The following is a 56,182-nucleotide window of genomic DNA, read 5'->3' as shown; positions in this document are numbered from 1 at the left end:
CCTCGGCGGCCATGCCGACCTCGGCCCAGATGCCCCAGTCGAGCGCCAGGACGCGGGTGCGCCCGCCCGCCCGTGACCGGGCGTAAGCGTTGAGATATTCGTTGGCGGCGACGTAATCGACCTGTCCCGCGGGCGCGGTGGCGGTGGAGGAGGACGAGAACAGCACCAGCCAGTCGAGCGTGCCGTCGGGAAAGACCTGCTCCAGCACCTGCGTGCCGTGGATCTTGGGGGTGAAGACATCCTCGATCGTGTCTGGCCCCTTGGCCAGCAGGGGTGCGTCGGCGATGACGCCAGCGGCGTGGATCACGCCATTGAGCCGGCCAAAGCGCGTCTCGATCTGCGATTTCGCGGCCTGCATGTCCTCGATATTGCTGACATCGCCCGCGATCACCATGACCTCGCCGCCCAGTGCCTCGAGACGGCTGACGGCGGCGATGCGGCGGGCGAGCGGATCACCGGCACCGCGCGTCGCGGTGATCCGGGGCCAGTCAGCGCGGGGCGGCAGGGCGTGGCGCGCCATCAGGATGATATTGGCGTTGTTTTTCGTGATGAGGTCTTCGGCCAGCGTGAGGCCGATACCACCAAAGCCGCCGGTGATCAGAACCGTGTCGCCCTTTGCAATCGGGGCGGTGCCGGGGGCAAGTACCGTTTCGCGCCACTCCGTCTCATAGCGCCTTGTGCCGCGCAGGGCGGCGGCGTGACTGCGCGGGTCTTGCGCCAAGTCTTCGAGCACACGGGTCACAAGCCCGGCGTCGGGTGCACCGCGCGAGGGCAGTATGAGATCGAGGCTCGCTGTGGTCACATGCGGCATCTCGCGCGGGATCACGCGGAGCGGGCCTGCAAGCGTGGATTTGGCGGGGTAGGGCAGGGCCTCGTCATGCACCTGCGCCGCGCCGGTGGTGAGGGCGGTGATGTGCACGGGCGTGTCCAGCCCTTCGTCCGCCATGGCCTGGGCCAGAAAGAGCAGGCTGTAGAAGCCCTGTTCCTGCACCCGGTGAAAAAAGCTGGAGCCGGGGCGGTGGTGTTCGTCGCGCGTGACCAGCCAGAAATGCCCGACGCGGGTGGGGGCGCGATGGTCGGCGACCAGCGCGCGGATCAGTTGGTCATAGCCCTCGCGCCCGCGTTCGGGGGAGAGGGTGTAGCGGTCCCCTGCCAGCCGCGCGAAGCTGTCGCCGGGGGTGACGGTGGTGACGGTGTGGCCTGCCTTGGTGAGACGCTCGGCCACGGCGCGGGCGAGGCCGGTCTCGTCCTCGAAGATCAGCCATGTTTCCTTTGGCAGTCGGGCAAGGTCGGCGTCGGAGGTGATCTCGACCTCTGCCAGCCGGGGCCGCCAATGCGGGGTGTAGCCCCATTGCGCGAGGTCGTCGCGATGGGTGGGCCACTCGTCCTCTGCCGCCGTGCGGGGCGCGCCGGGGGCGATGAAATAGGGTTTGTGCTGAAAGGCATAGCTGGGCAGGGGCACGCGGTTGCGCGTCGCCTCGCCCCAGATCTGCGGCCAGTCGATATCCACCCCCACGGCCCAGAGGCGGGCGAGCATGGCCATGAAATATTCGTCGTCGGCGATGGTATCCTCGGGGTGGCGCAGGGTGCCGATGACCTGATTGGCGCTGATCGCGCCATGGGCCTGTGCCAGCGACGAGAGCGCCTTGCCGGGGCCGACTTCGAGAAAGACGCGCTCCTTTTTCTCGGCGAGCCGGGTGAGGCCGTCGGCGAAATGCACCGTATGGCGCAGATGGGCGACCCAATAGGCGGGGTCGGTGGCCTCCGCCGCCGTCAGATAATCGCCGGTGCGATTCGATAGGATGGGGATTTGCGGTGCGCTCAGTTGGATGGAGCGGAGGTAGTCCCCGAAGCGGTCCAGAATCGGCTCCAGCATCCGGCTATGCGCTGCGATGTCGATGGCGATGCGCTGCGGCTCGATCCCGTCGGCGTTGAGGCGCTGTTCGAGGTCAACAAGATCGGCATCCGGCCCGGACGCGGCGGTCAGGTCCGGCGCGTTGAGGCTGGCGATGTCGAGCCTGTCGCCGAGATAGGGGCGCAGGGCATCGGCGGAGAGCGGCACGCTGAGCATGCCGCCCTTGGGCACGCTGTCAAAGAGCTGTCCGCGCAGATGGACGAGGCCGATGCAATCCTCAAGGCTCATCACACCGGCAAGGCAGGCGGCGGTGTTCTCGCCCATGGAATGGCCGATCAGGGCGGCGGGCGTCACGCCCCAGCTTTGCCAGAGTTGGGCCAGTGCATATTCGGTGATCATGATCAACGGCAGTTGCACCGAGGGGCGTTTGAGCCGTTCATCCGCAGCGGCCAATTGATCGGGCTCAGGCAGCCAGAGCGCGCGGATGTCGTAATCGAGCTTGGGCGCGAGGATATCGAGGCCGCGATCCATCCAGTCCGCAAAGACCGGCTCGGTCTCATAGAGATCGCGGGCCATGCCGGCATATTGCGCGCCGCCGCCGGGGAACATGAACACCACATCCGGATTGTCGAGCGCCTGATGGGTAAAGACCCGGCGGGTGTCGCCCTTGTCCAGCCGCTCTGCCGCCTCGGCATGGCTGCGCGCGACGGTGATGCGACGCCGCTCGAACGCGCGGCGGCCGTTCTTGAGCGTGTAGGCCACATCGGCCAGCGGCTGTTCGGGATGGTCGCGCAGATGGGCGGCGAGGCGGGTGGTGGCGTCGTCGAGCGCGGATTTCGAACGCGCGGAGATCACGATAGGCTGAAAGGGCCAGTCGCTGGCCTCGGGGGCGGCACGCGCGGGCGGCTCTTCCAGAACCACATGCGCGTTGGTGCCGCCGACGCCCAATGAGTTCACCCCGGCGCGGCGCGGGTGGTCGCGCTTGGGCCAGTCGCGCAGGCGGTCATTGACGGCAAACGGACTGCCGTCGAAGGCGATGGCGGGGTTGGGGGCCTCATAGCCCAGAGAGGGCGGCATCTCGCCGTGATAGAGCGCCAGCGTGGCCTTGATCAGGCTGGCGACGCCTGCCGCCGTGTCGAGATGGCCGATATTGGTTTTCACGCTGCCTATGCGGCAGAAATCGCTCGCCTCGGTCGTCTCGCGGAACGCCTGCGTGAGGGCGGCCACCTCGATCGGGTCGCCGAGATAGGTGCCGGTGCCGTGGCATTCAACATAATCCACGCTATCCGCCGTGATGCCCGCCACCGCTTGCGCCTCGGCCACCGCCGCTGCCTGACCGTCGACCGAAGGCGCGAGATAGCCTGCCTTTGCCGCGCCGTCATTATTGACCGCAGAGCCCTTTATCACGCCCCAGATATGATCGCCGTCGGCCAGCGCATCCTCCAGCCGCCGCAGCACCACCATGCCCGCGCCGGAGCCGAAGACCGTGCCTTGGGCGCGGTGATCAAACGCGTGGCATTCGCCGTCGGGCGACAGGATCTCGCCCTCTTTGTGGATGTAGCCACGGTTCTGTGGCAGCTCGATGGTCACGCCCCCAGCGAGCGCCATGTCGCATTCACCATTGAGCAACGATTGGGCAGCGTAATGCACCGCGACAAGCGATGTGGAACAGGCGGTTTGCAGGCCCAGAGAGGGCCCCTTGAGATCCAGGATATGGCTGAGCCGGGTGGTCAGGAAATCCTTGTCATTGCCGGTATGGCGCAACAGGAACATGCCGACATCGTCCACCAGATCGCGGTTGGAGCAGAGATTGAAATAGAAGTAGCTGCCCATGCCGCAGCCTGCGAAAACACCGATCTGGCCGGGGAAGGTCTCGGGCATGTGGCCCGCATCCTCAAGCGCCTGCCAGGCCACCTCCAGAAAGCGGCGGTGTTGCGGGTCGAGGATCGCGGCCTCCTTGGGGCCGAAGCCGAAGAACTCGGCATCGAACATCTCGAACCCGTCCAGCGGCGCGGCAAAAGGCACGTAATCGGGGCGGCGGATCGTCTGCGGGGCCTCTCCGGCGGCCAGCAGTTCGGCCTCGCTCAGCCGTCTGATGGCGCGTTTGCCGTCCCGCAGGTTCGCCCAATACTCGACCACGCTCCGCGCACCGGGCAGATGCGCAGCCATTCCGACAATGGCAATCTCGGTGCCGTTGAGGTCGGTCGCGTTCATGTCACAGGCCATCAATGAACAATGCGGAAATCATAGGGTGTCCCGTATCTCTCCACAATACGACGGTTTTGCGGCATGGCCTTGGCAATACCCGACTTTTCCGCCCTGACCGGCACCTCACCAACCCGAAAGCGCCGCGAGATCCGCGATCGCTACCCCGTTGAGCCAGAACGCGAGAGCCGCCACACCGAAACCCAGCCCGGCCATGACCGCGTCATGCAGCGGATCCCATGCCTGCATGCGCCGTGCCAGCCATACCACCACCGGATAGGCCACCACCATCGCCGCCCCGTAACTGAGCAGTGCCCCGAGCAATCCGCCCCATTCGAGGCCAAGTATCAGGGCGGCGATCATCACCGCCGCCTTGGCCAGCGTCAGCACGAAAAAGCGTTTGGAATCGCCCGCCGCAAGCGACGCCTGATCATAGGTCATCACGATAATTTGCGGGATTTGCATGGCGGCCATCACCACCACGACCGCCCCCGCCATCGCGTAGCGGTCGTCATACATGATCCCGATCAGCCAGACGCCGCAGACGGCGAACCCGGCGCTGAGCGTTATGAGGCCCGATGTGACCGCAAAGCGCATGCGCCGCAGCTTGGCGAAATTCGCGGCACTCTCGCCGGGGGGCAGTTCGCGGTAGATCGGAATCAGCATCCGCCAGGTGAACATATTGCCCAGAAGCATCGGGAAGGAGGCGAGGAAAAAGCCGATATTGTAGACGCCAAACATCTCGAAGCTGAGATATTTTCCCAGGATCAGCTTGTCGGCCTGATTGAACAGAAAGCCGCAGATCGTGCTGAGAAAGATCCATTGTCCGAAATTCACCAACTCGCGCAGGGCCGGGCGCTCCCAGTCAAAGCGGTTGTGCGCGCCGGGCAGGGCCAGCCAGTGCAGCGCGAGCGCGATGCCGGTGCTGATGACATTGGCGATGACCAGCGCCCAGACCGATTGCAGCCACCAAGCCAGCGCCACGCCTGCGACGATGCCGGTGATCTGCACGCCGAACTCGATCGAGGTCAAACGCCCCCACCTGAGGTGCCGCTTGGCGGTGTCGAGGGCCGTGGGGTTGAACCCCGCGATCAGCAGCGCGACCCCTGCAACCGGCAGCAATTGCAGGAGCAGCGGTTCGTCGTAAAACCACGCCAGCGGCCAGGCGAGCGCGCAGGCGGTGAGAAACAGTGCCACACCGCGCAGCACATGAATGGTCCATGCGGTGTTGAGAAAGGCCGGGTCGTCGCCGCGCTTGCTCTGCATGATGGCGGGGCTGACGCCCACGTCGGAGAATTGCATCAGCCCCTGAATGACCACGTTGACGATGGCCATGATGCCGAAGGCTTCGGGAAAGAGCAGCCGGGCAAGGATCAGGTTGGAGGCCAGCCGCAGGATCTGCGAGCCGCCGAATCCGGCCACGGTCAGCGCAGAAGAGCGCAGCGCCCGGGCCAGAAGCCCCTCGCCTGAAAAAGCCTGTCTTGCGGCGCGCATCGATCCTCTTTCGCGGTTTGTGGACGCTTGTCGCATCATGGCGGCGATTTCATGGCGCTTCCATTGAAATCGTGTGGTTTTCCGGGGAACGGGAGATCCTCGGGTCAGGCCCGAGGATGACGGGGTGTGGGTTCGAGTATGTCATCGCCCGGCTTGACCGGGCGATCTGCTGGCCGGGAGGTCCTCGGATCATGTCCGAGGATGGCGGTGGGTCAGCGACCGCGCGCCCAGCCGTTGCCCCGACGCAGGCGGGTGGCAAGGGCGACGGCGACGTAGGCGACAAAGCCGAGAGGCGCGCGCAGGCCCGCGCGCAGCACCCACCCGGCCCCCGAGGGGCGTGGGTCGTCATTGGTCGGGAGCACCGGGTAGAGCCGTCCGATCTCGGCCACGCCCGCATCCTGTCTGCGGCGGACACGCACCAGCGCGCCAAATCCCTCGACGATTGGCCAGTCATAGGGGGCGGGCACGGCGACACGCTCGGACGGGGTGAAATTGAGCCGGGCAAAGGTGTCGTCGGAGATGATCTCGGGCCACTCGCCCCACCGCGCGCGCGCCGGGCGGTTCATGGCAAAAAGCCCGCAGCCCGGCACGCCGTGGTGAAAGAACGGCACCTGTCGGTAAAACCGCGCATAGGTCCGGCTGAACATCGTTTCGGGTGTCGGGATCACCACGCGCCCGCTGGCATAGAGGGCGGCATCGCCGTCAAGCGCCTGCACCAGTTCGGCACAAAGCGCGGGCGAGACGATGACATCGGCGTCAAGATAGGCCAGCACCCGCCCGTGTGCCACCGCCTCGCCCGCGTTCAACGCGCCGGGCTTGCCACCTTCGGAACGTTCGAGAACCGACAGCCTCCAGCCACGGGCCGTGGCCGCGTCTGTGCAGGCGCGCGCCTCGGTGGCGGTCGCATCGGTGCAGCCATTGGCCACCACGATGGCCTCGGCCCCGTCGGGCACGGGATGCGAGGCAAAAAGCGCGCGCAGGCAGGCCCCGATCAGCCCCGCCTCGTTATGAGCGGGGATGATCACGCTGAGCGTCGGGTTTTCGGCGTCGGTCAACACAGGGTTTCCAGTTCGGAACATGGCCGCCCTACCGGTGGGGCGCGGCCTTGTGTTAAGCCTTAGCCGAAAACCCAACCCGCGCGGAACCCGAAATGCCCCAGGACACCCCCCAGACCTTGCCGCTTGGCTATCTCGTGCCGCAGTTTCCGGGGCAGACGCATATCTTTTTCTGGCGCGAACTGGCGGAGTTGGAGCGGTTGGGCATCACCCCCCACATCCTGAGCACGCGGCCGCCGCCCAAGGGGTTGATCTCGCATGACTGGTCGCGGGCGGCGATGGCGCGGACGACCTATCTGGGGCAGATGGATCTCGCGGCGGCACTGGCGGGAGCTTTGCGCGCGCCCTGGGGCGAGATTCTGCGCGAGGGCGAGGGACGCGCGTTCCTGCGCGATGTGGTGATCTGCCTTCCCGCCGCGCGGGCGCTGATCGCCACCTGCCGTGCGCGCGGCGTCGCCCATGTGCATGCCCATAGCTGTGGGCGCGCCGCGCTGATCTGCGCGCTGGCGCGACGCATGGGAGGGCCGAGTTACAGTTTGACGCTGCACGGGCCGATGTCGGATTACGGGCCCGGTCAGCGGTTCAAGTGGCGGCATGCGGCGTTTGCTACGATTATCACCCGCAAGCTGCAGGCCGAGGCCGAGGCGGTGCTGGGTGCGGACATGCCCGCCGACGTGGCGGTGCAGCCGATGGGGGTGGATACCGAGGATTTTCAGCGCGAGACGCCCTATGAACCGCCAGCACCCGGCGCGCCGCTGCGGCTTTTCGCCTGTGGGCGGCTCAACGTGGTGAAGGGGCACCAGGATCTGCTGTCGGCGCTGCGGATGCTGCTGGATCGGGGCATCGAGGTGCAGCTTGATATTGCGGGCGAGGATGACGCGGGTGGCGGCGGCTATCACCTGGAGTTGCAGCGACATCTTGAGGCGCTGGGGCTGCAAGGGCATGCGCGCCTCCTGGGGGCGATCAGCGCGCCGCAGGTCCGGGGGCACCTGCTGGCGGCAGACGTCTTCGTGCTGGCAAGCTGGCACGAGCCGCTCGGCGTGGCCTATATGGAAGCCATGGCCTGCGAGGTGCCCACCATCGGCACCGATGCGGGCGGCGTGCGCGAACTGATCACCCATGGCGAGACCGGGATGCTGGTGCCGCCGCGATCGCCCGAAGCGCTGGCCGATGCTATTGCCGCGCTGGCCGCCGACCCGGCCCTGTGCGCGCGGCTCTCGAAAGCGGGGCGCGCGCATGTGGTGGCCGGGTTCCGTGCATCGCTTGGCGCGGAGGCACTGATCGCAGGCATGCACCGAGGGTCGGTCTGACGGCAAGCTGTTTGCAAACAGCTTGTCACGCGTTTTTCAAAACGCGTACATGGGCTTTGCAAAGCCCTTGCCCCGTGGCGCGCGGATCGCTGTCGGACGGCAAGCTGTTTTGAAACAGCTTGCGACGCGGTTTGGAAACCGCGTCCAAGGGTTTTGCAAAACCCTTGGGGTCACAGTTACATCAGCTCGCCCAAGGGAATCTTCTGGCCGGGTGTCGCGGCGAATTCCACCGTTTCGATCTCGACGAGATAGACCGGGCCAGAGGAGCCCTGAAGCACCAGGCGCGGGCCGTTACGGGCGATGTCATAGTCGGCGCGTGCACCTGGGAGCACTGCCAGATCGCGGCCCGGACCGCCATGCAGGCGATCCGCGCCGCCCTGGCCGATCAGAACGTCGTCTCCCGCGCCGCCCAGCAGGATATCGGCCTTGGCCGTGCCGGTGAGGGTCGTGCCCTCGTCGCCTGCCTGTTGCGTGATGCCGTGCAGGAACGCCCTCGGCGCGCGCGGCTCGGCCCAGTCGGGCGGGGTGGCGTTGGCGGCCATCAGCACGCGCCAGCGGGGAGTGTCGTCGTTGAGATGGCGCAGCGCCCCCCAACTGCCCCATTTCGAGGCCGTGGCCACGTCGACGAACGCGTTGAAGGCGGTGCCGCCCGCCGCGTGCCAACCGGCGATCAGCTCTTCGTAGATGCGCCCCATCTGCGGGCTGTAGTTGAACCCGTTGAAAAAGCCCGTCAGCGTCTCATTCTCGACCGTGGCCCCGTGGCCGACCACATGCGTGCCGCCTTCATACATCATCAGTTGCAGGTCGTGCCGGGCTGCCAGATCGGCGTGATACGGAAAGATGTCGCGGAGCAACTCGCCAAGCGAGCCCTGCCGAAGCGCCTCGGCGGCGAGATCATAGGCGAGGTCGAATTCATGCGCCGCGAGGTAGGTGTCGGGATCGGCTCCGGTCTCGGCGGCCTTGGCCTGTGCGACCGCCCGGCTTGCAGCGATCCAGCCCAGCAGGGTATCGGCCATGTCCTCACTGCCCAGATCAAAGCCGAAATAGCCGGTGACCGCATAGCCGTCGAACTGCTCGACCGGGGGCGTGGACAGTTGACCGTTGTCCAGTGCGAGCGGGGCCTGCAGCATCGGCTCTTCCAGACCGGGCCAGCCGGTATGGGTGGACACGACAACCGACAGGCGGTCGTGCTGTCCCTCGTAGACCTCGCGCCAGATCCTCGCCATCTGTGCCGCGCGCAGCCCGGCATATTGCATCCATGCATCATCGCCCGCCGCATCGCCCCAAAGTGCCTCGGCGGCCTCGCGCACCCAGACGGCCTGCGGAAAGATGAAATTCCAGACTTCGTTGGAATATTCCACATGCGCCTTGAGGCCCGGATCGAGATGATCCCGCATATACTCGGCAAAGGCGCGCATATAGGCGTCATCTGCGGCATGGGGCATGTTGACCCAAGGGTCGGCCCCGATCCTATTGGCGAGGGCGACCATCACCTCGACCGGCGCGCCACGCCAGACATAGGTGGCATCGTCGGGCACCGGGCGGCCCTTCCAGGTGGTCTGGGTGGAGCCGTTGGCGAATTGCCAGTCCATGAAGCGCACCATCCGCAGATCGGCGATTTTCTCGATCCAGAGCGGATTGAACAGCGCGCCCACCTCGTGCAGCGCGACCTGGTCTTCGCGGATGATCGTGATATCGCGGATCGGGTTGTCGCGGGCTGTCTCGAGCAGGCGCAGGACTGCTGGGCCGTCGCCCGACTTAAAGTCGAAGCGGATTTCACGGGTGTCGTAATTATAGCGCACATTGTCCGCGCGTCCCGTGACGCGGATCACCCCCTCGCCCTCATAGCGCAGGAGGTAGCGGCCGTTCAGGTGCGTGGCCCCTGCGGGCTGATCGGTGAGGAAGAACGATTCCAGCGATTTCGCGCCATCGGGGAGCGCCACCGGATAGCCGGTCTCGCTCAGATAGCCGCCCGCGCGCAGCGCCTCGGTCGAGAACGCCCCCCACTCATCGGCGCTGTGCCCGATCCAGGGCCGTGCGGTTTTCATCACGTTGATGAAAGGATGCTGGCTCGACCAGTCGGCGATGCCGTTGAGGCCCATGGCAAGGCTTGGATTGGCGATACCGATGCCTGCGCGCGCCTCTTGCGTTGCCTGCGCGGTCGGGGTTGCTGCACGGTCATCCCGCAGCCCGAGGGCCTGGGCGATCTCGTCGGTGAGGCGGTCATACCGGTCATGCACGCCCGGATGGATGCCGTCTGGCACCGCGAAATCCGCCGGGGCGGGGGCCTCGAAGAGGGCGGTGTAAGTCACGAGCGCCGCGAGGAAATATTGCGTCGGCGTGCCATGCGGCGCGCTGTCGGAATAGAGCGCCTCGACGGGGATCTCCTCCAACAGGCCGGTTTGCAGCCCCGACAGCACCGAGGAGACGGGTGCGAGGGTGATATCGGTGTCGGGGCGGGCATCCTGCACCTGCGCGACATAGGTGCGGTACCAGTCGTGATAATCGCTCAGCGCGTAGCCGTGCCAGCGGCGCAGGTTGCGGTCAGACGGGGGGAAGCTGCGGCCATAGCCGCCCATGTCGGGCCAGCCCTCGTAGATCACGATGCGCGCGCCGGGCCATTTCTCTTGGGCGCGGTCGATGATCGCGAGCGTGGCGGAAAGCGGGCTGCTGCCATCGGGATTGTCGCCCTCATAGGGGGCATCGGGGGGCTGATACTGGATGAAATTGGCGGGGTTGATCATCACCGTGTCGATGCGCCCGCGCGGCGAGGACACGCCCTTGAAGGACCAGTTTGGAGCGGCCCCGTCGCGCACGAAATCGCGCAGAAAGCCCCATTGCCCGGAGAGCGCGAAGTCACGTCCAGAGGCCCGGGTCAGTTGGCCGAGCCAATAGGGCACGGTGGTGGTATCGCCATCCGCCTCGCTGAGGTGGTTGATCAGGCTGTTGCCAAAGACATGCACCCGCGCGCTGTCGCGGTCCGCGAGTGCAGGGGCGGCGGCAAACGCCGAGACAAAGACCAGCCAAACCAACCCGATCCGTTCCCACATGGCTCTGTCTCCCCTCGCGGCCTCATTGCCCCGTGAATATAGGGGGCTGGCCTTTGCATGGCTATGAGAAGGTGCCGGGGAACGTGCCGTGGCCGGCCGTTTTTGTGGGTCTGGGCAGGGGGGACTTGCCAAAAATGCCACATTCGCCCTGTCAAGCCCTTGGTTTTGCTGGACCTGACGCAAGTGCTTGGGTAGATTCGCATCAAACGGGGCGTGAATGATCCCGAACCTTGAGGCAGTATCAGATGTTTCCCGAGCGGTTTTCGAACCTTCCGGCCTATGCGTTTCCGCGCCTGCGGAGCCTGCTTGACGCCCATCAACCGGGCGGCGAGGTCGTGCATATGACGATCGGCGAGCCCAAGCACGAGTTTCCGCGCTGGATCGTTGATATCATTGCGCAAAATGCCGATGGTTTTGGCAATTATCCGGTCAATGAAGGCATGCCCGCGCTGCTGGAGGCGATCACCGATTGGGTCGCGCGGCGCTATGGCGTGACGCTTGATCCCGCGACCCGGGTGATGGCGCTCAACGGCACGCGCGAGGGGCTTTACAATGCGATGATGGCGCTTTGCCCCGAGACAAAGCGCGGCGGCAAACCCATCGTTCTGGTGCCGAACCCGTTTTATCAGGTCTACATGGTGGCAGCCCTCAGCGTGGCGGCGGAGCCGATGTTCCTCAACGCGACACAGGCCACCGGGCATCTGCCGGATTTCGACGCGGTGGCGCCCGACGTTCTGGACCGGGTGGGCGTGGTCTATCTGTGCTCGCCCTCGAACCCGCAGGGCGCAGTCGCGACGCGAGACTATTGGGCGCGCCTGATCCGGCTGGCCGAAAAACACGATTTCCGCATTTTTGCCGATGAGTGCTATTCCGAGATCTACCGCGACACCCCGCCCGTGGGTGTGTTGCAGGTGGCGCAGGAACTGGGTGCCGACCCCGAGCGGATCGTCGCCTTTCACAGCCTGTCGAAGCGGTCGAACCTGCCGGGGTTGCGCTCGGGCTTTGTCGCTGCGGGCCCCGAGAGCATCAAGGCGATGAAGCAGTTGCGCAATTATGCAGGCAGCCCGCTGCCGATGCCGCTGCAGCACGCGGCGGCGGCGGTCTGGGCCGATGAGGACCATGTGATCGAAAATCGCCGTCTCTACGGTGAAAAATACGAGATCGCGGATGAGATTCTCGGTAATCTGCCCGGCTATCACAGCCCCGAGGCGGGGTTTTTCCTGTGGTTGCCGGTCGCGGATGGTGAGGCGGCGACGCTGCAGCTCTGGCAGGAGACCGGCGTTCGGGTGCTGCCCGGGGCCTATCTTGGGCAGGAGGCCGGGGGCGAGAACCCCGGCAAAGGGTATATTCGGGCCGCGATGGTGGCCCCGAAGGACGAGATGGCGCACGGGCTGACCCGCCTGCGCGACTGTCTTTACGGATGATCGAGGACGAGGGACGAGATGGCATATCAGACACGTGGACGCGACCCATTGCTGGATAGCACGACGGCCGAGGCGATCGAAAAGCGCGGCAAGGAATTGCTGGGCCTCGTGCTGGTGGTCATCGCGCTGATGACGGCGGCGATGGTTGCCTCTTACAGCCCCGACGATCCCAGCTGGGTGAGTGCGACGGATGAACCGGTGCAGAACTGGATGGGGCGCGTCGGCGCGGCCATCGCCTCGCCGCTCTTCATGATCATCGGTTGGGGGGCCTGGGGTCTTGCGATCGTGCTGGGCGCATGGGGCGTGCGGTTCGCCCTGCATCTGGGCGAGGACCGCGCGACCGGACGGCTGATTTTCGCGCCGATCTGGCTGGCGGTGCTGTCGCTTTATGCCGCGACGCTGGCCCCCGGCGAGGCCTGGGCCGCAACGCATAGTTTTGGTCTCGGCGGGCTTTTTGGCGACACGATCCTTGGCACGTTCCTTGGTGTGCTGCCGGTGGCGGCGAGCCTCGGGTTGAAGTTGATGTCGGTTGTCATGGGCCTCTGCGTGCTGGTCTTCGGGGCCTTTGTTCTTGGCTTCACGCGGTTTGAACTGGGGCGGATCGCACGCTTTCTTCTGGTCGGCGTGATCGTGAGCTATTCTGGGCTGATGCGTCTATTGGGCCATGGGGCCGGGGGCATGGCGCAGGCCGGGCAGGCGGTGCAGGCCCGTATTGCCGAGCGCCGCGCGCGCCGCGCAGAGGCGGTGGTCTATGAGGAGGACGCGCCGGTCGCGGAGGCCCCGCGGGTGCGCCGCGCGGAGCCGGTTCTGGGTGCCGCCCCGCAAATGGCGGCGGCGGAAAAGCCCGGCGGGTTGCTGGCGCGCATGCCGATGCTGATGCGCCGTCCCGATCCGATGCCGGAGCCGGAACTCGTTGAATCCGAAAGCTATCATGGCGAGGCGGAGCAGCCCGCCGATGACCGGATCAAGGCACGCATCTCTGACGTGATCCGCGCCCGTGTGCGGCAGAACCCGGCGGTGCAGGCGGCCTCGGTCGCCCCGCTGACCAAGGGCCGGGGTCGTGGCCCCGATCCGCTGATCCTCAACACCGCGCCGCGCGAGGGCTTGCCGCCCGAGCCGCCGCTGACCGCGCGTCACGCCGAGACCGTGGCGCCTGCGCCCGTGGAGCAGGATCCGGTGATCGAACGCGATGACCTCTATGCCCCCGAGTCCGAGATGGACGATGAGATGGCGGCCTATCTGGCCGAGTCCGCGCCGCAGCCGCAGGCCGCCCCGCGCATCCCTGTGCCGGAACCGCGCAAGGTTGTGCAGCACACGCCCCGCAAGGCACCGCAGCCCTCGACCCGCGCCATCGCCGAAGCACAACCCGCGCTGCAATTCGAAGAGCCTGCGCTGCCCGAATACGAATTGCCGCCGCTGAGCCTGCTATCCGATCCGACGCGCATCGAGCGCCATCACCTGAGCGACGAGGCGCTGGAGGAAAACGCACGCATGCTGGAAAACGTGCTCGACGATTACGGCGTCAAGGGCGAGATCGTGAGCGTGCGCCCCGGCCCCGTCGTGACGATGTACGAACTGGAGCCCGCGCCGGGCCTCAAGGCCAGCCGCGTGATCGGGCTGGCCGATGATATCGCGCGCTCGATGTCGGCGCTTTCCGCCCGGGTGTCCACCGTGCCGGGGCGCAGCGTGATCGGGATCGAACTGCCCAATGACAATCGCGAGATGGTGGGCTTTCGCGAAATCCTGTCGAGCCGCGCCTATGGCGACGGCAATCAGCGCCTTCCGCTGGCGCTGGGCAAGGATATCGGCGGTGATCCCATGGTCGCCAACCTCGCCAAGATGCCGCACCTTCTGATCGCGGGTACCACCGGCTCGGGTAAATCTGTGGCGATCAACACGATGATCCTGAGCCTCTTGTACAAGCTGACGCCGGATGAGTGCCGCCTTATCATGATCGACCCCAAGATGCTGGAGTTGAGCGTCTATGACGGCATCCCGCATCTGCTGTCGCCCGTTGTGACCGACCCCAAGAAGGCCGTGGTCGCGCTCAAATGGGTGGTGGCCGAGATGGAGGACCGCTATCGCAAGATGTCCAAGATGGGCGTGCGCAATATCGACGGCTATAACGGCCGCGTCGAGGAGGCACTGAAGAAAGGCGAGCTGTTCAGCCGCACGGTGCAGACCGGCTTTGACGACGACACCGGCGAGCCGGTGTTCGAGACCGAGGAATTCGCACCCGAGAAGATGCCCTATATCGTCGTCATCGTCGATGAGATGGCTGACCTGATGATGGTCGCGGGCAAGGAGATCGAGGCCTGCATTCAACGTCTTGCACAGATGGCGCGGGCATCGGGCATTCACCTGATCATGGCGACGCAGCGCCCGTCGGTCGATGTGATCACCGGCACGATCAAGGCCAACTTCCCGACCCGGATCAGCTTTCAGGTGACATCCAAGATCGACAGCCGCACCATTCTGGGTGAAATGGGCGCCGAGCAGCTTCTGGGCATGGGCGACATGCTCTACATGGCGGGCGGCGGCAAGATCACCCGCTGTCACGGCCCCTTCGTGAGCGACGAGGAAGTCGAGGAGGTGGTGAGCCATCTCAAGGCCTACGGGCCGCCGGAATATGTGGGGTCTGTCCTGCAAGGCCCCGACGAGGACAAGGCCGACAGTATCGACGCGGTTCTGGGCCTCTCGACGGGTGGCAATACCGATGGCGAGGACGCGCTCTATGATCAGGCGGTCGCGATCGTGATCAAGGACCGCAAATGCTCCACCTCCTATATTCAGCGCAAGCTGGCGATCGGCTACAACAAGGCCGCGCGCCTCGTGGAGCAGATGGAGGATGAGGGCGTGGTGAGCGCCGCCAACCACGTCGGCAAGCGCGAGGTGCTGGTGCCGGAGCAGTAACCCCCGGGCCTGTCGTCACTCGGGTTTCCGATTGCGGCCTGAAAGACCTTCTGCTCTGCTTGGCATGTGCCGGTTCGGGCGTTAGTCACGCGACCGGCGCACGCAACCACCCCAAAAGGCGGAGACGGAAAGATGTCCGACACACCCACCCCCAACGACGCCGTCGCGGCGGGGGGCGAACCGCGTCTGATGGATTGCCCGAACTGGCTCTATCTCCTGCGCGAATTCGACTCGCTCTATCGTCATGGATCTGCGGGTGGCAGCGCGGCCATTCGAGGCCATCGCAAACGGGTGCGCGACAGGCTGTCCTCGGCCATGGCGCGCAACCCGGAAATGACTGAACGCGCCAGTCAGGCCAAGCCGGTGACGGCGCATCTCCCGCGTGCCCTCGACCTCGGCGAACGGGCCGCGATGCAGGGCATGGCGCGGGCGCTGCGCGAAGTGAAAGACCAACTGACATGGGAATACGGGTATGACCGGATTTCGAAGGCGCTGAGCCAGAAATATGCCTATTGCGAAATCCTCGGCCCGCAAGGCCCTGTGAAGTGCGACAGCCTGATCCTCGGGTTCGTGCTGTTTGCCCCGAATACCACCTATCCACAGCACAGCCACAACGAGATCGAGGAAAGCTATATCTCCGTGTCGGGGGCGTGGTCGGAAAACAATGCGGCGGTGTTCGCGCCCGGATCGCTGATCCTGAACCGCTCCGGTGATGAGCATCGCATCACCACGGGCGACCGGGACCCCTGCTTGCTCGCCTATGCTTGGACCGGCCCCGAGGCGCGTCTTGCCAAGCCAGGGATGAAACTGTCATCGACCCGCAAGAGCAAGCTGGCACCTTGAACGGGCCCCCTGCTATTGGATAACAGCATGCGTGATATTGCAGGTCGGGGCGCGGCCCCCCATGTTTCCAGCCAAGGCAGGAAGCACGATCCTGCGGAAAGGCTTGGGCAGACAGTATGAAATCTATGCGTATTCTAATAGTTCCCGTCCTGTGGGCGGCGATGGCCCTCCCGGCGGCGGCGGCGGAAAAGCTGTCGCTTGGGGAAATCTCATCCTATCTCAACCGGCTCAAGACCGCGCAGGGCGCGTTCACGCAAGTGAACGAGGATGGCACGATCAGCACCGGGCAGATATTGCTCAAGCGGCCGGGCCGGGTGCGGTTCGAATATGCCCCTCCCGAAGAGGCGCTGGTGGTGGCCGATGGCGACACGGTGGGCATCATTGATCCGCGCTCGAATGACGGGCCGGTGGGCTATCCGCTGCACCGCACGCCGCTCAAGATCATCCTCGCCAACAACGTGGATCTGACGCGCGAGCGGATGGTGGTGGGACACGCCAGCGACGGCACTTCGACCACGGTGCGCGCGCAGGATCCCGAACACCCCGAATATGGCAGTATCGACCTGGTCTTTACCGGCGATCCGGTCGAGTTGCGTCAATGGGTCATCCATGACGGCAGCGGCAGTCAGACCACGGTCATTCTGGGGGATCTGCAGACCGGGGTGCGGTTGCGTAACGAGCAGTTCGAGATTCCCGGCAAGCGACGGATGCGCGTGGACCCGTGATCCCGCCACAGTCTCAGAAGTCGATCGCAATCCCCTTTTTCTCCCAATCGCCGTAACGGACCGGCTCCAGCCCCTCGCGGCGACCGCCGAGTTCGGTGGGCAGGTCCGCGTCCTGCGCGGCCTTGCGGCGGGCCTCGGCCTCGGCCAGTGCGCGTTGCGCGGCGGGGGGCAGGTCGCGGGTCTCAGAGGTGTCGTCGGTGCTCATGGTCGGGCTTTCCTTGTGCGTGTGCCGCTGATATATCGCGCGCCTGCCGTCTCGCCAAGGATCCGCCCATGAAAAAAACCGCTCCCTCCGCCCGTTCCGCTGCCGTTTACCTGCTCGATCAGGTGCTGGGCGAAGGGCGGCTGATGTCCGAACTGGTGGCGGGTGGCGCGCTCGAGGCGTTGGCCCCGGCGGATCGGGCGCGCGCGCAACGGCTGGCGGCGGACACGCTGCGCGGCTTGGCGCGCGCCGATCGTCTGCTGTCGAAGCATCTGCGCAAACCGCCGCCCTTGCCGGTCTTTAATGTGTTGCGCGCAGGCACGGTGGAACTGGCGCAGGGCGGTGACGCGCACGGTGTGGTCAACGAGGCGGTGGCGATCATCGGGCGGCACCCCCGGCACAATCGCCTCAAGGGGCTGATCAACGCGGTGCTGCGCAAGATGGCCGAGGAGGCCCCGGCTAAATGGAACGACCTGCGCCAGCCCGGCCTGCCGCACTGGCTGCGTGAGCCTTTGGTGGAGGCGTGGGGCAAGGGTCCGGTCGCGGCGATGGAGCGCGCGCATTTCGAAGGTGCGCCGCTCGATCTGACGGTCAAGAGCGATGCCGAAGCCTGGGCCGCGCGGCTGGGCGGCATGGTGCTGCCCACCGGGTCCGTCCGTCTGCGCGAGGCGGGGCAGGTCTCGGCACTGCCGGGCTATGAAAGCGGCGACTGGTGGGTGCAGGATGCCGCCGCCGCCCTGCCGGTTCAGGTGCTCGATCCAAGGCCGGGCGAACGGGTGCTCGATCTCTGCGCCGCGCCCGGCGGAAAGACGTTGCAACTGGCAGCCAGAGGCGCGCAGGTGACCGCGCTCGACATATCCGAGCGGCGCATGGCCCGGGTGGCGGAAAATCTTGCGCGCACCGGGCTGACGGCCGAGTGCGTGGTGGGCGACGCGCTGGAGCATGCGGGGGTTTATGACGCCGTTCTGCTCGACGCACCCTGTTCGGCCACCGGCACGATTCGCCGCCATCCCGATCTGCCCTATGCCAAGGACGGCTCCGAGTTCGGCGCGCTGATCGGGATACAGGCGGCGATGATTGATCATGCCCTCGGGCTTTTGGCCCCCGGTGGACGGCTGGTTTTCTGCACGTGTTCGCTTTTGCCCGACGAGGGGGAATGTCAGGTCGAGGAAGCACTGGCGCGGCATGCGGGGCTGACGGCCGACCGCGCGGCGCTCGACCGGCCCGGCATCGCGCCGGAGTGGATCACCGAGGAGGGCGGGCTACGCTTGCGGCCTGATTATTGGCCGGATCTGGGCGGGATGGACGGGTTCTACATGGCGTGCTTGCAGAAAGGATAAGGCGCGGGGGTGGTTTTGGCCTGGCGCTGCCGTTGCCGCAAGCCGCGCATCGACGGGCCGCGGTGCGGCGATCCAACGCTTGTTCGGCAGAACTTTATCTCTGCCAAGTCAGGAAAACATCCACGCGATGCTTAGGTTGCAGCCAAATCGCCGTGCCGTCGGGGCGGCCCGTCGATGCGCGGCGGTCTTCGACCGCGTATCGCGCAGGTGCTTTGATCCAACGGCAGCAAGAGGCCCTTTCCACCCCTGACGCCACATGCTGACCCACCGGGACGCAATCAGGCGGTGACTTGACCGGATGGGCTGGCTATAGTGCACCCATCAACGCCGCAAGAAGCGTGTCGAGGCACATGTTCCACCTGCACCCCCTGTCAGAGCGCTGGTCGCGCGCGATGAACCGTATGGCCGCTCGGCGGGCGGCGATGAGCCGTCCGGCAACGGCGTTCATTTCGCAGCCCGAGCCGCGCAGCATCGGCTATCTGGCGCGCGGGCGGCAGCTATGTGCCGGAAATTTCGTCTTTGCGGGCAGCCTCGTGCAGGCCCCCCAGACCTCGATCTGGGATATCGAGCCGCCGGACGCGGCCTTCGCGGCCGAATTGCATGGCTTTGGCTGGCTCGATGACCTGGCCGCTGCGGGGGACGCGGCGGCGCGCGAGCGGGCGCAGGCCTGGCTTTGGGAATGGATCGCGCGCTACGGCAAGGGCACCGGGCCGGGATGGACGCCTGATCTGACAGGTCGGCGGCTGATCCGTTGGATATCACAGGCGCTGTTCTTGTTGCGCGGGCAACCGTCGGAGGCGTCTGCGCCGTTCTTTCGCTCTTTGGCGCAGCAGACGGCGTTCCTGTCACGGCGCTGGCAGGCGGCGGCCCCGGGGCTGCCCCGGTTCGAGGCGCTGACCGGGCTCATTTATGCGGGCGTGTCGCTGGAGGGGATGCAGGGTCTGACGGGGGCCGCGCGCGCCGCGCTCTCGCGGGAATGCGAACGGCAGATCGACGCGGCGGGTGGCATTCCGACGCGGAACCCCGAGGAGTTGCTGGAGGTGTTCACGCTGCTCACCTGGGCCGCCCTGGGGCTGAGCGATTCGGGGCAGTCGGCGGCGGAGGCGCATTGGCGCGCGGTGGAACGGATCGCGCCGACGCTGCGCACCCTGCGCCATGCCGATGGGGCGCTGGCACGATTTCATGGCGGGGGCAGGGGGCTTGACGGACGGCTCGACGGGGCGCTGGCCGCAAGTGGCGTCAAGACGCGCATGCCCGACGGTCTGGCCATGGGCTTTGCCCGTCTGAGTGCCGGGCGCACCAGCGTGATCGTGGATGCCGCCCCACCGCCCAAGGGCGCGGCCTCGGCGGGGGCGCATGCCTCGACGCTGGCCTTCGAGCTGACCTCCGGGCGGCGCCCGGTGATCGTCAACTGCGGTTCGGGCGCGAGTTTCGGCGCCGAGTGGCGGCGCGCGGGGCGCGCGACACCGTCGCATTCGGCGCTGGTGCTCGCCTCTGGATCGAGCGCGCGGCTGAGCAATGACGCGCGGCATCTGGACTGGCTGAGCGAAGCACCGGTCAATGTGCCCGCGACCCTCTCGAAACTGTCTGACGGGCTGCGTTTCGAGACGGCGCATGATGGGTATGTGCGCGGCCATGGCCTGACCCATGTTCGCAATCTCGACCTTTCGGCGGATGGCCGGGGGCTGGCGGGCGAGGATATGCTGCTCGCGGTGGCAGAAGCCGACAAGCGCCGTTTCGATCGCGCGCTCGACGGCACGCGGCTGAATGGCGTGCCCTATGATATCCGGTTTCACCTGCATCCCGAGGTCGACGCTTCGGTCGATATGGGGGGCACTGCGGTGTCGATCGCGCTGCGCAGTGGTGAAATCTGGATATTCCGCGCCGATGGCGAGGCCGCTTTGTCCTTGCAACCGAGCGTTTATCTTGAAAAGACGCGGCTCAAACCGCGTGCGACCAAACAGATCGTTCTCTCCGGTCGTGCGTTGGGATATGCGACCCGCATGAGATGGTCCCTGGCCAAGGCGCAGGATACCCCCGTCGGCATCAGGGATGTCCACGAGGAGGTGCTGGAACCGGAAGCCGAGGACTGAACCCGAGACCGCCAAGGCAGGACAGACACCCGATGACCGATTTCGCGCCCGTGACCCGCGCCCTCCTCTCCGTATCCGACAAGACCGGCCTGATCGAGCTGGGCCGCGCCCTCGCCGAGCGAGGGGTCGAACTGCTCTCGACCGGGGGCACCGCGCGCAGCTTGCGCGAGGCGGGGCTTGCCGTGCGCGACGTGGCCGAGGTGACCGGCTTTCCCGAGATGATGGACGGGCGCGTCAAGACACTGCATCCGATGGTGCATGGCGGTCTGCTGGCGCTGCGCGACAACGCCGATCACGTGGCGGCGATGGAGACGCATGGCATCGGCCCCATCGACCTGCTGGTGGTCAGTCTCTATCCGTTCGAGGACACCGTGGCGCGCGGTGGCGACTATGACGCCTGCGTCGAGAATATAGACATCGGCGGCCCGGCGATGATCCGCGCGGCGGCCAAGAACCATGCCTTTGTCAACGTGGTGGTCGATGTCGAGGATTACCCGGCCCTGCTGGCGGAACTTGACGCGCAGGACGGGCAGACGCGCTATGCGTTCCGGCAACGACTGGCGCAGGTGGCCTATGCGCGCACGGCGGCTTATGACGCGGCGGTCAGCAGCTGGATGGCGGATGCCATCAACGAGCCTGCCCCGCGTCGCCGCGCCGTGGCGGGCACGCTTGCGCAGACCTTGCGCTATGGTGAGAACCCGCATCAGGCGGCGGCGTTCTATGTGGATGGCTCGGACCGGCCCGGTGTCGCCACGGCGCGGCAGATGCAGGGCAAGGAACTGAGCTACAACAACATCAACGACACCGACGCGGCGTTTGAGCTGGTCAGCGAATTCGCCCCCGAGGACGGCCCCGCCTGCGCGATCATCAAACATGCCAATCCCTGCGGCGTGGCGCGTGGCGCGACGCTGCTTGAGGCCTACAAATCCGCTTTCGATTGCGACCGGACCAGCGCCTTTGGCGGGATCATCGCACTCAATCAGCCGCTCGATGGCGCCACGGCGGAAGAGATCGCGGGCATCTTCACCGAAGTGGTGATTGCGCCCGGGGCGAATGACGACGCGGTGAGTATTTTCGCCAAGAAGAAGAATCTGCGCCTTTTGTTGACCGAGGGTCTGGCTGATCCGGCGACTGCGGGGCGCATGATCAAACAGGTGGCGGGCGGCTATCTGGTGCAGGACAAGGATACGGGACGAATCAGCGCCGATGACCTGCGTGTCGTGACCAAACGCGCGCCGACGGATCGCGAGATGTCGGATATGCTCTTCGCCTGGAAAGTGGCGAAACACGTGAAATCCAACGCCATCGTCTACGTCAAGGACGGTGCCACGGTGGGTGTCGGGGCAGGCCAGATGAGCCGCGTCGACAGTTGCCGCATCGCCGCGCGCAAATCGCAGGACATGGCCGAGGCGCTGGGCCTCGCGGCGCCGCTCACGCAGGGCAGCGTCGTGGCCTCTGACGCGTTCTTTCCCTTTGCCGACGGGCTGCTGACGGCGGCAGAGGCGGGGGCGACGGCGGTCATTCATCCCGGCGGCTCGATGCGCGATGACGAGGTGATCGCGGCGGCGGACGAGGCAGGGCTGGCGATGGTGCTGACCGGCATGCGCCATTTCCGGCACTGAGCGTGCGGATGAGACTTTTCTACTGGACAGCGTTTTGGGTGTTTTTGTTCGATCAGGCGACGAAATACCTCGTGGTTCACGCGATGGACCTGCGGATGCTTGGACGGATCGACGTTTGGCCGCCCTATCTCAACCTGCGCATGGCATGGAATTACGGGATTAATTTTGGGCTCATGGCCGGTGATAATCCGGTCACACGCTGGGTACTGATCGCGGTGGCGCTGGTGATTTCGGGGGCGGTTCTGTGGTGGGTGCATCATGAGCCTGCGGGCCGATGGCAGAAAATCGCAGCCGGCCTGCTGGTGGGCGGTGCGCTCGGGAACGTGATCGACAGGCTGATCTATGGTGCTGTCGCTGACTTTCTCAACATGTCGTGCTGCGGGATCAACAATCCCTATGCGTTCAATGTGGCCGATATCGCGGTCTTTGTCGGGGCCTTCGGGCTGGTTCTGTTGCCTGCGGGGAAAAAGCCCTCGTGACCTTGGCCTTGGAATGCGATAAGGAGCGGGAAAGTTGCAGGGGAGTGGCGATGAAGATGCCGCGCAAGACCGTTTTGATCCTTCTGGCCGCGACCATTGTTGCGGGCTGTGGCGCGCGCGATGACGACGTGACGCTGACGCGCATTCGCAACACCGGGAACGGGCCCGACGAATTCTCGATCATCCCGGGCAAGCCGCTGCAAGCGCCCGAGGACCTGTCGACGCTGCCGGTGCCGACGCCCGGCGGCAGCAATCGCACCGATCAAAACCCGCTGGCCGATGGGGTCGCTGCACTGGGTGGCAATCCGGCGGCGGTGAATGCGCAGGCCCCCGCCGCGAGCAACGGCGCGCTGGTCAATCACGCCAACCGCTATGGCGGCACGCCCGGCATCCGGCAGACCTTGGCGCAGGAAGATCGCGAAATCCGCCGCTCTTATGGCCGGGTCAACGTGCTGCGCATCCTGCCCGGCGATGACTACGTGCAGGCGTATCGCCGTGACTGGCTCGATGCCTATGCCGAAGAGCGCCGTCTGCGCCGTCGCGGAATCGTGACCCCCGCAAGCCCGCCGCCGCCTGAAGGCTGATGGTTGAAACCGGGCGGGCAAGGCGTATCTATATCGAAACCAAGTCCTGACCGACCGGAGATCCCCGTCATGCGAAACCTCACCGTCTGGCTCTTTGCCGCGCTGACCGCCATCCTGCCCCTGAGCGTGATGGCGCAGACATCAGATCAGGTCACGTCCTTCGCCCTCGACAATGGCATGCAGGTGGTGGTCATCGAGGACCATCGTGCGCCGGTGGTTACGCACATGGTCTGGTATCGCGCCGGGTCGGCGGATGAGCGGCCCGGCGTCTCGGGCGTGGCGCATTTTCTGGAGCACCTTCTGTTCAAGGGCACCAAGACGATGGAACCGGGCGAGTTTTCATCCACCGTGGCGCGCAACGGTGGCTCGGATAATGCCTTTACCAGCTATGATTACACCGCGTATTTCCAGCGCATCGCCGCGGATCGTCTTGATCTGGTGATGGGGATGGAGGCGGACCGCATGGTCAACCTGCAACTGGACGAGGCCGATATCGCCACCGAGCGCGATGTCATCATCGAAGAGCGCAATCAGCGGGTCGAGAACAATCCAAGCGCGCTGTTTCGCGAACAAAAGAGCGCGACGCAATATCTCAACCACCGCTACGGCGTGCCGATCATCGGCTGGCGCCATGAGATGGAGGCGCTTGATCTCGACGCCGCACTCGACTTCTACGAGATGTATTACGCACCCAACAATGCGATCCTCGTCGTGGCGGGGGATGTGACCCCGGATGAGGTGCGCCGCCTCGCCGAACAGCATTACGGTGTGATCCCGGCCAATACCGACCTGCCCGAGCGCACCCGTCCGCAGGAACCCCCGCAACTGGCAGAGCGCCGGATGACGATGCGCGATGCGCGCGTCTCGGAGCCTTATGTCACGCGGTCCTATCTTGCACCCGAGCGCGATAGCGGCGCGCAGCAAGAGGCTGCGGCATTGATGCTTCTGGCCGAGTTGCTGGGCGGGGGGCAGACCTCGTTCCTGAACGAGCGGCTGCAGTTCAATGAGAAGATCGCGGTGCAGGTGGGGGCGTGGTATTCGGCGAGTTCGCTTGATGACACGACGTTTGACCTTGCAGTGGTGCCGGCGGCCGGAGTGAGCCTGCAACAGGCTGAAGATGCGCTCGACGAGGCGCTGACCGCGTTTCTCGAGACCGGGCCTGACGCAGAGGCGCTGGAGCGCATCAAGATGCAGGTGCGGGCCGAGGAAGTCTATGACCGCGACGATGCCGGTGGCCTTGCGCGGCGCTATGGTCGTGCGCTGACCCAAGGGCTGACGGTCGAGGATGTTCAGGCCTGGCCCGGCATTCTGCAAGACACGACACCAGAGCAAATCATGCAGGCCGCGCGCCGGGTGCTGGACCGTAGTCAATCGGTCACCGGATGGCTGATGGCCCCGGAGGTGACCCAATGATCCGTATTCTGCTGAGCCTGTTCCTGCTGATCGCGGCGCTGCCCGCGCGCGCCGAGGTCGATATCAAGGAGATCACCACCCCCGGCGGGCTGACCGCTTGGTTGGTCGAGGATCATGCGATCCCGTTCGTGGCGCTGGAATTGCGGTTTCGCGGCGGTGCCTCGCTTGATGTCGAGGACGCGCGCGGGGCCACCAACCTGATGGTGGGGCTGCTGGAAGAGGGTGCGGCTGACATGGATGCGCAAGCGTTCGCCCGGGCACGCGACGCGCTGGCGGCGAAGTTCAGCTATAACGTGAGCGATGATGCCGTCGCCGTGTCCGCGCAGTTCCTGACCGAGAACCGTGAGGCCGCGCTCGACCTGCTGCGCGCGAGCCTTGTGGAGCCGAGTTTTTCACCCGAGGCGCTCGAGCGGGTGCGCCAGCAGGTGCTGTCCGGCCTGCGATCGGCGCGGACCGATCCGCGCGACCTGATGAGCAAGGCGTTTGACGGGCTGGTCTTTGGTGACCATCCCTATGGAAGCCAGCTGGAAGGCACGGTCGAAAGCGTCGAGGCGCTGAACCGCGAGGATATCGTGGGCGCCCACGCGCGTGCGCTGACGCGCGAGCAGGTCTATATCAGCGCCGTCGGGGACATCGCCGAAGCGGATCTGGCAACATTGCTCGACGATCTGCTGGGTGATTTGCCGCAAGAGGGTGCGCCCTTGCCCGCCGAGGCCGATCTGAACCTGCCCGGCGGTGTCGAGGTGGTGCCGTTCGAGACGCCGCAATCCGTTGCAGCCTTTGCACAACGCGGCGTTGACCGCGACGATCCGGATTTCTTTGCCGCCTTCGTGCTCAACCATATCCTCGGGGGCGGCGGGTTCGAAAGCCGCCTGATGACCGAGGTGCGCGAAAAGCGCGGCCTGACTTACGGGGTCTATTCCTACCTCGCGGACAAGGATGCCGCGCAGCTTTGGATGGGGTCGGTCGCATCGGCCAATGACCGCGTCGCCGAGGCGATTTCCGTCATTCGCGATCAATGGGCGCGCATCCGCGACGAGGGTGTGACCGCAGAGGAATTACAGGATGCCAAGACCTACCTGACTGGCGCGTTTCCGCTGCGGTTCGAGGGCAACGGCCCGATTGCGTCGATTGCCGTGGGCATGCAGATGGACGGCTTGCCGCTCGATTATATCGCCAATCGCAATGACATGGTGAACGCCGTGACGCTGGAACAGATCAACCGCGTCGCGCGCGAGCGGCTTGACCCCGAGGCGCTGACCTTTGTGGTGGTTGGCCAGCCCGAGGGGCTCGACGAGCAGGTGAACTGACCTTGCAATAGCCGGGCGACCCTCGCGTGGCCCGGCGATATGCCTCTGGACAGTGCCGGGCCGTGGTGGCAGGATTTGATCAAATTCCTCAAGACTGCCCGGAGGCCCTCCATGAAAGACGACAACTTCCTGCGTGAAATGAACGCCCGCCACCTGTGGCACCCGATGGGCCATCCCGGCGAGCAGCAGACCAACGCACCCAAGATCATAAAAGGGGCCGAGGGCGTGCGGATCACCGATATCGACGGGCATGATCCGGTGGATGCGGTTGGCGGACTGTGGTGCGTCAACCTCGGCTATTCCAACGACGCGGTGAAACAGGCGATTTCCGATCAGCTTTGGCAGTTGCCCTATTACTCGGCCTTCGCCGGAACCACCAACCCGGCGGCGATCGAGGCGTCCTATGCGGTGCAGGAATTCTTTGCCGAGGACGGGATGACCCGTGTCTTCTTTACCTCTGGCGGGTCCGATAGCGTGGACACGGCGCTGCGCATGGCGCGACAGTATCACCGCCTGCGGGGCGAGCCGACACGCACCAAGTTCCTCAGCCTCAAGAAGGGCTATCACGGCACCCATTGGGGTGGGGCGTCGGTAAACGGTAACAATCGCTTCCGGATCACCTATGAGCCGCTCTTGCCGGGCTGTTTCCACCTGCCTAGCCCTTATACCTATCGTAATCCGTTCGATGAAACTGATGGTGCCAAGTTGGCCGAAAAGATCGCCGCCGCGATGGTCGACGAGATCGAGTTTCAGGACCCCAGCACCATCGCCGCCTTCATCATGGAGCCGATTCAGGGCGCGGGTGGGGTGATCGTGCCGCATGCGAGCTTTATGAAGCACATGCGTGAGATCTGCGACCGCTACGGCATCCTGATGATCTCGGACGAGGTGATCACCGGCTTTGGGCGCACCGGCGACTGGACCGGCGCGCGGCATTGGGGCGTGCAGCCCGACATGATGACCATCGCCAAGGGCATCACCTCGGGCTATTTTCCGGTGGGTGGCGTTCTGCTGGGCGACAAGGTGGCGGATGTGTTCGAGAACGCGGGCCCCGAGGGCAGCATCTGGACCGGCTACACCTATTCGGCGCATCCCGTCGGGGCTGCGGCGGTGGTGGCCTGCCTGTCGGAAACGCTGCGGCTGGACACCAAGACCAACGCGGCGGCGCGCGGCACGCAGCTTTATGACGGTGTCTGCAAGCTGGCGGAGAAATACGACATCATCGGCGATGTGCGGGGTGGGCATGGCCTCATGACCGGGATCGAACTGGTCAGCGACCGGGCGAAGAAGACGCCGATGGATGCCGAAACCATGAAGCGCGTGCATCAGGCAACCTATGAGGCGGGGACCATGGTGCGGCTTGGCGCGCATAACGTGCTGATGTCGCCGCCTCTGGTGATCTCTGAGGCAGAGGTCGATGTGATCCTCGCCTCGCTTGATGCAGGGTTTGCAGCAGCCTGAGCGACAGGCCAAGCCGGTTCAAACGGCTTGGCGCAAGCGCTTTGAAAAGCGCTTGCGCGCTGAGCCTTGCAAGGCTCAGCCAAATCGGCTCCACGCCGATTTCATGGCATTCGACATGTTTTCCCAGGCCTGATCGGCGCCGGTCTTGAAGTCCTTCCACGCCTCGGTGCTGGCTGCCTGTATCTTGTCATACTCGGCCTCCATCTCACCACGCCTTTCGCGTAGGTCCTTGATCTGCTCCTGATACTTGGCCTGCATGTCGGCGGACGCTTCGCGCGACTGCGCCTGCAGCTTGTCGATCTCGGCTTTCCACTGATCGAGCTGGGCCTGAAGCTTTTGCTGATATGTTTCCTTGTCCATCTTGTGGTCTCCTTTGATCTGTTGATCGCGTTTACAGTGTAGCAGGTATGCACGCTGCGCCGAAATGAAAGGGGCCAGCGATTGCGCGCTGGCCCCCTGTGGTCGACGCCGTGACGTCAGGGTTACTCGAACTTCTTGATTTCCCCAGATTTCAGGCGGCTCATGTAGCTGTTGAGCTCGCGCTTGACGATCGGCATCAGGAAGTAGAGGCCGATGATGTTCACCACCGCCATGGCAAAGATCGCCGCATCCGAGAAGTCGATCACCGGGCCGAGATTGGCGGCCGCGCCGATCACCACGAAGATGCAGAAGATCACCTTGAACACCAGTTCCTTGGTCTCACCCTCGCCGAAGAGGTAGGTCCAGGCCTTGAGGCCGTAATAGGACCAGCTGATCATCGTCGAGAAGGCAAAGAGCACGACGGCGATGGCCAGCACATAAGGAAACCAGCTGATCGCGCTGCCGAAGGCCGCCGAGGTGAGGCCGACGCCCGAGGTGCCGCCGACGGTCTGCACGGCGGTGCCCGCCTCGTTCAGGAGGTAGTTGCCATCGGGCCCGGCCACAAGCTGCCCGGTGATGATGATCACCAGCGCCGTCATGGTGCAGACCACGACCGTGTCGATGAACGGCTCGAGCAGCGACACGAAGCCTTCGGTGATCGGCTCCTTGGTGCGCACCGCCGAGTGGGCAATGGCCGCAGAACCGACGCCCGCCTCGTTGGAAAACGCCGCCCGCTTGAAGCCCTGGATCAGCGCGCCGACCATGCCGCCCGCGACGCCAAGCCCGGTAAAGGCCCCTTCGAATATCTGGCCAAAGGCCCAGCCGATCTGATCGGCATTCATCGCGATGATGATCAGCGCTGTGCCGACATAGAGGATACCCATGAACGGCACCACTTTTTCGGTCACCTTGGCGATGGATTTGAGACCGCCCACGATCACAGCAAAGACCACACCGGCAAAGATCACGCCAGTGATCCAGCCCGGATAGGCCCCGACGATCCCGGAAATCTGCTGATGCGCCTGGTTGGCCTGGAACATGTTGCCGCCACCGAGCGCGCCGAGGATACAGAAGATCGAGAACAATACGGCGAGGATCTTGCCACCGGGCAGGCCGCGTTCGGCAAAGCCCTTGGTCAGGTAATACATCGGGCCGCCCGAGACGCGCCCGTCGGGGTACTCGTTACGGTATTTCACGCCCAAGGTACATTCGGTGAACTTCGACGCCATGCCCATCAGACCCGCGAGGATCATCCAGAACGTGGCCCCCGGCCCGCCGATGCTGACCGCCACCGCGACACCGGCGATATTGCCGAGGCCCACCGTGCCCGACAGCGCCGTGGCAAGCGCCTGAAAGTGGCTGACCTCACCGGCGTCGTTGGGATCGGAATAATCGCCCTTCACCAGCGCGATGGAATGGCCCACGGCACGGAACTGGATAAAGCCGAAATAGAGCGTAAAGACCGTGGCCCCGATTACCAGCCAGGCCACGATCCAGGGGAAATTGGTGCCCGGAAAGTTGGAGAAGATCAGGCTGACGAACCAGCCCGTGGAACTGGCGAAGATCTGGTTGACCTTGTCGTCAAGCGAGGCCGCCTGCTCTTGTGCGAAGGCAGGCGCGCTCATCAGCGCGAGCCCCGCCGCGGCGAGGGCCGCGGGAAATGCGTTTCGATACATCTGTTGTAATCCCTGTTCTTGTTGTTCTGTCACGGCACGATGGTGCAGGGCACCGGTGCCGTCTGGACGAGCGCGCCCGCGACCGAGCCGAAAACCCGCGCGCCAAGCGCCGATTGCCCGTCACGACCGATGATGATCTGCACGGCGTTGTGCTCCTTGGCGACCCGCCCGAGGATTTCAGCGGTGTTGCCGTAGCGGATCACCACCTCGTTTGGGAGCCCGGCATCGTCGAGTTCCGCCTTGACCGTGGTCATGATCGCCTTTTCCGCGCGGGTCATTTCGTCCTTGCGGCGGGCGTGGCGCTCTTCCAGTTCCTGCGGCGTGAGAAAGGAATAGGGCGACCATTCGAGCACATGGGTCAGCACGATGGTGCCGCCCTGAGCGCGGGCACGGTCCACCGCGAATTCCAATGCGCGCCGCGCCGACACGCTGCCGTCGTAGCCGACGACGAATTTTCCAGACATGATGATATTCCCTCGTTGGTTGCTTTTCCGGGTGCGGTTCAATTGACCCGGTGAATCACTCTACCAGAGGTTAGGATTTCAATTTTCCCGGAATCCGCGCTTTCTCGCGCCATATGCGCCAAAATTCGACGCAATTCGGCCCGATTTGCAAAAATATCCCGAACCCGCAGAGCGACCCGCGCTGCGACGGGGTGTCACAGGCAGCCTTAATAGCTGAATTCGGCGTAGATGCGGCTCAGATCGCCTTGCCAGTCACCGTGATAGTGTTCCAGCAGCTCATCGGCGGGGGTTTTTCCTGAATCGACGCTCTCGCGCAGGGCGTTGAGGAAATGCGTCTCGTCGGGGATCATGCCGCCGCCGCCCGAGCAGCCGCGCGCCTTGAGGCCGGATTCGGAGATGTCGAGCACCTCGCGCGCCAGATCGTGCATGTCGACCCCGTTCACCTTGGCCTGAAGCCCGTCGACGCTCGCCGCGACCCGCAGGCCCTCGCGAGTTTCCGCATCCCAGCCCTTGGCAAGATCCCATGCGGCATCGAGTGCGGATTGGTCATACATCAGCCCGACCCAGAACGCGGGCAGCGCGCAGAGCCTGCGCCACGGCCCGCCATCGGCACCGCGCATCTCCATGAATTTCTTGATCCGCGCCTCGGGGAAAATGGTGGTGAGGTGATCGGCCCAATCACTGAGCGTGGGCTTTTCGCCGGGCAGGGCGGGCAGTTCGCCGTTCAGGAAATCGCGGAAGGACTGCCCCAAAGCGTCGATATACTGCCCGTCGCGATAGACAAAATACATTGGCACATCGAGCGCGTAATCGGCATAGGCCTCGAACCCGAACCCCTCGTCAAAGACAAACGGCAGCATGCCGGTGCGGTCGGCATCGAGATCGCGCCAGACCCGCGCGCGCCAGGACTTGTGGCCGTTGGGCTTGCCTTCCAGAAACGGGGAATTGGCGAAAAGCGCGGTCGCGACCGGTTGCAGGGCCAGCGCCACGCGGAATTTCTGCACCATGTCCGCTTCGGTCGAGAAATCGAGATTGACCTGCACCGTGCAGGTGCGGCGCATCATGGTCTGGCCCATGGTGCCGACCTTTTGCATGTAGCTGTCCATCAGCTTGTAGCGGCCCTTGGGCATCATCGGCATCTGGTCATGCGTCCAGACGGGCGCGGCCCCCAGCCCGATGAAGCCGACGCCGACCTTGTCGGCCACGTCCTTGACCTCGGCCAGATGCACGTTCACCTCGTCGCAGGTCTGGTGGATATTCTCCAGCGGCGCGCCACTGAGTTCCAGTTGCCCGCCCGGCTCCAGCGAGACATTGGCCCCGTCCTTTTCCAGCCCGATGAGCTTGCCAGCCTCTTCGACAGGGGCCCAGCCATGTCCGTCGCGCAGCCCTTCGAGCACGGCAAGCACGCTGCGTTCGCCGTCATAGGGGATGGGAAGGAGCGTGTCCTTGCAATAACCGAATTTCTCGTGCTCGGTGCCGATGCGCCAATCGGCCTTGGGTTTGCAGCCGCTTGCCATGTATTCGGCAAGCTGGTCATGGCGTTCAATCGGCCCGCCGCCGGATTGAGGGATGGACATGGTCGGGCCTCCTGAAGCTCTGCGCATCTGTTGTCGGGGGTCACAGTTGGCGGCAATCGCGAGCGGTGTCAATGCAGCCGGAAGGATGAAGTGACAGGTGCGCGCCGTTGCCAGATCACTGTCGGGTGATCGGGCAGGCGGTGCATCTGGGTCAGCATATGCTCGGTGCGCAGGCCGGGCAGGGTGGCGAAGGCATCAAACAGCGCCTCGGCGCCTTCGGCATTCACGGGGATATGCAGATCGGGGGCCTGCGGCTGGCTGAGCACCCAATGTGCGGGCTGGCCCGAGGGGTCGAGCGTGAGCCGGTCGAGATCGCGGATCGCAACCACGCCGCCGGTGAGCGGCCCGAAATAGGCAACCTGGCCCTCATCCACGCGCACCACGCCGGCGCCGCCCGCGCCGCCACGAAAGCGCGCGCGCTGCACGCCGATCATCAACATCGCGCCCGCCGCGATCAACAGGACATAACCCAACCAGTGCAACAGCCCGCCGGAGCCAAGCGTCCACCACAGGCCAAGCACGGCCAGCCCGGTGCCGGTCAGCACCTCGCGCCAGCGCCAGAGGGCGGCGCGCGCTTGCGGACGCACAAAGCTCATGCCCAGTCTCCGAGCGCCTGTTGCCAGACCGTCAGGGCGGCGACGGCGGCGGTATCGGCGCGCAGGATGCGCGGGCCGAGGCTGACGGGATGGGCGAAGGGCAGGGCCGAGAGCCGCGTGCGCTCGGTCTCGGAAAACCCACCCTCCGGGCCGATCAGGATCGCCCAACGCTCGCCACCCGCCGCGCGCAGGGTGGCCCCCGCACCGGCAAGCGCCTCATCGCAGAACATCAATTGCCGCTCCTCGGGCCAGTTGGTGAGCAGCGTGTCGAGCTTTTGCAGGCCGGTCACTTCGGGGACAAACGTGCCGCCGCATTGTTCCGCCGCCTCGACCGCGTGCGCCTGAAGCCGGTCCTGCCGGATGCGCTCGGAATTGGTGAAGTCGGTCTGCACGGGCACGATCCGCGCGGCCCCCATCTCGGCCGCCTTCTCGACGATGAAATCGGTGCGCGCCTTCTTGATCGGGGCAAACAGCAGCCACAGGTCGGGCGGGTCGCGTTGCGGGGTGGTCTGCGCCTCGCACACCAGCGTTCCGCTGCGCTTGCCCGCCTCGGCCACCTCGGCGCGCCATTCACCGTCGCGCCCGTTGAAGAGCAGCACCGCGTCACCCACCCCCTGACGCATCACGCCGAAGAGGTAATGCGCCTGATCGCGCGACAGAGGAATGGTTTGCCCTTGCCCCAGGGGGTGCTCTACATAAAGCCTGATCTTTGCCGTTTTCATGGGGCCAGCATATGACCGGAGACAACCAGACGCCAGAGGCCGAAGGCACGGTCGCCGACGCCTATCGCGGCAATTGGGTGGACCGGCTGGCGCCGCCCGCGACACGGCCCTATCTGCGGCTCTCGCGCGCGGACCGGCCGATCGGCACGTGGCTGTTGCTGTTGCCGTGCTGGTGGGGGCTTAGCTTGGCGATGCTGTCGGATAGACAGGCTGGCTGGCATGATCTGTGGATTTTCGCGGGCTGCGGCATCGGCGCATTCCTCATGCGCGGCGCGGGATGCACGTGGAACGACATCACCGACCGCGATATCGACGGCTCGGTCGCGCGCACCGCGTCGCGGCCCATCCCCTCGGGGCAGGTGACGGTCCGGGGCGCGGTAATGTGGATGTGCGCGCAGGCACTGGTGGCGTTTTTCATCCTGCTGACATTCAACTGGGCAGCCATAGGCCTTGGCATTCTGTCGCTGTTACCGGTCGCGATCTATCCCTTCGCCAAGCGCTTCACCTGGTGGCCGCAGATTTTCCTGGGTCTCGCCTTCAACTGGGGCGCGCTGCTGGCCTGGACGGCGCACACTGGGCGGCTGGAGGCGCCGGCGGTGGTGCTCTATCTGGCCGGGATCGCCTGGACGCTCTTCTATGACACGATCTATGCGCATCAGGATGCCGAGGATGATGCGCTCATTGGCGTGAAGTCCACCGCGCGGCTCTTTGGCCACAATTCCCCGCGCTGGCTGCGCTGGTTTCTGGTCGGCACCGTGTCGCTGATGGCGATGGCGGTGATCCTGGCGGCCCCTGATGGTCTGCCCGCCCTCGTGGCGGCGCTGTGCGGGCCTTGGGCGATGGGCTGGCACATGCAGGGGCAGATGCGAAAACTGGACCTTGAGGACAACGCGAGGCTTTTGACGCTGTTCCGCTCGAACCGCGATGCCGGGCTCTTGCCTGTGCCGTTTTTCGCCGTCGCCGTCCTGCTGTGATTGATATTGCCCCGGCACGCGCCTAAACACGCGGCAGGGACAACAAAACGGCAACGGTCACATGCGGTTATCCACGGTCTTTACCATCGGGTCGACATTCCTCGGGGCCATCGTGCTCAGCACGGTCGCCGCCGGATTCGCAGTAAGCGCGATCGAAGACGGATCGCGGCAAGGCGTGCGCGAGGCGCTGGATCAGCGTGGCATGGTCTGGACCGAGGTGGATACCGACGGTTTGCAGGTCTTTCTGGCGGGCACCGCGCCAACCGAGGCGGATCGCTTCAAGGCACTGTCGGTCGCGGGCACGGTGGTCGATGCCGCGCGGGTGATCGACCAGATGCTGGTCGAGGAGGCAGGCGACATCGCGCCGCCGCGTTTTGCCATCGAGATTCTGCGCAACGAAAGCGGGATTTCCCTCATCGGTCTTGTGCCAGCGACCCTTGATCGGTCGAAATTCCTCGCCGAGGTCAAGGATGTGACCGATGGTGCCCCGGTGGCCGATCTTCTGGATGCCGCCGATTACCCCGCGCCCGAGACTTGGGAGGACGCGCTGCGCTATGCCGTGCGGTCGCTCGGTGATCTGTCGCGCACCAAGATTTCGGTCAGCGCCGAACGGGTGGAAATCACGGCCATGGCCGAGAACGTCGCCGATCAACGGCGGCTGGAGACAGCCCTGGCGCGCCGGGTTCCCGAAGATGTGCGGCTCGCGCTCGATATTTCCGCGCCGCGCCCGGTGATCACGCCCTTCACCCTGCGCTTTTTGATCGACGAAGGCGGCGCGCGGTTCGATGCCTGTTCCGCCGATACGGTCGAGGCGCGCGACCGCATCTTGCGGGCGGCGGGCAGTGCCGGTTTGCAGGGCAAGGCCGAATGTACGGTCGGCATGGGCGTGCCCTCGCCCCGATGGGCGAAGGCGGCGGAACTGGCGATTGCCGCAGTCAAGGATCTGGGGGGCGGCAGTGTGACGTTTTCGGATGCCGATATCGCGCTCTGGGCACCGCAGGGCACCGAGCAAGGCAAATTCGATGATGTGATCGGACGGCTGGAGGCCGATTTGCCGGAGGTGTTCGCCCTTGATGCGACGCTGCCCGCGCCCGAAGGCGATGGCGAAAAGACCGTGCCCGAGTTCATCGCGACCCTGTCGCCCGAGGGGCAGGTGCTCTTGCGGGGGCGCGTGGGCAGCGCGCAATTGCGCGAGACGGTCACAAGTTTCGCCAAGGCGCGCTTTGCCTCGGACGCGGTGCATGTCACGGCCCGTGTGGCCGAAGACCTGCCGCGCGACTGGTCGATGCGCGTGCTTCTGGGGCTCGAGGCGCTGTCTTACCTGTCGAACGGTGCCGTGACGGTCACCCCCGACAGCCTCGATGTTCAGGGCAATACCGGGCGCAAGAGCGCGGGCACCGAACTGTCGCAACTGCTGTCGGACAAGCTGGGAAGCGGCGGCCAGTTCTCGATGGACGTCACCTATCAGGAGAAGCTTGATCCGGTGGCGCAATTGCCGACACCTGACGAGTGCGAGGCGCGCGTTGCCGAGGTGCAGGCGGACCGCAAGATCGGGTTCGAGCCGGGATCGGCGCGGATCGATTCGCAAGGTGCGGCGATCATGGACGAGATCGCCGAGATTCTGAAGCAATGCGGCGAGCTGAAGATGGAGATCGGCGGCCATACCGACAGCCAGGGCCGCGAGGAGATGAACCGGCAACTGAGCCTTGAGCGGGCGCGCGCGGTGCTCAACGAATTGCGGCTGCGGCGGGTGCTGACCTCGACCATCGAGGCCAAGGGCTATGGCGAGACCGCGCCGATTGCCGACAATGACACCGAGGAAGGTCGCGAGATCAATCGCCGGATCGAATTCAGGATTATCCGTCCCAAGCCGCTGGTCGAGGAGCAAACAGCGCTTGAAAGCCTCGAGGATACGGGGGAAGAAGGGCAGGAGACAGAAGAGCCCAATCAGGACCAGACCACGGATGAACAGAACTGAGTTTATCATCGCCACCGCCATCGTGCTGTTCGTGGCGTTCTGCATGGGCTGGTTTGCCAATTGGCTGGTGCATCGCTTCATCCGGGTGGGGGCGTCAGATGTGGGCGAGTTGGAGCGCATGGCGCAGGAGTTGCACGAGGCCGAGGAGACCCGCGATCAGGCGATCACCTATCTCCAGCAGCGCGAAGCGGAATTGACCAACCAACTGAGCCAAACCGAGGCGGAGCTTGCCGCCACGATGGAGGGCCTGCGCGAGGCGCGCTACGAGGCCGAACAGATGCGCGCCCATCTCGACAAGCTGAGCCGGGCTGCGAGCTGATCGCGGACACGCTACCAGGCCGGAGGCATATGCCGCATCATCACAGGTCCGGGGTATGCGCCTCGCCCCATTGGTGCAGCGCACCCATGACCGGGCCGAGTGCCTGACCGGCGTCGGTCAGCACATATTCCGAGCGCGGCGGATTCGCTGAATACGCTTGCCTCGTCAAAATTCCCGCGCCTTCCAGTTTTTTGAGCCTGTTCGAAAGCGTGTTCGGTGAGAGCCCGAGTATATCCTGCAAATCCTGAAATCGGCGCGGTCCTTCAAGGAAGAATTCCCGCAGGATGAGGATCGACCATTGGTCGCCCATGGCATTGGTGGCCCTTAGAATCGGGCAGTTGTCACGTCTGTTTGGTGTCATAGCGCAAAGTATAGCGAGAGAATTCAGAATGAGAATTGACTACCATAAATATAGTCACTATGAAATACATACTCAACATGGAGATTCCAATGCTGTCCGACATCTTTCTTGCCTATGTGCATGTCTTCTTCATCCTGCTCCCGGCGTTGGCCGTGGCGGTCGTGGCCCTCGGTGCGGCGCGCGCCGGGCTTGGCGGTGCTGCGCTGGCTCGGGCCGTGCTATGGCCGGTCGGTCTGTTGTCGCTTTGGGGTGCCGTCGCGATGGCGCTGTCGCGCTCGGGCGCGTTCATGGTTCCCGCGACGCTGACCGATCCTCCGATCGTTCTCTTTTCGATGTTTGCGGGTGCGCTGACGCTGTGGCTATTGGCAACGCGCACGCAGACCGGGCAGACCATCCTCGCGCAGACCGATCCCGGGCTGCTCATCGCCTTTCAGATCCCGCGGGTGATGGGGGCGATCTTTCTCGTCGGCTGGGTGGCAGGCGTCATCCCGTGGCAGTTCGCGCTGCTGGCGGGTCTGGGCGATATCTGGGCCGGGTATGAGGGATATCGGGCGTGGCAGGCCTGCGCCAAGGGCGCGCCCGATGCGCGTGCCAAGGTGATGCGCGCCAATATCGTGGGGCTGGGCGATTTCGTCGTCGCGGTTCTGGTCGGCATCACGACGTCGGAAGGCTTTGCCCATCTGATGGCGCAGGAGACGCCCAACATCATCAACCTGCATCCGCTGGCGATGTTTCCGGGCTATTTCGTGGCGATCTTTCTCGCCTTTCATTTCGTTTCTCTGAGCAAGCTGCGGTCCCCCTCCAGGTTTCCGGCAGCCGCCTGAGAAATGAAACCGCGCAAGGCGGCGCTGTTCCGCCTTGCGCGCGATGCTGTTCCGCGCCTCTCAGCCCTTGGCAAAATCCACGATGGCAGCGGTCAGGCAATCGAGGCTGTCCGTATGAGCCACGCTTTCGGGCAGGGCCGTCGTCATCAACGACAGTTCCGTGCACGCCACGAGCAGGTGATCGGCCCCCTCTGCGACAAGCGCCTCGGCCTGCGTCGCGAGGCGCGGGCCGAGCGTGGCGGTGGCCTCGCCTGCCTTGACCGCGCGGATGATCGCGAGCAAGCCGCTGTCGTCGGGCAGAAATACCGGGGTCAGGCCATGCGCGGCAAAGGGTGCCTCGAACACGCCCGCGAGCCGCGTCGCAGGTGAGGCGAGCATACCGACGCGCCGCGCGCCCTGCGTGGCAAGCGAGGCAGCTGTCACGTCCAGCATGTCGAGAAAGGGCAACGACGTCGCCCCTGCCACGGCAGGCGCGTAGTGATGCGCGGTGTTGCAGGGCATGGCGAGCGCCTGCGCGCCCGCCGCCTGCAGATCCCGCGCCATACGCGCGAGCGTCGGGCCGGGGTCTTCGCCGCCGCCCTCGATCAGCGCCTTGATCCGGCTCGGGACCTGCGGGTTCTGATGCACGATCAGCGGCACGTGATCGGCGTCGTCGCGCGCAGGCACGGCCGCCATGACCTTTTGCATCAAGAGAATGGTGGCCTCGGGGCCCATGCCCCCCAGAATGCCCACGGTTTTCATGCGGTCGTCTTACCCCGTCGATTGCGCGGCACCGGGAACCGGGCCGAGGCGGATATCTGCGCTGCGGGCATGCCCCTCCATCCGTTCCGCGCGGCTGAGGCTGGCGGTGACGCGCGCGAGATCCGGCAGCGCGCACTCGTCCACCTCCTGCCAGGTGACGGTCTTGAGAAACTTGTGCACCGATAGCCCCCCTGTGTAGCGCGCGGCCCCCGAGGTGGGCAAGACGTGGTTGGGCCCCGCCGCCTTGTCACCAAAGGCCACGGTGGTGTTCTCGCCCAGGAAAAGTGAGCCATAGGCGCGCAGGCGGTTGCGCCACCAGGGCAGATCACGGGCCTGCACGTGCAGGTGTTCCGGGGCCTTGGTGTCGGCATAGTGCGCCATCTCTTCCGCACTGTCGCAGAGCACCACTTCGGCCAGATCGCGCCATGCGGTGGCGGCGGCGGTGCGGTTGGGCTCGGGCAGGGCCGCGATCAGTGCGGGCACGCGGGCGATCACCGCCTCGGCCAAGCGCTTGTGCGTGGTGGCGAGCCAGACCGGCGAGTTCGCCCCGTGCTCTGCTTGTCCCACCAGATCAGCGGCGACGGTGTCGGGACAGGCGGTGTCATCGGCAAGGATCAGGCTGTCGGTCGGGCCTGCGAACATGTCGATCCCGATGGGGCCGAAAAGCTGCCGCTTGGCCTCGGCCACATAGGCATTGCCGGGGCCGACCAGGATATCGGCAGGCGGCGCGCCGAAGAGGCCAAACCCCATCGCGGCAATGCCCTGCACCCCGCCGATGGTCAGGATGCGCGTCGCCCCGGCGAGGTCCATTGCAAAGAGCATCGCATCGGGAACAGGGCCGCTGCCACAGGGTGGCGAACAGGCGGTGATGTCGGGCACGCCTGCCTCACGCGCCGTGGCGATCGACATCAGCGCCGACGCGATATGGCTATAGCGCCCGCCCGGTATGTAGCAACCCGCCGCCTGCAACGGGATCTGACGCTGTCCGGCCCGCAGACCGGGGCGCAGTTCTATCTCCATATCCTGCGCCGTGGCGCGCTGCGCGGCGGCAAAGCGCGAGATATTGTCATGCGCCCATGCGATATCGTCCTTGAGCGATTGCGGCACGCGGGCGCAAGCGGCCTTGATCTCGGCGCGGCTGACGGTGATCTCGCCCTGCCAGCCATCGAGTTGCCGCGCATATTCCAGCGCCACCTGCGCGCCGCCCGCGCGCAGCCGCGCCAGCATGATCTGCACCGTGTCGGTGACGTCATGGGCGGTCTGCGGTGGCTCTCCGGGGGCGGTTTTGAGCTGGGTGAAGGGCATGGTGCGGGTCTCCTTTGCCTCTATTGATTGGGGCGTCGTGACCCATTGGGCAAGGGAATAGCCGGTCCGGTGGCGGGGTTTTTCCAGCTGCTGAAAGCGGGTTTCGGAATATCCGAAGGCGCGGCCGTCTCCGCCACCGAACGATCTAGAGATTTGCAGCCAGGCCCTTGGCGCAGGTCTGGATCAGGTCGAGCGTGCCGTCGAAATCACGGGTGTAATAGGGGTCGGGCACATGATCCGCGTCCCGGTCGGGCGCGTAATCGGTGAACAGCCGTACCGGCGTGGTATTGCCCGCAGGTCGCAGCGCGTCGATGGCCGCGAGGTTCTTTGCATCCATCGCGACAATGAGGTCGAAGCGGGTGAAGTCTTCTGCCTCGAACTGGCGCGCGCGCAGGTCCGAGATGTCGAGACCACGGGCGCGGGCGGCGTCCTGCATCGGGCCATAGGGTGGATCGCCGATATTCCAGCCGCTGGTGCCCGCGCTGTCGGTCCGGGCCTTTGGGGCGAGGCTGCGGAACACCCCTTCGGCGGCGGGCGAGCGGCAGATATTGCCGAGGCAGACAAAGAGGATTCGGGTGGTCATGGCGCGTCCTTTCCGGCAGAGATTAGAACAGGAGGGCGCGATGCAAAAGATCGTCATACTGACTGGCGCCGGGATTTCGGCGGAAAGTGGGCTTGGCACGTTTCGCGATGTCGGCGGGATCTGGCAACGCTACCGGATCGAGGATGTCGCCACGCCCGAGGCCTTTGCTCGCGATGCCGATCTGGTGCACGGGTTCTACAACGCACGCCGTGTGCAGGCGGCGGAGGCGCGGCCCAATGCGGCGCATCGCGCGCTGGCGCGGTTGCAGGCCGAGCATGCGGGCGAGGTGGTGATCGTGACGCAGAATGTGGACGGGCTGCACGAGGCAGGCGGCGCGCGCGATGTGATCCATATGCACGGTGAACTGGCCCGCGCGCTTTGTGCCGCCTGTGGCGGTCGCTGGGAGGCCGCTGCGCAGATGAGCGTGCGGGATGCCTGTCCGGATTGCGGTGCCTGCGCCTGCCGTCCGGACGTCGTCTGGTTCGGCGAGATGCCCTACAGGATGGAGGAAATCCTGTCGCATCTGGCGGGGGCGGATATCTTTGCGGCGATCGGCACGTCGGGGCAGGTTTATCCGGCGGCGGGGTTTGCACAGGAGGCGGCACTGGCGGGGGCGCGGTGCGTGGAGATCAATCTGGAGCCATCGGCGGTGGCCGGTGATTTTGACGAGGTCCGACAGGGGCGTGCCTCGGAGGTGGTGCCGCTCTGGGTCGCGGAAATCCTGGGCGGATAGGTGAGTTTTGGCCTAAACCCGACATAAGCACCACCCGCGCGAAATGCACCGAAGGTGCCGCGCGAGCGCCGGGCCGTCCCGCGGCCTGGCGATATGATAGGGCGCGCAACGTGTTGAGGTTACAATGACTTGGCTAGCATAAAGCACCCGCCACGACCGTTGCATCGCCAGTCCCCGGCCCTGCGCTCGCGCGGCACCTTCTGGCGGGGTGCTATGACTGCTCCAGGCCAAGCCCACCCCCTATCGGGGCACCTCCAAGGTGCCCCGACCACTACCCAAAAATCAGTTGCCGTGACCGTGACCCTCTTTCGGCATGCGCTCCAGATCGACGGGAATGTCGAGCGTGATCTCGCCGGAGGTCTCGAAGACGAGGGTTAGCGGAATGGTCTTGCCCTGCTCGAATGACTCGGTCAGCCCCATGAACATCACATGATGCCCGCCGCGCTGGAGAAACAACGTCTCCCCCGCGCCGAGTTCGAACCCCTCCTCGACATGCACCATCTTCATCACGCCGCCCTCTTCGCGGTGGGTGTGCAGTTCCACCTTCTTGGCAGCAGTGGATTTGACGGCGATCAGGCGGTCCGGCGCATCACCGATATTCTCGATCAGCATGAAGGCCGCGCCGGTCTTGGCCATCGGGCTGGCGCTGCGCGCATAGGTGTCGAGGACGTGGATTTCCTGCGCCATGGCTGGGGCGGCAAGGGTGAGGCCCGCGAGGGCGGCGAAAAGCGTGGATTTGAGGGACATGGCGTCGCTCCTTTTGGTCTGAATGTAAGGGGGTTTGGAAGGTCAGACCGAGACGGGCGGTGCCCGCGCCAGCGGCGCGGGGCGCGCGAGGCTCGCCTCGTGGCGGGCACCGGCGAAGGTTTGGCGGGCCGTTGCAGCCAGATCACGTGGCAAGGGCAATGGCGGGCGGGCTGCATCCGCATAGAACGCGAGCAGGCAATCCGGGCAGACATGCGGCGGTGTCGCGGGCTGGCCCTTGGCGTCCACGAGCACGGTACGGGTGCCCTCGCCGGTGCAAAGCACCATCTGACCCACCGGCTGCGCCGCGCCGCGCGCCACGGCGAGGCTGACGCTGGTCAGCGCCAGAAAGAGACAAAGCCCAAGGGCGGTTATGCTGCGCAGGATCGTCATTGCCCGCAGGTATAGGCGGGCATGCGCACACAGGACAAGCGACAAAACGTACCGGGCCCGTGAAACGCAAACAGCCCCGCCAAAGGGGCGGGGCCGTGCGTGATTAACACAATCGGGGTATCAGGCGCTGGCGGCCTGCGCCTTGGCGATCTCTTTCTTCACCTTGAGGGCCGACGGCGACAGTTCGTCGTCCTTGGCCTTGGCGAGAAAGGCGTCGAGCCCGCCCCGGTGATCGACGCTGCGCAGCGCGTGGGCCGAGATCCGCAGCTTGATGCCACGGTTCAGGGTTTCCGACTGCAGCGTCACATCGTTGAGGTTCGGCAGATACCGACGCTTGGTCTTGTTATTGGCATGGCTGGAGTTATTGCCAACCATCGGGCCTTTTCCGGTCAGTTCGCAGCGGCGCGACATGGGGTCATCCTCGTTCTTGTTGAGGGCGCGGTCTGGCCCTGCTTAACACAAACGGGCACCGCCACCGGCAGCGCCCCGAATTCCGTCTGGGGTCTTTAGGCCCAATGCGCAGGGGCGTCAAGGGATTCGAGCGGGAAAAAGGCGGGTTGGTTTGCAAGAGGGCTGTGGTAGGGCTTGGGGCCAGTGGTCGGGGGTGCAACTGGCCTGAGGCTGTCGTTGTCGCATCCCGCGCGATACGCACCGAAGGTGCCGCGCGATCGTCATGCCAGAGGCATGCCTCCAGCATGACGCCGTCCCGCGGCCTGGCGATTTGATAGGGCGCGCAACGTGTCGGGGTTACAATGACTTAGCTGGCATAAAGAACCCGCCACAACCGTTGCATCGCCAGTCCCCGACCCTGCGATCACGCGGCACCTTCTGGCGGGGCGCTATGTCCGCTCAAGGCCCCCCGCAGACCGTCATTTCAATTCCTCCGAAGGCTGCTAGGATCGCGACGAGTCGAAAGGGAGAGCATGATGCAGATCGTCCGAACGCAAGACGTCAGGAGCAAGCTGGCCGATGCCGCCTATTTTACCGGCCGGGTCTGGCAGGAGCCCGTGGTCGAGGCGCCGGAGCCTGCGCGCGTGCGGGCCCTGCGCGTCACATTCGAGCCGGGCGCGCGCACCGCGTGGCATACGCATCCCCTCGGCCAGACGCTGCACGTGATCTCGGGGGTGGGCCTCATCGGCACACGGGACGGCACGGTGGAGGAAATCCGCGCCGGTGATACGGTCTGGATTCCGCCCAATGAAGAGCATTGGCACGGGGCCACGCCTGACCGCATGATGTGCCATATGGCGATCCAGGAAGCGCAGGACGGGCGCGTGGCGGACTGGCTCGAACAGGTGAGTGATGCGGATTATGTCGGCAGCTAAAGGCCGCGTCAGCCGCGTGCAACGTCCAGAAACCGCGCGATTTCCGCGTCGGTGATCGACCAGTCGCAGACAAAGCGCGCCAGCAGCGGCTCCTCCGCCGGGCCCTGGTCGAGCGGACCTTCGTAAAGCGCATAGCTTGCGCCTGCCGCCTTCAGCCGCTGATGGGTGGCGCGCGGCAAACGGGCGAAGATCATATTGACCTGCGGTTCAAACGTGATCTCGACCTGCGGCAGGCCGCGCAACCCCTGCACCAGCTTGGCCGCTTGCGCATTGGCCATTTGTGCGGTGGTCAGCCATAGATCATCCGCCAGATAGCCCAGCATCTGCGCCGAGAGATAGCGGTGCTTGGAGAAGAGATGCGCCGAGCGTTTGCGGCGCAACTCGAATTCCCAGGCATTCTCGGCGTTGAAGAAGATCACCGCCTCGACCCCGAGACAGCCATTCTTGGTGCCGCCCATCGACACCGCGTCGATGCCCGCCTGCCATGTCATCTCGGCGGGGCTGCACCCGAGTGCCGCCACCGCATTGGCAAAGCGCGCGCCGTCGAGATAGCAGGGCAGGCCATGATCGCGCGCCACTTGGGCGAGCGCGGTGATTTCCGCGCAACTATAGATGCGCCCGCGCTCGGTCGCCTGGGTGAGCGCCAGTGGCCCGTGCTGCGGGTTGTGCACGTCGCCCGCGGGCCAGGCGCTGATGGCGGTCTGCAATTCATCCGGCGTCATCTTGTCGGCCTCGCCCACAAGGCTGAGCTTTGCGCCGCCGGTAAAGAACTCGGGCGCGTTGCACTCATCCGTGTGGACATGGGCCAGCGGCGTGCAGAACACCGTCTGCCACGGCTGCGACAGGGTGGCGAGCGCCAGCGCATTGGCCGCCGTGCCGGTGGCCACCAGATAGACGCTGGCCTGCGGTGCCTCAAAGAGCGCGCGCAGCCGGTCGCGGACGCGGCTCATCAGCGCCTCGTCGCCATAGGACGGCATATGCCCGGCATTGGCCTCGCTCATCGCCTGCATGACGGCGGGAAGGGCCGGGCCGGAATTGTCGGAGGCGAGTTGCATCAGGTGGGCTCCTCTATGATATACTCGTCCCAGTCATCCTCGGGCACGTCGAACTCAGGGATCGTGCGGTGCTGCATCGAGACGCCGGCGTCATGCACGCTCTGCGGATCGCCGGAAATCAGCGGATGCCAATCGTATAGCGGCTTGCCCTCGTAAAGCAGCTTATAGGCGCAGGTTTCGGGCAGCCAGTAGGCGTGGCGCTCGATCGTGTGCGGTTTGAGCGAGATGCATTCCGGCACGAATTGCTGGCGGATGGCATATTGCCCGCAGCGGCAGGTGGTATCGTCGAACAGGCGACAGGCGACGCGGGTCAATTCCACCTCGCCGGTCTCATCATCCTCCAGCTTGTTGAGGCAGCATTTGCCACAGCCGTCGCAGAGCGCCTCCCATTCCTTTTGCGTCATCCGGTCGAGGCGGGTGGTCTCCCAGAAACGCGGGCGCAATCCGCTGCGGTCGATGGGATCGCTCATAGCGCGGCCAGTATGCTGCGTGCGCGGGCGCAATCGGCATCCATCTGCGCGATGAAGGAGTCGAGACCGTCAAAGGTTTCCTCGGGGCGCAGGTAATCGACCAGCGCGACCGAAAGCGGCGCGTCGTAGAGATCGCCCGAGAAGTCGAAGATGAAGGTTTCCAGATTGGGCACCTCTCCCTGAAACATCGGCCGCAGCCCAAGCGAGGCGGCACCGTGATACTGCCCCTTATGCGGCCCGTCGAGCACATCGACGAGCACTGCATAGACGCCGAATTTCGGCGGGTGCAGCCCTTCGATGGACATGTTGGCGGTCGGATAGCCAAGCGTCCGGCCACGCTGTTCGCCGCCCACCACCGGCCCGTCGATGCGGTGCCAATGGCCCAGCATGGCGGCTGCGGCGCGCGGGTCGCCGTCGCTGAGCGCGCGGCGGATGGCGGTGGAAGAGACCTGACCGGCGTCACCTTCGAGCAATTGCGCGATGGTCACGCCAAAGCCCATCTCCGCGCCGAACGCCTGCAAATCGGCGGCATTGCCCGCGCGCCCCTTGCCAAAGCAGAAATCCGCGCCGACCACGACATGCGCAAGGCCCAGCCCGTCGCGGATCACGTTCTGCGCGAATTCCCGGGGGCTAAGCGACGCGAGCGCGGCGTTGAAATTGATCTCATAAAGCCGCTCGACGCCGAGTTTCTCCAGCCGGTGCGCGCGCGCCTCGCGGCCCATCAGCCGGAAGGGTGGGGCATCGGGCGCGAAATATTCACGCGGATGCGGCTCGAATGTCAGGATGCCCAGGGGCGCGCCGCTGCGTGCGCCCGCTGCGCGCGCCTGATCTATCACCGACAGGTGGCCGATATGGACGCCATCGAAATTGCCGATGGCGACTGAGGCCCCGCGATCGGCCTCGGTGACATAGGTGTAATCCCGGATGATACGCATGGGGCATGGCCTAGCGCCGCGCGGCGGCTTGCGCAAGGGCGATCAGGCGGGACGGCGGGCAAGGGCCGCTGTCACATAAACCAGCATCAGAAGCACCGCCGCGCCGGTCACGAACAGCGCCAGTGCGGCCATCAACGGGGCCAGCGGCAGGAGCGAGGCGACGGGGTCGGGCAGGGTGCCCGTGGCCAGCGTCCAGCCCAGCGTCACTGCGAACCAGCCGAGGATCATCACCGCCGCCGTGCCAAGCGTCGTGCGCAGCCCCGCGCGGCGCACCCGCAGGCCCCGGCGCAGGGTGGTGACGGGCTGTGCGAGGTCGCGCCCGATGGCCAGCAGCGCAGGCACCACCAGCAGCACCAAGAGCATGCCGAAGCCCAGGCCGTAAACCAGCGTGATCACCGTGGGTTTGAGGAATTGCGCCTGCGTGGAGCGCTCGAACAGCAGCGGCGCGAGGCCCAGTACGGTGGTCAGCGTCGTCAGAAGCACGGGGCGCAAGCGGTCGCATGTGCCCTCGATGATCGCGGGGATCAGCCCGCGTGTCTCGGCATGCTCGTCGATCGAGGTCACCAGAACGATGGAATCGTTGATGATGATCCCGGTCATGCCCAGCAGGCCCACAACGGTGAACATCGACAGCGGCACATCCCATTGCGCATGGCCCCAGATCGTGCCGACAAGGCCGAAGGGGATGATCGCCATCACCACCATCGGCCGGGTCCAGCTGGCAAAGACCAGCGACAACACGAGGTAGATGCCCAGAAGCGTCATGATCAGCCCCATGCGGGCGTCGGCCATGAACTCGTCCTCTTGCTCAGACAGCCCCGCCAGACGATATTCGACCTGATGGGTGGCGGCGATCTCGGGCAGAATTTCGGCCTCCAGGGCGCGGCTGATCTCGGCGGCGCGGGCCGGGTCGTCCTCGGAGATATCGCCGGTCACGTTGATCAGGCGCAGCCCGTTCTCGCGGCGCACGGTGGCAAAGCCGGTGCGCTCGGTCACGCTGACCACATCCGCGAGCGGCACATATTGGCCCGAGGGCGCACGCAATTGCATGGTATCTAGGAAATCGGCTGTGAGCTCGCCCCGTGGCAGTTCAACCCGCACCTCGGCAGAGCGCGGCCCGTCGGGATAGGTCGCAGCCTCGATCCCGTTCACGCGGTGGCGCAGGATGCGGCCCAGATCGTCGATGGTAAAGCCCATGGCCGAACCCTGCGGGGTGAGATCGAGGATCAGTTCGGACTTGTCATAGGCGAGGTTGTCTTCGAGCGCCGAGACCTCGGGATAGCGCGCGAGCGCGGATTTGAGGGCTTCGGCAGCAGTCTTGAGATCCTCTGCCGTGGCCCCGTGCAGTTCCACGTCAAGCGCATCGCCGCCCGGCCCCGAGCGGCTGCCGCGAAAGCTGAGCGTTTCCGTGAGCGGCAGTTGGGTGACCTTTTCCTGAAGGTCAGCGACGAATGCAAAGCTGGAATAGGGGCGCAGGTCCGGATCAATGAGCTCTATGGAAATGCCGCCCAGAAGGTCCGCATCCTTGGTGTCCGCGCCCGACAGACCGCGCCCCGAGGTGCCGCCCGCCTGGGCGATCACGTAGCTGAGCGGATTGGCCCCATAGCGCTCCTCATATTCCGCACCAAGCGCCTCGGTCGCGCGCTGCATCTCGCGCATCTGCGCCAGCGTGTCGGCGCGGCTGGCCCCTGGCGCCATGGCGAAATTGCCCGACACGCTGCCGCGTTCGGGGGCGTTGAAGAACCGCCACGTCACATCGCCCTGCAAAAAGCTGCCGATCTGCGTGGCGAGCAGCAGCACCGCACCCGCAAGCACCGCGTAGCGCGCCCGGATCAGCAGGCCCAAAGCCGGGCGAAAACCCCGCTCACGCACCCATCTAAAGCCCCGGTTCACCACCCGGCTGGGCAGGTCGTACCAATGCGCCTTGGCCGAATGCGCAAGCGCGTGCGCCATGTGATTGGGCAGGATCAGAAAGCATTCCACAAGGCTCGCCGCCAGCACGGCAATCACGGTGAAGGGAATGTCATAGATTAGATCCCCGAACCGCCCGCCGATCACCGCGAGGCCGAAAAAGGCAATGAGCGTGGTCAGCGTGGCCGAAAAGACCGGCAACGCCATGCGCCCGGCGGCGCGTTCGGCGGCGACCATCGGCGGCTCGCCATAGCGGCGGTGACGCGCGTCGGCATGCTCGCCCACCACGATGGCGTCATCCACCACGATGCCGAGGGTGATGATGATCGCGAAGAGCGAGATCATGTTGAGCGTCAGCCCGGCGGCATACATGATCGCCACCGCCGCCAGCATCGCCACCGGAATGCCCGCCGCCACCCAGAAGGCAGTGCGCGCGTTGAGAAACAGAAAGAGCAGCCCAACCACGAGCGCAAGCCCGGTCAGAGCATTATCGAGCAGCATGTCGAGACGGCCTGATATGGCCTCGGACCGGGTGCGGATAAGGTCGACCGAGACGCCCTCGGGCAGGGTTTGCAGCATGGTGCCCGCCACCTCGCGCACCTGTGCCTCGATGTCGAGCGCGTCGCCCTTGGCCGAGCGGGCCACGCTGACCGAGATGGCAGGCCGGTCGCCCACGAAATAGGCCACGTCGCGCGCCGTCCCGGCCACCCGGATATGTGCCACGTCGCCGATGGTGAGGGCGGTGCCGTCGCGCTCCATCCGAAGCGGGATGTCGGCGATCTCGGCGGGGCTGCGTTTTGCCGTGCCGGTGCGCACGCGGGTGTTGGCCCCTTTCATGTCGCCCGCCGGGTCGCTGGTGATCTCGGCGGCGATGGCGCTTGCGATCTCCTCCATCGTGATGCGATGCGCGATCAGGTTGGAACCTGGCACCTCGACCACCGTTTCGGGCGCGGCGACACCTTCGATCGTGGTCCGGGTGACGCCCGCATCGAATAGGCGGGTGACGAATTCGTCGGCGATCCGCGCCAGTTGCTCGGTGCCCACCGGGCCGGTGATCACCACGTCCGTCACGCTGTCGCGCCATGCGCCGCGCCGCACCACCGGCTCGTCGGCCTCGTCGGGCAGGGTGGTGATCTGGTCAAGTGCGGCCTGCACCTCGTCGGCGGCGCGGCCCATGTCCCAGTCGGGCTCGAACTCCAGCGTGACCGAAGCGCTGTTCTCGCGGCTCGATGCGCGCGAGCTTTCGACGCCTTCGACCGCCAGCAGGGCGGGTTCGATGATCTGGACGATGGCGTTATCGACATCCTCGGCGCTGGCCCCGTCCCAGGTGACCGAGACGGAAACGTTGTCGATGATGATGTCGGGAAAGAACTGCGCGCGCATGCGCGGCATTGCCATCAGGCCAAGCGCGATCAGCAGCACCAATAGCAGGTTGGCTGCCGTGCGGTGCCGGGTGAACCATGAGATGACGCCGCGCATCGGCCTCAGCCCCCCATCCGGCGTTCGAGCCGTTCGACGGTCTGTGCGGGCACCTCCGGGCGCTCAAGCTCTGCCAGCAGGCGGGCGCGCATCGGCTCTGGCATGGCGCGGTCGCCCTCGACATAGGCGCGCAGCCGGGCGCGGCGGTCGGGGCTGAGGCTCAGCGTCGCCCCGGCATTGGCCTCGGGGCTCAGGCGGCGCACCTTGATGCCGGGGCCAAGGACCGGGCTGCGTTCGCTGACCACCTCGCGGCCCGATAGCTCCGCGCCGCGCACGAGGATATCATTGTCCTGACGGCGCAGCAGGGTGACGGGCAGGCTCTCAAGCCGCTCATCTGCCCCAAGCGCCAGCACCGTGCCATCCGGCCCAAGCGCGGTGGCGGGCAGGCGGATCACTGCGTCGAGCGGCGGCTCCTCGACCGTGACGGCGACGAAATCGCCGGGTTTCATGGCCGGGGCCTCGCTGAGCGTGGCAAAGAGCATGCGGCCGCTTTCGCCCTCGGCGAGGCTGGCGGATTGCCGGGTGATCTGCCCGGTCGCGGTCAGGTCGAGCCCGCCGGTATCCAGCGTCACGGTCACGGGCGCAGGCAGAAGCGTGCCGTCCTGACCCAACAGCCGGGCATATTGCGAGGTGGAGACGCGGAACGCCACCTCGAGCGCCGTGCCATCGACCAGCGTGGCCATCTGTTCATTGGCCGTCACCAGCCGCCCCTCGATCACGGTCACATCGCTGAGCGTGCCGGAAAACCCGGCAGTGATGCGGGTTTCCGCCAGACGCCGCTCGGCCTCCGAGAGGGCCAGTTCGGCACGGGCGGCGGCGGTCTTGGCCTGATCGACGCGCGCCTCCGCGAGGGCCAGCGCCTGACGGCTGGCAAGCACCGCCTGCCGCGCCTGCACGACGTTGTATTCGGCGGTTTCCACCGCCGTCAGGGTGCCGACGCCGCGATCCTCAAGGTCGCGTTGACGGGCCAGCGCCCGGTCCTGAATTTTGGCCTGATCGCGCCGCGCGGCCAGCTCGTCCTTTGCGAGGTCGAGCGCACGTGCCGCCTCGCGCTCTTCGGCGCGGGCGTCGTCAAGATCGGTGCGCGCGCGGCTGACGGCGGTCTCGGAATCGGCAGGGTCGATCCGCGCCAGGAACTGCCCGGTCTGCACCGCGCCGCCCTCGACGAAATCAGGCGAAAGCTCGGTGAGGATGCCGGTCACCTGCGCGCGGATTTCCAGCGTGCGGCGGCTCTCGATCTGGCCAAAGGCGGTGAGGACGGGGGCGATCCGGGCCTCTTCGGCGGTCACCGTGCGCACGGCAAAGACGCGCTCGCGGCGCTCGGGTGCGCGCGGCTCCTGGGCCATGCGCTCCTGCACGGCGCTGACCACGATCTGACCGGCATAGGCCAGCAGACCCAGGGTCAGTGACAGAAGGAAGAGACCGAAAAGCCCCTGACGCAGAAACCGCATGGCATGCCACTCTCAAATAACCGGCCCGACTGGCTGGCGGATGGACTACATTTAACCGCGACGGGCCAAATGCCAAGTCACGGGAGGGTTATACGCGGGGCGCACTCATTTCCGGCGCTGATGCTCGTCGAGCCGTGGCGTGATCTCGACAAAGTTGCAGGGGCGGTGGCGGTAGTCCAGTTGAAAGCTCAGGATCTCGTCCCAGGCGTCCTTGCAGGCACCGGGGCTGCCGGGCAGGGCAAAGAGATATGTTCCGCCCGCGACGCCGCCCGTGGCGCGGCTCTGGATCGCCGAGGTGCCGATCTTTTGCATCGAGACCATGGTGAAAACCGTCCCGAACGCGTCGATCTCTTTCTCATAGACATCGCGATGCGCCTCGACCGTCACGTCGCGCCCCGTAAGGCCGGTGCCGCCGGTCGAGATCACCACGTCCACCTCCGGGCTTGCCACCCATTCGCGCAGCTGATCGGCGATCTGGTCGCGCTCGTCGCGCACGATCATCCGGTCGGCAAGGATATGGCCCGCCGCCTCAAGCCGCTTGACCAGCGTGTCGCCCGAGCGGTCATCGGCCATATCGCGGGTGTCCGACACGGTGAGAACGGCGATCCGGACGGGGATGAAATCCTTGGTATTGTCAATGCGGGACATGGGGGGTCAGCTCCGGGACATGAGGGCGAGACGGGCGGCCAGCGTGGTGAAGATCGCGGCCGAGGCATAGCCCAGCCCGCGATTGAACCGCGCCGAGGTGGCAAGGCGGCGGCCGACACCGCCTGCAAAGACGCCGACCGCGCCGTTGATGAAAAACCCGCCGACCGCCAGCACGAGGCCGTAGATCAGGAATTGCGGCAGGATGGCACGGGCGGGGTCGATGAATTGCGGCACGAAGGCCAGCACGAAGAGGATCACCTTGGGATTCAGCAGGTTCACCAGCATGCCCTCGCGAAAGGCGCGGGCGGCGCCGAGATGTGGCGCATCAGGGCGCATCGGCCCCTGCCGCAGCGCGCCCCTTGCCAGCCACAGCAGGTAGCCCACGCCAAGCCAGCGGATCACGTCGAGCGCCAGCGGCAGGGCGGCGATCAGGGCGGCAAGACCAAGCCCTGCCAGCGTGACATGTACGATACCGCCTGTCGAGATGCCCGCACTTGCGGCGATGGCGGGGCGCGGGCCCGCCCGCAACCCGAGCCCGAGGCAGAACATCATGTCCGCCCCCGGCGTCAGGTTTAGTGCGAGGGCTGCGGGAATAAACGCCAGCAGTGTCAGCGGATCGACGATCATGCCCGCCCCGCAAGCCGCGCCTTGAGCGCCAGCAGATCGGCCCAGGCCTCGCGCTTGGCCGAAGGGGTGCGCAGCAGGTAGGCCGGGTGGAACATCGGCAGGGCGGGTTTGCCATAGGCTTCGGTCCATTGTCCGCGCAGCCGGGTGATGCCGCGCTTGCCCAGCCCCGCCTCGCAACTGATATTGCCCATCAGCACGATCATCTCGGGGTCGGCCAGTTCCACATGGCGGGCCATGAACGGGCGCATCATGGCGATCTCGTCGGCATTCGGGTCGCGGTTCTGCGGCGGCCGCCAGGGCAGGATATTGGAGATATAAAGCGCGGCCTCGGGCGTCTCGGACCCGCGCGACAGGCCAATGGCGTCGAACATCCGGTCGAGCAACTGCCCGGCACGTCCCACGAACGGTTTGCCCTGGATATCCTCGTCGCGGCCCGGCGCCTCGCCGATGATCATCAGTCGTGCGGCGGGGTGGCCGTCACAGAACACCAGATTGCGCGCGCCGCGCCGCAGATCGCAATGCGGATAGGCGGCAAGTGCCGCGCGCAGCGCGTCGAGTGTGGGCGCCACCGCTGCGGCGGCTGTCGCCGCCGCCAACGGGTCGGCCTCGGCCTTTGCCGCGGGGCTCACGGGCGTGGCCGTTGCGGTGTCCGGCTTGGCGGCAGGTTTCGCAGATTTCTCGGGCAGCTCATAACGATTGACCGGCGCATCGCCGATCGCCTCGGTCGCGCCAAGCTCGATTTGCCAGGCAAGGCTGGCAAGGGCTGTCTCGGGGGGGAGGGGCGATTCCATGGACGCGAGGCTATCCCGCGCGGGCGCGGTGGAAAAGGGGCGATGATCGTTGCGGTTCCCACGCTGCGAATTTCGAGTATGTCTGGAAACGTAAAGCGGCACTGTGTCGTCAATCCCCGCCTTGCCCCGAACGGGCCGGGGTCTTACAAGGCAAGAAACCGGTCGGAGGACAGCATGACATTTCCGCACGCGCATCTCTTGGGGATCGAGCCGCTGTCGCAAGGGGATATCACCGCGATCCTTGATCTGGCTGAAGAGTACGTCACGCTCAACCGCAGCGATGCCAAGCATGCCGACGCGCTCGTGGGTCTCACGCAGATCAACATGTTTTTCGAAAACTCCACCCGCACGCAGGCCAGTTTCGAGCTGGCGGGCAAGCGGCTGGGCGCGGACGTGATGAACATGGCGATGCAGGCCAGTTCCATCAAGAAGGGCGAGACGCTGATCGACACGGCGATGACGCTGAACGCGATGCATCCCGATCTGCTGGTGGTGCGGCATCCGCAATCCGGCGCAGTGGACCTTCTGGCTCAGAAGGTGCGCTGCGCGGTCTTGAACGCGGGCGACGGGCGGCACGAGCATCCCACACAGGCGCTCTTGGATGCGCTGACGATCCGGCGCGCCAAGGGACGGCTGCACCGGCTGAGCATCGCGATTTGCGGGGATATCGCGCATAGCCGCGTCGCGCGCTCGAACATCATCCTTCTGGGCAAGATGGAGAACCGCGTGCGCCTCATTGGCCCACCGACGCTGATGCCCACCGGGATCGCGGAGTTCGGGGTCGAGGTCTTTGACGACATGCGCGCAGGCCTTGAAGGCGTCGACGTGGTGATGATGCTGCGGCTTCAGCGCGAGCGGATGGACGGTGGCTTCATCCCGTCCGAGCGTGAATATTACCACCGCTTCGGGCTCGATGCCGAGAAGCTGGCCTATGCCAAAGAGGATGCCATCGTGATGCATCCCGGCCCGATGAACCGGGGCGTCGAGATCGACGGCGAGATTGCCGACGATATCAACCGCTCGGTGATTCAGGATCAGGTCGAGATGGGCGTCGCGGTGCGCATGGCGGCGATGGACCTTCTGGCGCAGGGCCTGCGGGCGCGGCGCGCGGCATGAGCACGGTGCTCGATATCCCCGCGCAGGAGGCGCATGTGGTGCGGGTCTTCTCCGTGGTCGAGGAGGCGGGCGCGCCTCTGGAGGATGCCGCGGTGCTGGAGGCTCTGGGCACCGAGGGCAAGCTGCGCTCAGAGGAGATCGAGCTGTTCGACCTGACCGATCTTCAGGACATGTCGCTGTCGGCCTATCTGACCGAGGGACACGGCATCGCCGAGGCTGACCTCAAGGATATGCGCGGGCAGCTCGATGGGCTGAAAGGCCGCGTGCTGATCCTGCCCTCGCGGGCCTTTCAGGGGCAGGCGATGAAGATGCGCGTGGGCGGCGCTCTGCGTCTCGTGGGCCGGTTCGAGGAAGACGTGACCCCGGTCAGCTTCGACCCGCTTCCGGCGGGCGGCGCGCATGGCACGGTGGCGGGCACGGGCGCGCCAAGCGAGACCCCGCGCGGCATGCGCCGGGCGGCGCTGGCGCTGGTCGCGTTGCTGATCGCGGTAGCCGTGCTGGTGCTCGTGCTGATGGGGGGATCATGAGCGAGGGGCTCATTCATTCCATGACGCCGACCACGGCCCTGGCCGAGGGCGAGCAGGTGCTGCACAGCTTTCATCCCGACCGCGCGACCTATTGGCGCGATCATGCGTGGCTGGCGGCGGGGGCCATGGCGTTGGGCATGGCCGTGCTCTGGGCCGTCGGCAATCCGCATGCCTGGACCGGGGCGGTCGGCGGGCTGGCCGCCATCGCCGTGCGGGCGGGTTACGTGGCCTCGGACGAGCTCAAGGCGCGGTGGGACCTGACAGATCATCGCCTCCTTGGCCCGCAGACGCGCGCGGTGCGGCTGGCCGAGATCAAGACCGTTCGGGGGCTGGGCAGCGCCGTGCAGGTGGTCACCGCCGCCGGGGACAAGCACCTGATCAAGTATCAGGCTGATCGCGCGGGCACCGAGGCGCGCCTTCGCGCCGCCGCCGGTCTGAAGGAGGGCTGAGCGATGCAGGAACCGAAAGATCCGCGCATGTCCGGCAAGATCGCCATGCTGGCGCTGCTGGTAATCGTGGCGCTGACGGTGGTGATGGTATGGGTGGCGGAATGAGTGAACTGGGCAGACTGAACAGGGTTGAATTGCGCGACATTTGGCAATCGGAGGCGCAGGACTTCACCCCGTGGCTCGCGCGTGAAGACAATCTCGCGCTCTTGGGGGAAACCCTCGGGATCGACCTTGAGCTAGAGGCGGTCGAGCAGAATGTCGGGCCGTTTCGCGCCGATATCCTGTGCAAGAACACGCTCTCGGACCGCTGGGTTCTGGTGGAAAACCAACTTGAGCGGACCGATCACACGCACCTGGGACAGTTGATGACCTACGCGGCAGGGCTGGATGCGGTTACGATTGTCTGGATTGCGGCGCGGGTGGCTGATGAGCACCGGGCGGCCATGGACTGGCTCAACGAGCTCACTGATACCGAAGTGCGGTTCTTTGCGCTGGAGGTGGAGCTCTGGCGCATCGGCGACAGCCCGGCCGCGCCCAAGTTCAACGTCGTTAGCAAGCCGAACGACTGGTCACGGAACACTGCCGCTGCGAAAAGAACCGTCGAAGATACCCTGACCCCCACGCGCGCCTTGCAGCAACGCTACTGGAACGGCGTGCAAGCGCTATTAGCGCAGAATGGCGGGCCGATGCGCCCGGTATCCGCACCTGCGCAGTCCTGGCTGTCACATGGAATCGGTAAGACGGGCGTTGGTTTGAATATGGCGATGAACACGCGAGAAAACTGGGTGCGGGTCGAGATCTATCTGGCAGGAAAGTGGGCCAAGCAGGATTTCGCGGTACTTGAAGCACGAAAACCGGAACTGGACACCGCTTTCGGCTCGGCTCTCGAATGGCAAGGTTTGCCGGAAAAGCAAGACGCCCGGATTTGCCATCTCCTGAAAGCAGATATCGCGAATGAAGCGGATTGGCCGCGTCAGCATGAATGGCTGGTTCGGAATGCTGTTCGCATGCGCGAGGTATTTCATCCGCATGTGACACGGTTAGACAGGCGTGATGTTCGTGAGGATGATTGAATGACTACAACCCTTTTCACCAATGCCCGCCTGATCGACCCCGAGGCGGGCACCGATGCGCCGGGCTGGCTCTTGATCCAAAAGGGCGTGATCGCCGCGCGCGGCACCGGGGGCGAGGTGCCGCAGGCCGAGACTGTGATTGATTGCGCCGGGCAGTGCCTCGCCCCCGGCATCGTCGATATCGGGGTCAAGGTCTGCGAGCCGGGCGAGCGGCACAAGGAAAGCTATCGTTCCGCCGGGTTGGCGGCGGCGGCGGGCGGGGTCACCACCATGGCCACCCGGCCCGACACGCTGCCGGCCATCGACACGCCCGAAGTGCTTGAATTCGTGGAGCGCCGCGCCAATGAGGCGGCCCCGGTGAATGTCCTGCCGATGGCCGCGCTGACCAAGGGGCGCGAGGGGCGCGAGATGGTCGAGATTGGCTTTCTGATGGACGCAGGTGCCGTCGCCTTCACCGATTGCGACCACGTGGTGCGCGACGCCAAGGTGCTGAGCCGCGCGCTGAGCTATGCACGCAGCCTCGGCGCGCTGGTGATCGGGCACCCACAAGATCCGGGGCTGAGCGCGGGGGCGTCGGCGACCTCCGGCAAATTCGCG

Annotated in this window: 50 protein-coding genes (2 of these 50 running past the window's edge); 24 read left to right on the top strand and 26 right to left on the bottom strand. The window is 65.6% G+C overall.

Annotation, left to right across the window (positions count from 1 at the left end):
• The 3 genes from PVU19_RS13050 to PVU19_RS13040 form a co-directional block, all read right to left on the bottom strand.
• A protein-coding gene (locus PVU19_RS13050) for a type I polyketide synthase (RefSeq protein WP_200901853.1) crosses the window boundary here: on the bottom strand, positions 1 to 4,069 show its 5' portion. It extends 2,327 nt beyond the left edge of the window; the window shows 4,069 of its 6,396 coding nt (coding positions 1-4,069); it begins with the start codon at positions 4,067 to 4,069; the stop codon falls past the left edge of the window.
• Positions 4,070 to 4,186: 117 nt separating this feature from the next.
• On the bottom strand, positions 4,187 to 5,554 hold the full coding sequence (locus tag PVU19_RS13045) for an oligosaccharide flippase family protein (RefSeq protein WP_050662467.1): 1,368 nt from the start codon (positions 5,552 to 5,554) through the stop codon (positions 4,187 to 4,189).
• Between the two features lie 212 nt (positions 5,555 to 5,766).
• Complete coding sequence (locus PVU19_RS13040; protein WP_274789919.1) at positions 5,767 to 6,612, bottom strand: glycosyltransferase family 2 protein; 846 nt, start codon at positions 6,610 to 6,612, stop codon at positions 5,767 to 5,769.
• A gap of 92 nt (positions 6,613 to 6,704) precedes the next feature.
• Between PVU19_RS13040 and epsE the strand changes: the two genes are divergently transcribed.
• On the top strand, positions 6,705 to 7,919 hold the full coding sequence (gene epsE / locus PVU19_RS13035) for an exopolysaccharide biosynthesis GT4 family glycosyltransferase EpsE (protein WP_050662469.1): 1,215 nt from the start codon (positions 6,705 to 6,707) through the stop codon (positions 7,917 to 7,919).
• A gap of 176 nt (positions 7,920 to 8,095) precedes the next feature.
• On the opposite strand, the gene PVU19_RS13030 is transcribed toward epsE, so the two are convergent.
• Positions 8,096 to 10,969 (bottom strand): calcium-binding protein, encoded by a 2,874-nt coding sequence (locus tag PVU19_RS13030; protein ID WP_050662470.1) that lies wholly within the window; start codon positions 10,967 to 10,969, stop codon positions 8,096 to 8,098.
• Between the two features lie 245 nt (positions 10,970 to 11,214).
• Between PVU19_RS13030 and PVU19_RS13025 the strand changes: the two genes are divergently transcribed.
• From PVU19_RS13025 to PVU19_RS13010, 4 genes are all read left to right on the top strand, one after another.
• Positions 11,215 to 12,393: an aminotransferase class I/II-fold pyridoxal phosphate-dependent enzyme gene (locus PVU19_RS13025; protein WP_050662471.1), complete on the top strand. Its 1,179-nt coding sequence runs from the start codon at positions 11,215 to 11,217 to the stop codon at positions 12,391 to 12,393.
• An 18-nt stretch (positions 12,394 to 12,411) separates the two neighbouring features.
• Entirely contained in the window at positions 12,412 to 15,306 is a 2,895-nt protein-coding gene (locus PVU19_RS13020) for a DNA translocase FtsK (protein ID WP_050662472.1), read from the top strand.
• A 132-nt stretch (positions 15,307 to 15,438) separates the two neighbouring features.
• Entirely contained in the window at positions 15,439 to 16,149 is a 711-nt protein-coding gene (locus PVU19_RS13015) for a dimethylsulfonioproprionate lyase family protein (protein WP_050662473.1), read from the top strand.
• Between the two features lie 116 nt (positions 16,150 to 16,265).
• Positions 16,266 to 16,874 carry a LolA family protein gene (locus PVU19_RS13010; RefSeq protein WP_050662474.1) on the top strand — a complete coding sequence of 203 codons (609 nt, stop codon included), beginning with the start codon at positions 16,266 to 16,268 and terminating at the stop codon, positions 16,872 to 16,874.
• Positions 16,875 to 16,887: 13 nt separating this feature from the next.
• On the opposite strand, the gene PVU19_RS13005 is transcribed toward PVU19_RS13010, so the two are convergent.
• Positions 16,888 to 17,079 carry a DUF1674 domain-containing protein gene (locus tag PVU19_RS13005; protein WP_050662475.1) on the bottom strand — a complete coding sequence of 64 codons (192 nt, stop codon included), beginning with the start codon at positions 17,077 to 17,079 and terminating at the stop codon, positions 16,888 to 16,890.
• 68 nt (positions 17,080 to 17,147) lie between these two features.
• On the opposite strand from PVU19_RS13005, the gene PVU19_RS13000 reads away from it, so the two are divergent.
• The 8 genes from PVU19_RS13000 (at position 17,148) to PVU19_RS12965 (ending at position 27,378) form a co-directional block, all read left to right on the top strand.
• Positions 17,148 to 18,416, top strand: a complete 1,269-nt coding sequence (locus PVU19_RS13000) for an RsmB/NOP family class I SAM-dependent RNA methyltransferase (protein WP_050662476.1) — start codon at positions 17,148 to 17,150, stop codon at positions 18,414 to 18,416.
• Positions 18,417 to 18,766: 350 nt separating this feature from the next.
• Positions 18,767 to 20,509 carry a heparinase II/III family protein gene (locus PVU19_RS12995; RefSeq protein WP_050662477.1) on the top strand — a complete coding sequence of 581 codons (1,743 nt, stop codon included), beginning with the start codon at positions 18,767 to 18,769 and terminating at the stop codon, positions 20,507 to 20,509.
• A 32-nt stretch (positions 20,510 to 20,541) separates the two neighbouring features.
• Positions 20,542 to 22,131 carry a bifunctional phosphoribosylaminoimidazolecarboxamide formyltransferase/IMP cyclohydrolase gene (purH, locus tag PVU19_RS12990; protein WP_050662478.1) on the top strand — a complete coding sequence of 530 codons (1,590 nt, stop codon included), beginning with the start codon at positions 20,542 to 20,544 and terminating at the stop codon, positions 22,129 to 22,131.
• A gap of 8 nt (positions 22,132 to 22,139) precedes the next feature.
• A complete protein-coding gene (gene lspA / locus PVU19_RS12985) occupies positions 22,140 to 22,610 on the top strand; it encodes a signal peptidase II (RefSeq protein WP_050662479.1) in 471 nt (156 codons plus the stop codon).
• A 50-nt stretch (positions 22,611 to 22,660) separates the two neighbouring features.
• Positions 22,661 to 23,194, top strand: coding sequence for a DUF3035 domain-containing protein (locus tag PVU19_RS12980; protein WP_050662480.1), 534 nt, complete (start codon positions 22,661 to 22,663; stop codon positions 23,192 to 23,194).
• Positions 23,195 to 23,263: 69 nt separating this feature from the next.
• Positions 23,264 to 24,607 carry a M16 family metallopeptidase gene (locus PVU19_RS12975; protein WP_050662481.1) on the top strand — a complete coding sequence of 448 codons (1,344 nt, stop codon included), beginning with the start codon at positions 23,264 to 23,266 and terminating at the stop codon, positions 24,605 to 24,607.
• Positions 24,604 to 25,917, top strand: a complete 1,314-nt coding sequence (locus tag PVU19_RS12970; RefSeq protein ID WP_050662482.1) for a M16 family metallopeptidase — start codon at positions 24,604 to 24,606, stop codon at positions 25,915 to 25,917. Before PVU19_RS12975 ends, PVU19_RS12970 begins: the two co-directional genes overlap by 4 nt.
• A gap of 111 nt (positions 25,918 to 26,028) precedes the next feature.
• Positions 26,029 to 27,378: an aminotransferase class III-fold pyridoxal phosphate-dependent enzyme gene (locus PVU19_RS12965; RefSeq protein WP_050662483.1), complete on the top strand. Its 1,350-nt coding sequence runs from the start codon at positions 26,029 to 26,031 to the stop codon at positions 27,376 to 27,378.
• A gap of 75 nt (positions 27,379 to 27,453) precedes the next feature.
• Here PVU19_RS12965 and PVU19_RS12960 read toward each other — a convergent pair whose 3' ends face one another.
• The 6 genes from PVU19_RS12960 to PVU19_RS12935 form a co-directional block, all read right to left on the bottom strand.
• On the bottom strand, positions 27,454 to 27,738 hold the full coding sequence (locus tag PVU19_RS12960; protein WP_050662484.1) for a sll1863 family stress response protein: 285 nt from the start codon (positions 27,736 to 27,738) through the stop codon (positions 27,454 to 27,456).
• A 122-nt stretch (positions 27,739 to 27,860) separates the two neighbouring features.
• Complete coding sequence (locus PVU19_RS12955) at positions 27,861 to 29,414, bottom strand: alanine/glycine:cation symporter family protein (RefSeq protein ID WP_050662485.1); 1,554 nt, start codon at positions 29,412 to 29,414, stop codon at positions 27,861 to 27,863.
• Between the two features lie 29 nt (positions 29,415 to 29,443).
• Positions 29,444 to 29,878, bottom strand: a complete 435-nt coding sequence (locus PVU19_RS12950) for a universal stress protein (RefSeq protein ID WP_050662486.1) — start codon at positions 29,876 to 29,878, stop codon at positions 29,444 to 29,446.
• Positions 29,879 to 30,084: 206 nt separating this feature from the next.
• Positions 30,085 to 31,455 carry a glutamate--cysteine ligase gene (locus PVU19_RS12945; RefSeq protein ID WP_050662487.1) on the bottom strand — a complete coding sequence of 457 codons (1,371 nt, stop codon included), beginning with the start codon at positions 31,453 to 31,455 and terminating at the stop codon, positions 30,085 to 30,087.
• A 68-nt stretch (positions 31,456 to 31,523) separates the two neighbouring features.
• Positions 31,524 to 32,051 carry a hypothetical protein gene (locus PVU19_RS12940; protein ID WP_050662488.1) on the bottom strand — a complete coding sequence of 176 codons (528 nt, stop codon included), beginning with the start codon at positions 32,049 to 32,051 and terminating at the stop codon, positions 31,524 to 31,526.
• Positions 32,048 to 32,773, bottom strand: coding sequence for a 16S rRNA (uracil(1498)-N(3))-methyltransferase (locus PVU19_RS12935; protein WP_050662489.1), 726 nt, complete (start codon positions 32,771 to 32,773; stop codon positions 32,048 to 32,050). Before PVU19_RS12935 ends, PVU19_RS12940 begins: the two co-directional genes overlap by 4 nt.
• Positions 32,774 to 32,784: 11 nt before the next feature.
• On the opposite strand from PVU19_RS12935, the gene ubiA reads away from it, so the two are divergent.
• From ubiA to PVU19_RS12920, 3 genes are all read left to right on the top strand, one after another.
• Positions 32,785 to 33,747 (top strand): 4-hydroxybenzoate octaprenyltransferase, encoded by a 963-nt coding sequence (gene ubiA, locus PVU19_RS12930; protein ID WP_050662490.1) that lies wholly within the window; start codon positions 32,785 to 32,787, stop codon positions 33,745 to 33,747.
• A gap of 61 nt (positions 33,748 to 33,808) precedes the next feature.
• Entirely contained in the window at positions 33,809 to 35,725 is a 1,917-nt protein-coding gene (locus tag PVU19_RS12925; RefSeq protein WP_050662491.1) for an OmpA family protein, read from the top strand.
• Positions 35,712 to 36,044: a hypothetical protein gene (locus PVU19_RS12920; protein WP_050662492.1), complete on the top strand. Its 333-nt coding sequence runs from the start codon at positions 35,712 to 35,714 to the stop codon at positions 36,042 to 36,044. The genes PVU19_RS12925 and PVU19_RS12920 overlap by 14 nt, the downstream gene beginning before the upstream one ends.
• A 40-nt stretch (positions 36,045 to 36,084) precedes the next feature.
• On the opposite strand, the gene PVU19_RS12915 is transcribed toward PVU19_RS12920, so the two are convergent.
• Complete coding sequence (locus PVU19_RS12915; RefSeq protein WP_200901854.1) at positions 36,085 to 36,354, bottom strand: winged helix-turn-helix transcriptional regulator; 270 nt, start codon at positions 36,352 to 36,354, stop codon at positions 36,085 to 36,087.
• 110 nt (positions 36,355 to 36,464) lie between these two features.
• On the opposite strand from PVU19_RS12915, the gene PVU19_RS12910 reads away from it, so the two are divergent.
• Positions 36,465 to 37,229, top strand: coding sequence for a hypothetical protein (locus PVU19_RS12910; RefSeq protein WP_160316360.1), 765 nt, complete (start codon positions 36,465 to 36,467; stop codon positions 37,227 to 37,229).
• A 60-nt stretch (positions 37,230 to 37,289) separates the two neighbouring features.
• On the opposite strand, the gene cuyB is transcribed toward PVU19_RS12910, so the two are convergent.
• The 3 genes from cuyB to PVU19_RS12895 form a co-directional block, all read right to left on the bottom strand.
• Positions 37,290 to 37,970, bottom strand: a complete 681-nt coding sequence (gene cuyB / locus PVU19_RS12905) for a cysteate racemase (RefSeq protein WP_050662495.1) — start codon at positions 37,968 to 37,970, stop codon at positions 37,290 to 37,292.
• Between the two features lie 9 nt (positions 37,971 to 37,979).
• On the bottom strand, positions 37,980 to 39,275 hold the full coding sequence (gene hisD, locus PVU19_RS12900; protein WP_050662496.1) for a histidinol dehydrogenase: 1,296 nt from the start codon (positions 39,273 to 39,275) through the stop codon (positions 37,980 to 37,982).
• A gap of 145 nt (positions 39,276 to 39,420) precedes the next feature.
• Positions 39,421 to 39,858, bottom strand: coding sequence for a low molecular weight protein-tyrosine-phosphatase (locus tag PVU19_RS12895; RefSeq protein WP_050662497.1), 438 nt, complete (start codon positions 39,856 to 39,858; stop codon positions 39,421 to 39,423).
• Positions 39,859 to 39,898: 40 nt separating this feature from the next.
• Between PVU19_RS12895 and PVU19_RS12890 the strand changes: the two genes are divergently transcribed.
• The gene (locus PVU19_RS12890) at positions 39,899 to 40,591 is read left to right on the top strand and encodes an NAD-dependent deacylase (RefSeq protein WP_050662498.1); all 693 of its coding nucleotides are present in this window, start codon (positions 39,899 to 39,901) and stop codon (positions 40,589 to 40,591) included.
• 282 nt (positions 40,592 to 40,873) lie between these two features.
• Here the strand turns inward: PVU19_RS12890 and PVU19_RS12885 are convergent, their stop codons facing one another.
• The 3 genes from PVU19_RS12885 to rpmB all read right to left on the bottom strand — a co-directional run bounded on the left by PVU19_RS12885 (position 40,874) and on the right by rpmB (position 42,139).
• Positions 40,874 to 41,338: a copper chaperone PCu(A)C gene (locus PVU19_RS12885; protein WP_050662499.1), complete on the bottom strand. Its 465-nt coding sequence runs from the start codon at positions 41,336 to 41,338 to the stop codon at positions 40,874 to 40,876.
• A gap of 42 nt (positions 41,339 to 41,380) precedes the next feature.
• On the bottom strand, positions 41,381 to 41,728 hold the full coding sequence (locus tag PVU19_RS12880) for a DUF2946 family protein (protein ID WP_050662500.1): 348 nt from the start codon (positions 41,726 to 41,728) through the stop codon (positions 41,381 to 41,383).
• Between the two features lie 120 nt (positions 41,729 to 41,848).
• The gene (gene rpmB, locus PVU19_RS12875; protein ID WP_050662501.1) at positions 41,849 to 42,139 is read right to left on the bottom strand and encodes a 50S ribosomal protein L28; all 291 of its coding nucleotides are present in this window, start codon (positions 42,137 to 42,139) and stop codon (positions 41,849 to 41,851) included.
• A 515-nt stretch (positions 42,140 to 42,654) separates the two neighbouring features.
• Between rpmB and PVU19_RS12870 the strand changes: the two genes are divergently transcribed.
• Positions 42,655 to 43,053 (top strand): (R)-mandelonitrile lyase, encoded by a 399-nt coding sequence (locus tag PVU19_RS12870; RefSeq protein ID WP_050662515.1) that lies wholly within the window; start codon positions 42,655 to 42,657, stop codon positions 43,051 to 43,053.
• Positions 43,054 to 43,061: 8 nt separating this feature from the next.
• On the opposite strand, the gene PVU19_RS12865 is transcribed toward PVU19_RS12870, so the two are convergent.
• From PVU19_RS12865 to PVU19_RS12830, 8 genes are all read right to left on the bottom strand, one after another.
• Positions 43,062 to 44,108, bottom strand: a complete 1,047-nt coding sequence (locus PVU19_RS12865) for a threonine aldolase family protein (protein ID WP_050662502.1) — start codon at positions 44,106 to 44,108, stop codon at positions 43,062 to 43,064.
• Positions 44,108 to 44,578 carry a YcgN family cysteine cluster protein gene (locus PVU19_RS12860; protein ID WP_050662503.1) on the bottom strand — a complete coding sequence of 157 codons (471 nt, stop codon included), beginning with the start codon at positions 44,576 to 44,578 and terminating at the stop codon, positions 44,108 to 44,110. The genes PVU19_RS12865 and PVU19_RS12860 overlap by 1 nt, the downstream gene beginning before the upstream one ends.
• Entirely contained in the window at positions 44,575 to 45,513 is a 939-nt protein-coding gene (locus PVU19_RS12855; RefSeq protein ID WP_050662504.1) for a bifunctional riboflavin kinase/FAD synthetase, read from the bottom strand. Before PVU19_RS12855 ends, PVU19_RS12860 begins: the two co-directional genes overlap by 4 nt.
• A gap of 42 nt (positions 45,514 to 45,555) precedes the next feature.
• Complete coding sequence (locus PVU19_RS12850; protein WP_050662505.1) at positions 45,556 to 48,903, bottom strand: efflux RND transporter permease subunit; 3,348 nt, start codon at positions 48,901 to 48,903, stop codon at positions 45,556 to 45,558.
• A 5-nt stretch (positions 48,904 to 48,908) separates the two neighbouring features.
• Positions 48,909 to 50,354, bottom strand: a complete 1,446-nt coding sequence (locus PVU19_RS12845) for an efflux RND transporter periplasmic adaptor subunit (protein ID WP_050662506.1) — start codon at positions 50,352 to 50,354, stop codon at positions 48,909 to 48,911.
• Positions 50,355 to 50,459: 105 nt separating this feature from the next.
• Entirely contained in the window at positions 50,460 to 51,002 is a 543-nt protein-coding gene (moaB, locus tag PVU19_RS12840; RefSeq protein ID WP_050662507.1) for a molybdenum cofactor biosynthesis protein B, read from the bottom strand.
• Between the two features lie 6 nt (positions 51,003 to 51,008).
• Positions 51,009 to 51,629: a LysE family translocator gene (locus tag PVU19_RS12835; RefSeq protein WP_050662508.1), complete on the bottom strand. Its 621-nt coding sequence runs from the start codon at positions 51,627 to 51,629 to the stop codon at positions 51,009 to 51,011.
• Complete coding sequence (locus PVU19_RS12830) at positions 51,626 to 52,420, bottom strand: uracil-DNA glycosylase (RefSeq protein WP_050662509.1); 795 nt, start codon at positions 52,418 to 52,420, stop codon at positions 51,626 to 51,628. Before PVU19_RS12830 ends, PVU19_RS12835 begins: the two co-directional genes overlap by 4 nt.
• Positions 52,421 to 52,594: 174 nt before the next feature.
• Between PVU19_RS12830 and PVU19_RS12825 the strand changes: the two genes are divergently transcribed.
• The 5 genes from PVU19_RS12825 to pyrC form a co-directional block, all read left to right on the top strand.
• Positions 52,595 to 53,536: an aspartate carbamoyltransferase catalytic subunit gene (locus PVU19_RS12825; protein ID WP_050662510.1), complete on the top strand. Its 942-nt coding sequence runs from the start codon at positions 52,595 to 52,597 to the stop codon at positions 53,534 to 53,536.
• The gene (locus PVU19_RS12820; RefSeq protein ID WP_050662511.1) at positions 53,533 to 54,063 is read left to right on the top strand and encodes a hypothetical protein; all 531 of its coding nucleotides are present in this window, start codon (positions 53,533 to 53,535) and stop codon (positions 54,061 to 54,063) included. Before PVU19_RS12825 ends, PVU19_RS12820 begins: the two co-directional genes overlap by 4 nt.
• Positions 54,060 to 54,512, top strand: coding sequence for a hypothetical protein (locus PVU19_RS12815; RefSeq protein ID WP_082237540.1), 453 nt, complete (start codon positions 54,060 to 54,062; stop codon positions 54,510 to 54,512). The genes PVU19_RS12820 and PVU19_RS12815 overlap by 4 nt, the downstream gene beginning before the upstream one ends.
• 101 nt (positions 54,513 to 54,613) lie before the next feature.
• Positions 54,614 to 55,585: a DUF4268 domain-containing protein gene (locus PVU19_RS12810; RefSeq protein WP_050662512.1), complete on the top strand. Its 972-nt coding sequence runs from the start codon at positions 54,614 to 54,616 to the stop codon at positions 55,583 to 55,585.
• On the top strand, positions 55,586 to 56,182 hold the beginning of the coding sequence (gene pyrC, locus PVU19_RS12805) for a dihydroorotase (RefSeq protein ID WP_050662513.1). 684 nt of this gene lie beyond the right edge of the window; the window shows 597 of its 1,281 coding nt (coding positions 1-597); it begins with the start codon at positions 55,586 to 55,588; its stop codon lies beyond the right edge, outside the window.

It is taken from the genome of Roseovarius tolerans (genome assembly GCF_028885395.1).
GTDB classification, from domain to species: domain Bacteria; phylum Pseudomonadota; class Alphaproteobacteria; order Rhodobacterales; family Rhodobacteraceae; genus Roseovarius; species Roseovarius tolerans.
Note: the sequence above shows the minus strand (reverse complement) of the source record. Positions and strands in the feature narration are given on the sequence as shown.

What these genes read in the sequence shown, in the direction of transcription:
- PVU19_RS13045 (WP_050662467.1), bottom strand. Translation starts at nt 5,554, where the DNA reads ATGCGCGCCGCAAGACAGGCTTTTTCAGGCGAGGGGCTTCTGGCCCGG.
- epsE (WP_050662469.1), top strand. Translation starts at nt 6,705, where the DNA reads ATGCCCCAGGACACCCCCCAGACCTTGCCGCTTGGCTATCTCGTGCCG.
- PVU19_RS13030 (WP_050662470.1), bottom strand. Translation starts at nt 10,969, where the DNA reads ATGTGGGAACGGATCGGGTTGGTTTGGCTGGTCTTTGTCTCGGCGTTT.
- PVU19_RS13025 (WP_050662471.1), top strand. Translation starts at nt 11,215, where the DNA reads ATGTTTCCCGAGCGGTTTTCGAACCTTCCGGCCTATGCGTTTCCGCGC.
- PVU19_RS13020 (WP_050662472.1), top strand. Translation starts at nt 12,412, where the DNA reads ATGGCATATCAGACACGTGGACGCGACCCATTGCTGGATAGCACGACG.
- PVU19_RS13015 (WP_050662473.1), top strand. Translation starts at nt 15,439, where the DNA reads ATGTCCGACACACCCACCCCCAACGACGCCGTCGCGGCGGGGGGCGAA.
- PVU19_RS13010 (WP_050662474.1), top strand. Translation starts at nt 16,266, where the DNA reads ATGAAATCTATGCGTATTCTAATAGTTCCCGTCCTGTGGGCGGCGATG.
- PVU19_RS13005 (WP_050662475.1), bottom strand. Translation starts at nt 17,079, where the DNA reads ATGAGCACCGACGACACCTCTGAGACCCGCGACCTGCCCCCCGCCGCG.
- PVU19_RS13000 (WP_050662476.1), top strand. Translation starts at nt 17,148, where the DNA reads ATGAAAAAAACCGCTCCCTCCGCCCGTTCCGCTGCCGTTTACCTGCTC.
- PVU19_RS12995 (WP_050662477.1), top strand. Translation starts at nt 18,767, where the DNA reads ATGTTCCACCTGCACCCCCTGTCAGAGCGCTGGTCGCGCGCGATGAAC.
- purH (WP_050662478.1), top strand. Translation starts at nt 20,542, where the DNA reads ATGACCGATTTCGCGCCCGTGACCCGCGCCCTCCTCTCCGTATCCGAC.
- lspA (WP_050662479.1), top strand. Translation starts at nt 22,140, where the DNA reads ATGAGACTTTTCTACTGGACAGCGTTTTGGGTGTTTTTGTTCGATCAG.
- PVU19_RS12980 (WP_050662480.1), top strand. Translation starts at nt 22,661, where the DNA reads ATGAAGATGCCGCGCAAGACCGTTTTGATCCTTCTGGCCGCGACCATT.
- PVU19_RS12975 (WP_050662481.1), top strand. Translation starts at nt 23,264, where the DNA reads ATGCGAAACCTCACCGTCTGGCTCTTTGCCGCGCTGACCGCCATCCTG.
- PVU19_RS12970 (WP_050662482.1), top strand. Translation starts at nt 24,604, where the DNA reads ATGATCCGTATTCTGCTGAGCCTGTTCCTGCTGATCGCGGCGCTGCCC.
- PVU19_RS12965 (WP_050662483.1), top strand. Translation starts at nt 26,029, where the DNA reads ATGAAAGACGACAACTTCCTGCGTGAAATGAACGCCCGCCACCTGTGG.
- PVU19_RS12960 (WP_050662484.1), bottom strand. Translation starts at nt 27,738, where the DNA reads ATGGACAAGGAAACATATCAGCAAAAGCTTCAGGCCCAGCTCGATCAG.
- PVU19_RS12955 (WP_050662485.1), bottom strand. Translation starts at nt 29,414, where the DNA reads ATGTATCGAAACGCATTTCCCGCGGCCCTCGCCGCGGCGGGGCTCGCG.
- PVU19_RS12950 (WP_050662486.1), bottom strand. Translation starts at nt 29,878, where the DNA reads ATGTCTGGAAAATTCGTCGTCGGCTACGACGGCAGCGTGTCGGCGCGG.
- PVU19_RS12945 (WP_050662487.1), bottom strand. Translation starts at nt 31,455, where the DNA reads ATGTCCATCCCTCAATCCGGCGGCGGGCCGATTGAACGCCATGACCAG.
- PVU19_RS12940 (WP_050662488.1), bottom strand. Translation starts at nt 32,051, where the DNA reads ATGAGCTTTGTGCGTCCGCAAGCGCGCGCCGCCCTCTGGCGCTGGCGC.
- PVU19_RS12935 (WP_050662489.1), bottom strand. Translation starts at nt 32,773, where the DNA reads ATGAAAACGGCAAAGATCAGGCTTTATGTAGAGCACCCCCTGGGGCAA.
- ubiA (WP_050662490.1), top strand. Translation starts at nt 32,785, where the DNA reads ATGACCGGAGACAACCAGACGCCAGAGGCCGAAGGCACGGTCGCCGAC.
- PVU19_RS12925 (WP_050662491.1), top strand. Translation starts at nt 33,809, where the DNA reads ATGCGGTTATCCACGGTCTTTACCATCGGGTCGACATTCCTCGGGGCC.
- PVU19_RS12920 (WP_050662492.1), top strand. Translation starts at nt 35,712, where the DNA reads ATGAACAGAACTGAGTTTATCATCGCCACCGCCATCGTGCTGTTCGTG.
- PVU19_RS12915 (WP_200901854.1), bottom strand. Translation starts at nt 36,354, where the DNA reads ATGGGCGACCAATGGTCGATCCTCATCCTGCGGGAATTCTTCCTTGAA.
- PVU19_RS12910 (WP_160316360.1), top strand. Translation starts at nt 36,465, where the DNA reads ATGAAATACATACTCAACATGGAGATTCCAATGCTGTCCGACATCTTT.
- cuyB (WP_050662495.1), bottom strand. Translation starts at nt 37,970, where the DNA reads ATGAAAACCGTGGGCATTCTGGGGGGCATGGGCCCCGAGGCCACCATT.
- hisD (WP_050662496.1), bottom strand. Translation starts at nt 39,275, where the DNA reads ATGCCCTTCACCCAGCTCAAAACCGCCCCCGGAGAGCCACCGCAGACC.
- PVU19_RS12895 (WP_050662497.1), bottom strand. Translation starts at nt 39,858, where the DNA reads ATGACCACCCGAATCCTCTTTGTCTGCCTCGGCAATATCTGCCGCTCG.
- PVU19_RS12890 (WP_050662498.1), top strand. Translation starts at nt 39,899, where the DNA reads ATGCAAAAGATCGTCATACTGACTGGCGCCGGGATTTCGGCGGAAAGT.
- PVU19_RS12885 (WP_050662499.1), bottom strand. Translation starts at nt 41,338, where the DNA reads ATGTCCCTCAAATCCACGCTTTTCGCCGCCCTCGCGGGCCTCACCCTT.
- PVU19_RS12880 (WP_050662500.1), bottom strand. Translation starts at nt 41,728, where the DNA reads ATGACGATCCTGCGCAGCATAACCGCCCTTGGGCTTTGTCTCTTTCTG.
- rpmB (WP_050662501.1), bottom strand. Translation starts at nt 42,139, where the DNA reads ATGTCGCGCCGCTGCGAACTGACCGGAAAAGGCCCGATGGTTGGCAAT.
- PVU19_RS12870 (WP_050662515.1), top strand. Translation starts at nt 42,655, where the DNA reads ATGCAGATCGTCCGAACGCAAGACGTCAGGAGCAAGCTGGCCGATGCC.
- PVU19_RS12865 (WP_050662502.1), bottom strand. Translation starts at nt 44,108, where the DNA reads ATGCAACTCGCCTCCGACAATTCCGGCCCGGCCCTTCCCGCCGTCATG.
- PVU19_RS12860 (WP_050662503.1), bottom strand. Translation starts at nt 44,578, where the DNA reads ATGAGCGATCCCATCGACCGCAGCGGATTGCGCCCGCGTTTCTGGGAG.
- PVU19_RS12855 (WP_050662504.1), bottom strand. Translation starts at nt 45,513, where the DNA reads ATGCGTATCATCCGGGATTACACCTATGTCACCGAGGCCGATCGCGGG.
- PVU19_RS12850 (WP_050662505.1), bottom strand. Translation starts at nt 48,903, where the DNA reads ATGCGCGGCGTCATCTCATGGTTCACCCGGCACCGCACGGCAGCCAAC.
- PVU19_RS12845 (WP_050662506.1), bottom strand. Translation starts at nt 50,354, where the DNA reads ATGCGGTTTCTGCGTCAGGGGCTTTTCGGTCTCTTCCTTCTGTCACTG.
- moaB (WP_050662507.1), bottom strand. Translation starts at nt 51,002, where the DNA reads ATGTCCCGCATTGACAATACCAAGGATTTCATCCCCGTCCGGATCGCC.
- PVU19_RS12835 (WP_050662508.1), bottom strand. Translation starts at nt 51,629, where the DNA reads ATGATCGTCGATCCGCTGACACTGCTGGCGTTTATTCCCGCAGCCCTC.
- PVU19_RS12830 (WP_050662509.1), bottom strand. Translation starts at nt 52,420, where the DNA reads ATGGAATCGCCCCTCCCCCCCGAGACAGCCCTTGCCAGCCTTGCCTGG.
- PVU19_RS12825 (WP_050662510.1), top strand. Translation starts at nt 52,595, where the DNA reads ATGACATTTCCGCACGCGCATCTCTTGGGGATCGAGCCGCTGTCGCAA.
- PVU19_RS12820 (WP_050662511.1), top strand. Translation starts at nt 53,533, where the DNA reads ATGAGCACGGTGCTCGATATCCCCGCGCAGGAGGCGCATGTGGTGCGG.
- PVU19_RS12815 (WP_082237540.1), top strand. Translation starts at nt 54,060, where the DNA reads ATGAGCGAGGGGCTCATTCATTCCATGACGCCGACCACGGCCCTGGCC.
- PVU19_RS12810 (WP_050662512.1), top strand. Translation starts at nt 54,614, where the DNA reads ATGAGTGAACTGGGCAGACTGAACAGGGTTGAATTGCGCGACATTTGG.